This is a genomic window from Exilibacterium tricleocarpae (genome assembly GCF_007004655.1).
Lineage (GTDB): Bacteria > Pseudomonadota > Gammaproteobacteria > Pseudomonadales > Cellvibrionaceae > Exilibacterium > Exilibacterium tricleocarpae.
In genome coordinates, this window is the sequence record NZ_ML660090.1 from 230,685 (window position 1) to 288,355 (window position 57,671).

Annotated in this window: 44 protein-coding genes (1 of these 44 only partly in view); 28 read left to right on the forward strand and 16 right to left on the reverse strand. The window is 56.0% G+C overall.

Features of this window, described 5'->3' with window-relative positions:
* A protein-coding gene (locus FKG94_RS07405) for a phosphomannomutase/phosphoglucomutase (RefSeq protein WP_246125003.1) crosses the window boundary here: on the forward strand, positions 1-1,459 show its 3' portion. 998 nt of this gene lie to the left of the window's left edge; 1,459 of the gene's 2,457 nt are visible here — the last part of the coding sequence; its start codon lies off the left edge, out of view; its stop codon occupies positions 1,457-1,459.
* 63 nt (positions 1,460-1,522) lie between these two features.
* Positions 1,523-2,428, forward strand: coding sequence for an acetylglutamate kinase (gene argB, locus FKG94_RS07410; RefSeq protein WP_142903567.1), 906 nt, complete (start codon positions 1,523-1,525; stop codon positions 2,426-2,428).
* Between the two features lie 227 nt (positions 2,429-2,655).
* Here the strand turns inward: argB and FKG94_RS07415 are convergent, their stop codons facing one another.
* The gene (locus FKG94_RS07415) at positions 2,656-2,898 is read right to left on the reverse strand and encodes a hypothetical protein (protein ID WP_142903568.1); all 243 of its coding nucleotides are present in this window, start codon (positions 2,896-2,898) and stop codon (positions 2,656-2,658) included.
* On the opposite strand from FKG94_RS07415, the gene slmA reads away from it, so the two are divergent.
* The gene (gene slmA, locus FKG94_RS07420; RefSeq protein ID WP_142903569.1) at positions 2,881-3,495 is read left to right on the forward strand and encodes a nucleoid occlusion factor SlmA; all 615 of its coding nucleotides are present in this window, start codon (positions 2,881-2,883) and stop codon (positions 3,493-3,495) included. The two genes, FKG94_RS07415 and slmA, sit on opposite strands and share 18 nt — an antisense overlap.
* Before the next feature lie 40 nt (positions 3,496-3,535).
* Here slmA and FKG94_RS07425 read toward each other — a convergent pair whose 3' ends face one another.
* Complete coding sequence (locus FKG94_RS07425) at positions 3,536-4,180, reverse strand: hypothetical protein (protein ID WP_142903570.1); 645 nt, start codon at positions 4,178-4,180, stop codon at positions 3,536-3,538.
* A 97-nt stretch (positions 4,181-4,277) separates the two neighbouring features.
* Positions 4,278-4,922 carry an orotate phosphoribosyltransferase gene (gene pyrE, locus FKG94_RS07430; RefSeq protein ID WP_142903755.1) on the reverse strand — a complete coding sequence of 215 codons (645 nt, stop codon included), beginning with the start codon at positions 4,920-4,922 and terminating at the stop codon, positions 4,278-4,280.
* Between the two features lie 292 nt (positions 4,923-5,214).
* Here pyrE and FKG94_RS07435 point away from each other — a divergent pair, with 292 nt between their 5' ends.
* Positions 5,215-5,994, forward strand: coding sequence for an exodeoxyribonuclease III (locus FKG94_RS07435; protein WP_142903571.1), 780 nt, complete (start codon positions 5,215-5,217; stop codon positions 5,992-5,994).
* A gap of 43 nt (positions 5,995-6,037) precedes the next feature.
* On the opposite strand, the gene rph is transcribed toward FKG94_RS07435, so the two are convergent.
* Complete coding sequence (rph, locus tag FKG94_RS07440) at positions 6,038-6,754, reverse strand: ribonuclease PH (protein WP_142903572.1); 717 nt, start codon at positions 6,752-6,754, stop codon at positions 6,038-6,040.
* 411 nt (positions 6,755-7,165) lie between these two features.
* Between rph and FKG94_RS07445 the strand changes: the two genes are divergently transcribed.
* The 5 genes from FKG94_RS07445 (at position 7,166) to FKG94_RS07465 (ending at position 11,733) form a co-directional block, all read left to right on the forward strand.
* Positions 7,166-8,032, forward strand: a complete 867-nt coding sequence (locus tag FKG94_RS07445; RefSeq protein ID WP_142903573.1) for a YicC/YloC family endoribonuclease — start codon at positions 7,166-7,168, stop codon at positions 8,030-8,032.
* Positions 8,033-8,069: 37 nt separating this feature from the next.
* Positions 8,070-8,687 (forward strand): guanylate kinase, encoded by a 618-nt coding sequence (gene gmk, locus FKG94_RS07450; protein WP_142903574.1) that lies wholly within the window; start codon positions 8,070-8,072, stop codon positions 8,685-8,687.
* 211 nt (positions 8,688-8,898) lie between these two features.
* Positions 8,899-9,150, forward strand: a complete 252-nt coding sequence (gene rpoZ / locus FKG94_RS07455; protein ID WP_142903575.1) for a DNA-directed RNA polymerase subunit omega — start codon at positions 8,899-8,901, stop codon at positions 9,148-9,150.
* 21 nt (positions 9,151-9,171) lie between these two features.
* Positions 9,172-11,289, forward strand: a complete 2,118-nt coding sequence (gene spoT / locus FKG94_RS07460; protein ID WP_142903576.1) for a bifunctional GTP diphosphokinase/guanosine-3',5'-bis pyrophosphate 3'-pyrophosphohydrolase — start codon at positions 9,172-9,174, stop codon at positions 11,287-11,289.
* Positions 11,290-11,349: 60 nt separating this feature from the next.
* Positions 11,350-11,733 carry a RidA family protein gene (locus FKG94_RS07465; protein ID WP_142903577.1) on the forward strand — a complete coding sequence of 128 codons (384 nt, stop codon included), beginning with the start codon at positions 11,350-11,352 and terminating at the stop codon, positions 11,731-11,733.
* Here FKG94_RS07465 and FKG94_RS07470 read toward each other — a convergent pair.
* Positions 11,720-12,595 carry an SDR family oxidoreductase gene (locus FKG94_RS07470; protein ID WP_179957533.1) on the reverse strand — a complete coding sequence of 292 codons (876 nt, stop codon included), beginning with the start codon at positions 12,593-12,595 and terminating at the stop codon, positions 11,720-11,722. The two genes, FKG94_RS07465 and FKG94_RS07470, sit on opposite strands and share 14 nt — an antisense overlap.
* A gap of 180 nt (positions 12,596-12,775) precedes the next feature.
* On the opposite strand from FKG94_RS07470, the gene FKG94_RS07475 reads away from it, so the two are divergent.
* The 3 genes from FKG94_RS07475 (at position 12,776) to FKG94_RS07485 (ending at position 17,440) form a co-directional block, all read left to right on the forward strand.
* Complete coding sequence (locus FKG94_RS07475; protein WP_142903579.1) at positions 12,776-13,702, forward strand: hydrogen peroxide-inducible genes activator; 927 nt, start codon at positions 12,776-12,778, stop codon at positions 13,700-13,702.
* Positions 13,703-13,711: 9 nt separating this feature from the next.
* A complete protein-coding gene (recG, locus tag FKG94_RS07480; RefSeq protein ID WP_142903580.1) occupies positions 13,712-15,847 on the forward strand; it encodes an ATP-dependent DNA helicase RecG in 2,136 nt (711 codons plus the stop codon).
* A gap of 177 nt (positions 15,848-16,024) precedes the next feature.
* On the forward strand, positions 16,025-17,440 hold the full coding sequence (locus FKG94_RS07485; protein ID WP_142903581.1) for an aminoacyl-tRNA deacylase and HDOD domain-containing protein: 1,416 nt from the start codon (positions 16,025-16,027) through the stop codon (positions 17,438-17,440).
* Between the two features lie 102 nt (positions 17,441-17,542).
* Here FKG94_RS07485 and FKG94_RS07490 read toward each other — a convergent pair whose 3' ends face one another.
* Positions 17,543-18,871: a dicarboxylate/amino acid:cation symporter gene (locus FKG94_RS07490; RefSeq protein ID WP_142903582.1), complete on the reverse strand. Its 1,329-nt coding sequence runs from the start codon at positions 18,869-18,871 to the stop codon at positions 17,543-17,545.
* Between the two features lie 141 nt (positions 18,872-19,012).
* Positions 19,013-19,288 (reverse strand): HU family DNA-binding protein, encoded by a 276-nt coding sequence (locus tag FKG94_RS07495; protein ID WP_142903583.1) that lies wholly within the window; start codon positions 19,286-19,288, stop codon positions 19,013-19,015.
* Between the two features lie 280 nt (positions 19,289-19,568).
* Between FKG94_RS07495 and FKG94_RS07500 the strand changes: the two genes are divergently transcribed.
* From FKG94_RS07500 to FKG94_RS07535, 8 genes are all read left to right on the forward strand, one after another.
* A complete protein-coding gene (locus FKG94_RS07500) occupies positions 19,569-20,174 on the forward strand; it encodes a chorismate--pyruvate lyase family protein (RefSeq protein WP_142903584.1) in 606 nt (201 codons plus the stop codon).
* The gene (ubiA, locus tag FKG94_RS07505) at positions 20,171-21,115 is read left to right on the forward strand and encodes a 4-hydroxybenzoate octaprenyltransferase (RefSeq protein ID WP_142903585.1); all 945 of its coding nucleotides are present in this window, start codon (positions 20,171-20,173) and stop codon (positions 21,113-21,115) included. The genes FKG94_RS07500 and ubiA overlap by 4 nt, the downstream gene beginning before the upstream one ends.
* Positions 21,116-21,267: 152 nt before the next feature.
* Positions 21,268-21,972, forward strand: coding sequence for a phosphate regulon transcriptional regulator PhoB (phoB, locus tag FKG94_RS07510; protein WP_142903586.1), 705 nt, complete (start codon positions 21,268-21,270; stop codon positions 21,970-21,972).
* Between the two features lie 72 nt (positions 21,973-22,044).
* A complete protein-coding gene (phoR, locus tag FKG94_RS07515) occupies positions 22,045-23,379 on the forward strand; it encodes a phosphate regulon sensor histidine kinase PhoR (protein ID WP_142903587.1) in 1,335 nt (444 codons plus the stop codon).
* 86 nt (positions 23,380-23,465) lie between these two features.
* On the forward strand, positions 23,466-24,617 hold the full coding sequence (locus tag FKG94_RS07520; RefSeq protein ID WP_142903588.1) for a GNAT family N-acetyltransferase: 1,152 nt from the start codon (positions 23,466-23,468) through the stop codon (positions 24,615-24,617).
* 131 nt (positions 24,618-24,748) lie between these two features.
* The gene (locus tag FKG94_RS07525; protein WP_218943467.1) at positions 24,749-25,066 is read left to right on the forward strand and encodes a helix-turn-helix domain-containing protein; all 318 of its coding nucleotides are present in this window, start codon (positions 24,749-24,751) and stop codon (positions 25,064-25,066) included.
* Positions 25,063-26,298, forward strand: coding sequence for a type II toxin-antitoxin system HipA family toxin (locus FKG94_RS07530; protein ID WP_142903590.1), 1,236 nt, complete (start codon positions 25,063-25,065; stop codon positions 26,296-26,298). The genes FKG94_RS07525 and FKG94_RS07530 overlap by 4 nt, the downstream gene beginning before the upstream one ends.
* A gap of 291 nt (positions 26,299-26,589) precedes the next feature.
* Positions 26,590-27,486 carry an NAD(P)-dependent oxidoreductase gene (locus FKG94_RS07535; RefSeq protein ID WP_142903591.1) on the forward strand — a complete coding sequence of 299 codons (897 nt, stop codon included), beginning with the start codon at positions 26,590-26,592 and terminating at the stop codon, positions 27,484-27,486.
* Positions 27,487-27,698: 212 nt separating this feature from the next.
* Here the strand turns inward: FKG94_RS07535 and FKG94_RS07540 are convergent, their stop codons facing one another.
* Positions 27,699-29,960: a TonB-dependent receptor gene (locus FKG94_RS07540; protein WP_142903592.1), complete on the reverse strand. Its 2,262-nt coding sequence runs from the start codon at positions 29,958-29,960 to the stop codon at positions 27,699-27,701.
* Between the two features lie 240 nt (positions 29,961-30,200).
* On the opposite strand from FKG94_RS07540, the gene FKG94_RS07545 reads away from it, so the two are divergent.
* The 3 genes from FKG94_RS07545 to FKG94_RS07555 are packed head-to-tail and all read left to right on the forward strand — an operon-like array spanning position 30,201 to position 37,046.
* The gene (locus FKG94_RS07545; protein WP_142903593.1) at positions 30,201-31,499 is read left to right on the forward strand and encodes a GntP family permease; all 1,299 of its coding nucleotides are present in this window, start codon (positions 30,201-30,203) and stop codon (positions 31,497-31,499) included.
* 60 nt (positions 31,500-31,559) lie between these two features.
* Positions 31,560-33,578 carry a 3-hydroxybutyrate oligomer hydrolase family protein gene (locus FKG94_RS07550; RefSeq protein WP_179957534.1) on the forward strand — a complete coding sequence of 673 codons (2,019 nt, stop codon included), beginning with the start codon at positions 31,560-31,562 and terminating at the stop codon, positions 33,576-33,578.
* A gap of 27 nt (positions 33,579-33,605) precedes the next feature.
* Positions 33,606-37,046, forward strand: coding sequence for a PAS domain-containing hybrid sensor histidine kinase/response regulator (locus FKG94_RS07555; protein ID WP_142903595.1), 3,441 nt, complete (start codon positions 33,606-33,608; stop codon positions 37,044-37,046).
* Between the two features lie 182 nt (positions 37,047-37,228).
* On the opposite strand, the gene FKG94_RS07560 is transcribed toward FKG94_RS07555, so the two are convergent.
* Together FKG94_RS07560 and FKG94_RS07565 are read right to left on the reverse strand one after the other, a co-directional pair.
* Complete coding sequence (locus FKG94_RS07560) at positions 37,229-37,900, reverse strand: response regulator (RefSeq protein WP_142903596.1); 672 nt, start codon at positions 37,898-37,900, stop codon at positions 37,229-37,231.
* A gap of 41 nt (positions 37,901-37,941) precedes the next feature.
* Positions 37,942-38,721, reverse strand: a complete 780-nt coding sequence (locus tag FKG94_RS07565) for a 3-hydroxybutyrate dehydrogenase (RefSeq protein WP_281284223.1) — start codon at positions 38,719-38,721, stop codon at positions 37,942-37,944.
* A 291-nt stretch (positions 38,722-39,012) separates the two neighbouring features.
* On the opposite strand from FKG94_RS07565, the gene FKG94_RS07570 reads away from it, so the two are divergent.
* From FKG94_RS07570 to FKG94_RS07580, 3 genes are all read left to right on the forward strand, one after another.
* Positions 39,013-40,026, forward strand: coding sequence for a 2-hydroxyacid dehydrogenase (locus tag FKG94_RS07570; protein WP_142903597.1), 1,014 nt, complete (start codon positions 39,013-39,015; stop codon positions 40,024-40,026).
* A 171-nt stretch (positions 40,027-40,197) separates the two neighbouring features.
* The gene (locus FKG94_RS29485) at positions 40,198-40,371 is read left to right on the forward strand and encodes a methyltransferase domain-containing protein (RefSeq protein WP_425460039.1); all 174 of its coding nucleotides are present in this window, start codon (positions 40,198-40,200) and stop codon (positions 40,369-40,371) included.
* Positions 40,372-40,442: 71 nt separating this feature from the next.
* On the forward strand, positions 40,443-40,955 hold the full coding sequence (locus tag FKG94_RS07580) for a VOC family protein (protein WP_142903599.1): 513 nt from the start codon (positions 40,443-40,445) through the stop codon (positions 40,953-40,955).
* A 134-nt stretch (positions 40,956-41,089) separates the two neighbouring features.
* On the opposite strand, the gene FKG94_RS07585 is transcribed toward FKG94_RS07580, so the two are convergent.
* Both FKG94_RS07585 and FKG94_RS07590 read right to left on the reverse strand, forming a co-directional pair.
* Positions 41,090-42,364 carry a serine hydrolase domain-containing protein gene (locus FKG94_RS07585; protein ID WP_142903600.1) on the reverse strand — a complete coding sequence of 425 codons (1,275 nt, stop codon included), beginning with the start codon at positions 42,362-42,364 and terminating at the stop codon, positions 41,090-41,092.
* A gap of 256 nt (positions 42,365-42,620) precedes the next feature.
* On the reverse strand, positions 42,621-43,535 hold the full coding sequence (locus tag FKG94_RS07590) for a hypothetical protein (RefSeq protein ID WP_142903601.1): 915 nt from the start codon (positions 43,533-43,535) through the stop codon (positions 42,621-42,623).
* A 421-nt stretch (positions 43,536-43,956) separates the two neighbouring features.
* On the opposite strand from FKG94_RS07590, the gene FKG94_RS07595 reads away from it, so the two are divergent.
* Positions 43,957-45,345, forward strand: coding sequence for a hypothetical protein (locus FKG94_RS07595; protein WP_142903602.1), 1,389 nt, complete (start codon positions 43,957-43,959; stop codon positions 45,343-45,345).
* Between the two features lie 174 nt (positions 45,346-45,519).
* On the opposite strand, the gene FKG94_RS07600 is transcribed toward FKG94_RS07595, so the two are convergent.
* From FKG94_RS07600 to FKG94_RS07610, 3 genes are all read right to left on the reverse strand, one after another.
* The gene (locus FKG94_RS07600) at positions 45,520-45,864 is read right to left on the reverse strand and encodes a hypothetical protein (protein WP_142903603.1); all 345 of its coding nucleotides are present in this window, start codon (positions 45,862-45,864) and stop codon (positions 45,520-45,522) included.
* Positions 45,861-52,697: an FG-GAP-like repeat-containing protein gene (locus FKG94_RS07605; protein ID WP_142903604.1), complete on the reverse strand. Its 6,837-nt coding sequence runs from the start codon at positions 52,695-52,697 to the stop codon at positions 45,861-45,863. The genes FKG94_RS07600 and FKG94_RS07605 overlap by 4 nt, the downstream gene beginning before the upstream one ends.
* A gap of 384 nt (positions 52,698-53,081) precedes the next feature.
* A complete protein-coding gene (locus FKG94_RS07610) occupies positions 53,082-53,513 on the reverse strand; it encodes a hypothetical protein (RefSeq protein ID WP_142903605.1) in 432 nt (143 codons plus the stop codon).
* 569 nt (positions 53,514-54,082) lie between these two features.
* On the opposite strand from FKG94_RS07610, the gene FKG94_RS07615 reads away from it, so the two are divergent.
* Complete coding sequence (locus FKG94_RS07615) at positions 54,083-54,811, forward strand: LuxR family transcriptional regulator (protein WP_179957536.1); 729 nt, start codon at positions 54,083-54,085, stop codon at positions 54,809-54,811.
* Between the two features lie 192 nt (positions 54,812-55,003).
* Here FKG94_RS07615 and FKG94_RS07620 read toward each other — a convergent pair whose 3' ends face one another.
* Positions 55,004-57,337: an alpha-N-acetylglucosaminidase gene (locus tag FKG94_RS07620; RefSeq protein WP_142903607.1), complete on the reverse strand. Its 2,334-nt coding sequence runs from the start codon at positions 57,335-57,337 to the stop codon at positions 55,004-55,006.
* Positions 57,338-57,671: the final 334 nt, after the last annotated feature.

A 57,671-nucleotide genomic window follows, 5' to 3' on the forward strand; every position in this document is an offset into this window, starting at 1 on the left:
TCGCGACCTGCTCGGGTTGCAGGAATCGTCCGCCACTGCCGGCGGCACCCAGCCCGACTCCGTAGCCTCGGGTGCCCAAACCAAGGATATACCGGCGGCGATCTTTCGGGCCTACGACATCCGCGGTGTTGTAGGCACTGAACTCACCGCTGAGCTGGCGGAGTTTATCGGCCGCGCCACAGCCAGCGAAGCGCTGGACCGGGGGGAGACAGCGCTGCTGGTGGGACGCGACGGCCGCAGCCACAGCCCGGAGCTGACCGCCAGCCTGATCAAAGGCATTCTCAGCACCGGCTGCAACGTCATCAACATCGGTCTGGTGCCGACACCGGTGCTCTACTACGCCACCTGTGAGACGGGCACCACCAACAGCGGTGTTATGGTAACCGCAAGCCACAATGCGGCCGAGTACAACGGTTTCAAACTGGTGCTGGGCGGCGGCGCTCTCGCCGACGATGATATTCAGCAACTGCGCTCGCGCATCCTGCGCCGGGATTTCCACTCGGGGCAGGGCAGCGAAGAGCAGCGGGACATAACCGCAGAGTATATCGACAGGATTTTTTCCGATGTAGCGCTGGCGGGAGAGATATCGATTGTCATCGATGCCGGCAACGGCGCCACCAGCGAGGTGGCGCCGGCGCTGTTCGAAGAGCTGGGCTGCGATGTCATTCCCCTGCACTGCAAAATCGACGGCAGTTTCCCGAACCACGATCCGGACCCCACCCGGCCCGAAAACCTGGCCGACCTGATCGACAAGGTGCGCCAGAGCAACGCCGACATCGGGGTCGCCTTCGACGGCGACGGCGACCGCATCATGGCCGTTACCCCAAAGGGCGAAATTATCTGGCCCGATCGCCTGTTGATGCTGTTCGCCAAAGATATCGTGTCCCGCTGTCCGGGCGCGGATGTCATTTTCGATGTCAAATGCACGCGGCAGCTCAACGGCCTGATTACCAGCTACGGCGGGCGACCGGTCATATGGAAGTCCGGCCACTCGCATATGAAAGCCAAAATGCTGGAGAGCGACGCCATGCTCGGCGGCGAGTTCTCCGGCCATATCTTTATCAAAGACCGCTGGTACGGCTTCGACGACGGCATGTACGCAGCGGCGCGCCTGATAGAAATCATGAGCCTGCGCGACCAGGACCTGGACACCATTTTCGCCGGCTTCCCGGCACTGCCGGCGACGCCGGAAATTCGTATCCCGACGGATGAGGAGAAAAAGTTTCCCCTGATTCGCGCGCTGGTCAGTCAGGGGGACTTCCAAAACGGCAAGATCACCACCGTCGACGGCCTGCGGGTGGATTATGAAAAGAGCTGGGGACTGGTCCGCGCATCGAATACCGCCGCTGCCATCACCCTGCGTTTTGAGGGCGAGACAGAAGAAGACATTCGCCAGGTACAAAAGGTTTTCAAGCGAGAGCTGCTCAAACTCGATGCCGATCTGGCACTAAACTTTTAACGCCCGTGGCATACATCTGACATAGGTGTCAAATACAACTGCTAACATCCTAAGGTTTCCATTATGTCCCTTGCGCGCGATGCCGCGATGAATATCGCCAAGGTGTTGACCGAAGCACTTCCCTATATCCAGCGCTTTACCGGCAAAACCATTGTCGTAAAATTCGGCGGCAATGCCATGATCGACACCGAGCTGCAAAACAGTTTCGCCCGCGATGTGGTACTGATGAAACTGGTGGGCATGAACCCCATAGTGGTGCACGGCGGCGGCCCCCAGATCGGGCAGTTGCTGCAAAAACTCAATATACAAAGCAACTTCGTCGACGGTATGCGCGTCACCGACAGTGAAACCATGGATGTGGTGGAAATGGTGCTAGGTGCAACAGTCAATAAACAAATTGTCAACCTTATCAGCCGTAACGGCGGTCAGGCGATCGGGGTGACCGGTAAAGACGGCCAGTTGATCCGCGCCAAAAAACTGTCAGTCAGTCGCCAGACGCCGGATATGAAAGCAACCGAAATCATCGATATCGGCCATGTGGGCGAGGTGCAGTCCATTAACACTTCGGTCATCGACATGTTGATCAACAGCCATTTCATTCCGGTAATAGCACCTATCGGCGTAGGGGAAAGCGGCGTTTCCTACAATATCAACGCCGATCTGGTGGCCGGCAAAATCGCCGAGGTGCTGCGGGCAGAGAAACTGATACTATTGACCAACGTGGCGGGACTGCAGGATAAGGACGGCAACGTCTTGACCGGTCTCAGTACCGATCAGGTCGATGGACTTATCGCCGACGGCACTATCCATGGGGGCATGCTGCCAAAAATCCGTTGCGCACTGGAAGCGGTCAAGTCCGGCGTGGCCAGCTCACATATTATTGACGGTCGGGTTGCCCACGCCGTACTGTTGGAAATCTTTACAGATGTGGGAGTGGGAACCCTGATCAGTAATCGGCGCCAGGGTTGAAAGCGGTTGCCAAGCGCTGCAGGCTTGGCACCAATAGCGAAAGGCTATCTGCCAAAGCGCCGGGGGCTTTTTGTAAAACCGCTGAAGGCTGTCTATCAAACCGCTGAAGGCTCTCTATCAAACCGCCGAAGGCTCTTAATAAAACCGCTGAAGGCTGTCGATCAAACCGCTGAAGGCTCTCTATCAAACCGCTGAAGGCTCTCTATCAAACCGCTGAAGGCTCCCTATCAAACCGCTGAAGGCTCTTTTTGACCGGAAATCTCAGAATTCACTGTCGCTAATTGTTGAAGCAGCGCACAGATGTGGATAGGATAGAGGGCTTGTGTAAACAGGTGATAGAGCTTGTCAGCCAGCATCCAGCAACTCTTGGAGTCACCTGCTGCACGGCACGAACCGGTGATGCTGATACCAATCCGATGCGATTTGATCCGCAGGTCGACCAATAATAAATCATGAACAAAGCGAGCCATAAAGTTTCCCGCCGCCAGCAAATTCTCGAAGCTTTAGCGCATATGTTGGAAGCCTGCCCCGGCGCACGTATCACCACCGCCGCCCTGGCAAAACAGGTGGGCGTTTCGGAGGCGGCGCTCTACCGGCACTTTCCCAGCAAATCAAAAATGTTCGAAGGGCTCATCGAATTTATCGAAGACACGATTTTTTCCCGTATCAACTTGATCATGTCGGAAGAACCCGGAGCCATAGATCGGTGCCAGAAGATTTTACTCCTGCTACTGACATTTACCGAGCGCAACCCCGGCATTACCCGCATCCTTACCGGCGACGCCCTGGCGGGCGAGACCGAGCGCCTGCGCACGCGCGTGATGCAACTGTTCGACCGGCTGGAGACACAACTGAAACAGATTTTGAGGGAGGCGGAAATTCGCGAAGGTATACGCCCGAGCCTGCCGATTACCGCCGCCGCCAGTCTGCTTATGGCCACTGCCGAGGGTCGTATCGCACAGTTCGTGCGCAGCGAATTCACTCGCATGCCGACCGAGCACTGGGAGGATCAGTGGCCGGTATTGGTGCAGGGTTTTTTGCGCGAAGAGTTACAACCATTGAATTGAGACCAACGCCGGCAGGCCGCGACTCAACCGAGTCAGCTCCCTAATTCACCGCAATCTCTTTGAAGCGTTCAATATCGCGGTCATATTTGGCCGCCACCTCATCGTACTCCGCCTCGCGCTGGATCACCTGGGCTTTGGTGTGCTCGAGTTCGCTTTTCAGATTGCGGATATTGGTCAACAGCGACTGCGGGATGAAACGCCCGGCACGCTCCAGATTGGCAGCCCGTGACTGATGGGTTTCCAGTTCTTCGCGCAAGCCGGTGATGTTGGTGCGCAGCAGCGACATATTGGCATTCAACTGTCCCAGCTTGCGCTCCTTGGCAGCCTCGATGTCACCGACAGTACTGTAGCGCCGACGCAGGGATTTATCCCAGCGCGCCAAGGCCTCCTGCTCTACACGCACCTTTTCTCGTTGTGCCGCCTCTTCCTTGGACACTGCGGGTTGGACGACCTTCACCACCTCGCCCGAGCGATTCAGCACCTCATAACCCTTTTGCGCAAATTCGGGCGGGATAAAGTGGTTAATGACTTTTACACCGTCCTCATTCACATAGCGATAGATAAAAATCTCCGCCACGGCCGCGCCGGCTGCGACACAACCCAATATAGCGATAAAAACGATACGACACGCCGCTTTAGGAGACGGTGTTTTTGGAAACAGTGTTTTTGGAAACATAGTTTTCAAGCAGGTTTCTGGCAACATTTCTGACAGCTTAGCTTTCACCATGGTTAATCGGTCCCGCAGAATACTCAGGACCCCGGACACAAACGTTACAATCCGTTTAATCGACGCCATAGGCAGCCCGATATTGACGTATCGCGGCCAGGTTGGCGGCCTGATCACCCTGCTCCTCCAGGTAAGCGAGAATATGCCCGAGATCGATAATACTCACCACCGGAACACCGTACTCCTGCTCCACCTCCTGAATGGCCGACAGCGCTTGTTTGCCCCGCTCCTGGCGGTTTAGACCAATAAGCACCGCCGCGGGTTCAGCACCGGCGGCAGAAATTATGGACATCACCTCGCGCACCGCAGTTCCCGCGGTAATGACATCATCGACGATCAACACCCGCCCGCGCAGCGGTGCCCCCACCAGCGTGCCGCCCTCGCCGTGGTCCTTGGCCTCTTTGCGGTTGAAGCAATAGGGCAGGTCGCGGGCGTGGTGGTCGGCCAGGGCCACGGCGGTGGCAGCAGCCAGAGGTATGCCTTTGTAGGCAGGCCCGAACACCATATCGAAGTCAACCCCGGCGGCGCACACGGCAGCGGCGTAATGGCGCCCCAGTTGCGCCAGCGCAGCCCCCGTTTGAAAGCGCCCGGCATTGAAGAAATAAGGACTCAAGCGACCCGATTTGAGCGTGAACTCACCAAAACCCAGGGCCTGATGGCGAATGGCCAGGCGGATAAAATCGCGCTGGTACTGCTGCATGGCAATGTCCTGTCGATCGTCCAAATATTACCCATGTAGTTTAGCGTCGGAGAAGATGTTTCCCGCAGCCGCTACACTTGTGCCGGTTGCATTCGCTTACCCTAATTCAAACGGCCGCCGCAAGCAGTGACAAAGGTCACTAATAATTTGCCTATGTCTTCAAAACCAACTAAATACCTCTAACCACAAACTGCGATAACGGTAGAAACTAAAGTTGCTTTGCAAGCGCGCCACAGCTAACAAAAAAGTATAAAGCCCGGTATCATACACAGTCCGTTAACAAGGGGCTAATATGAGAATTATCAGTCTCAGCGTCGACGGCATCCATCAAGCTGCCCAACGCGGTCTTTTCGATTGGATAGCCAGCCAGGACGCAGACATTATTTGCCTTCAGGACTTGCGTGCCCTGGAGTACGAACTGGATGATCCCGTCTTTCATCCAGAGGGCTACAATGCCTATTTTTTCGACTCGGGCAAACAGCACCATAATGGCGTCGCCATCTACAGTCGCTACCAGCCGAAGGCCCTTATCTACGGTATGGGATTCTCCAGCGGCGTGGACATGGACGGGCGCTACCTGCAAGCGGATTTTGATCGCCTCAGTGTCGGCTCGCTGCTGGCACCGAACGCTTTCGACCAGCCCGACCCGGAACAGGCCCAGGCAACCAAAGACGCTTTTTTCGACGACCTTCAGGCGCACCTCAACAAGATCACCCGCAAGCGCCGCGACTATATCTTCTGCGGTAATTGGGCCACCACCCATAACCGCCAGGACGTCCAGGACTGGGAAAACAACCAGCACAGCCCCGGCTGCCTGCCTCACGAACAAAAGTGGATGGACCAACTGTTCACGCAGTTGGGTTACAGCGACGCGTTCCGGCGAGTCATAAAAGACGGTGACGAATACACCTGGTGGCCGAGCAACGAAGTCGGCCGCGGCGATGGCCGGCGCGTCGACTACCAGGTTATCTCGTCAGCGTTGCGCAGCCGCGTTGAGTACGGTGCCATTTATAAAAACCAGGTATTCTCGAGCCACCTGCCGGTCATCATGGACTACGACATCGAGCTGTAAGCGCCGCTGGCAGCGGGTCGACGTCTACATCTGCGTGCCGACCTCACGCCAGCGCCTCTCTCTGCAGCCGGTTCAATTCCACGATGCCCTGCTTTGCCAAACCAAACATGGCGGCAAATTCCGCCTCACTGAACGGATCGGCCTCGGCGGTGCCCTGGATCTCGACGATGGCGCCGTTTTCCGCCATCACGATATTCATATCGGTCTGGGCGTTGGAGTCTTCCAGGTAATCCAGGTCCAGCACCGGCTGGCCCTCATACAGGCCCACGGACACCGAGGCGATCAGGGTCTTCAACGGATCGGCCGGTACCAGTTTGTCCCGCTGCATCTGCCCGAGCGCATCGGCCAGTGCGACACAGGCTCCGGTAATAGCCGCGGTGCGGGTGCCACCGTCGGCCTGAATAACATCACAATCGATGGTGACCGTGTTTTCACCCAGCGCCTCCAGGTCGACCGCCGCCCGCAGCGAGCGGCCGATCAGGCGCTGAATCTCCACCGTGCGCCCCCCCTGTTTGCCACGGGCCGCTTCGCGGTTCATACGCGAGCCGGTGGAGCGCGGCAACATGCCGTACTCGGCGGTAATCCAGCCCCGGCCTTCACCGCGCAGGAAGCGCGGCACCCCGCTGTCCACACTGGCCGTGCAGATCACCCGGGTCTCGCCGAATTCCACCAGCACCGAGCCCTCCGCGTGTTTAGTGTAGTGACGGGTAAGGCGAATATCTCTGAGTTGGTCGAAGTTGCGGCCGCTGGGTCTTTGCATCTTTATTCCTGCTGGTTGGTTCTGCTGGTAGAGGAGAAAGGGCACCGATTATACCCGACCTGGATGTTGGATATAGCAACCTTTGCCACATAAAAACCTGTGATACCATTATGTCGGCTGACACCCGTAACGGACGGCTGTTGGAAACCGGGTAGCCATATCTGCCGGCGGCAGCAGCCGAAAAAAACGGGTAATATCGTGCAAAGAAGCATCTCGGCAGACAGTACCATGGGATGAAAGGCACCAGTGGTAGACAGCGTTTTGAGAGCAAGCGCCTTGGTAGAAAACACATTGGTAGCACATTAGTAGAAAGCACATTGGCAGAAAGCACAGCCAACGTAAGAAACACCGCAAATAAGAAGCACCGCCGACAAACAAAAAGCAATACCAATAAAAAACAGGATCGACAGTATGCCGCGCAGTATGACCGGGTTCGCCCGCTTGGAAGCCAAACATCCCTGGGCAACATTGATATGGGAGCTGCGCAGTGTCAACCACCGTTACCTCGAACCGCACTTTCGCCTGCCCGACACCCTGCGCGCGCTGGAACAGCCGCTGCGCGACCGGGTGCGCAAGCAACTGCAGCGCGGCAAACTGGAAGCCTACCTGCACCTGCAGCGCGACCCGGGCGCCACCGGCGACCTCGACATTAATCAGGAGCTGGCCCATCAGATATCCAACGCCGCCCACCAGATAAATGATCTCCTGGCCGACCCGGCACCGGTCAGCGCACTGGATATCCTGCTCTGGCCGGGTGTTATCCAAGAGCAGGGGGCCGATACGGAAACCATTATGGAAGCGGCCCTGGCGCTGTTTGAAACCGCCCTCGAGCAACTCGTCGCCCACCGCCTGCGCGAGGGCGAGGAACTGGGACAGTTCATTGCCAGGCGTCTCGACAGTATTAGCGCAGAGGTGGCGCAGGTGCGCGGACTGCTGCCCGGTATCCTGCAGTCCCAGCGCCAGCGATTGCAGGCGCGTCTGGAAGCCCTCAAGGCGGAAGTGGATCGGGACCGACTCGAGCAGGAAATGGTCTATCTGGCACAAAAGGCCGATGTCGACGAGGAACTCGATCGCATCGATACCCACGTCGCCGAGGTCAAGCGCGCCCTCGGTCAGTCCGGCGCCATCGGCCGGCGCCTGGATTTTCTCATGCAGGAGCTGAACCGAGAGGCCAACACCCTGTCCTCCAAGTCCGTCGTCAGCGAAACCACCCAGGTAGCGGTGGAGCTCAAAGTATTCATTGAGCAAATGCGCGAACAAATCCAAAATATCGAATAATCTCTTACTGACTGTAATCCATTTAGGCAGGATCGATATGAGCAGCCGCGGTACCCTGTTTACTGTCTCCGCCCCCTCCGGCGCCGGCAAAACCAGCCTGGTCAAGGCACTGGCCGACACCCTGTCCCGGGTAAGGGTCTCTGTATCCCACACCACCCGCGCCATCCGGCCCGGTGAGGTAGACGGCACCAACTACCATTTTGTCAGCCGCAAACACTTCGTCGATATGCTGGAACAGGGTCAGTTCCTGGAACAGGCCGAGGTATTTGGCAATCACTACGGGACCTCCAAAGCCTGGGTGGACGATACCCTGGCCCAGGGCCTGGATGTGATTCTCGAAATCGACTGGCAGGGCGCCCAGCAGGTGCGCCGGCAGTGTCCCGAGGCGATCGGCGTGTTTATCCTGCCGCCCTCGCGCCAGGCCCTGCGCCAACGGCTGACCGGACGCGGCCAGGACGATGCGGCGATCATCGAGCGACGCATGCGCGAGGCCAGTGCCGAAATGTCCCATTATGTGGAGTCGGATTACCTGATCGTCAACGACGACTTCGACACCGCGCTGGCGGAATTCCAGGCGCTGATCACCGCCCACAGCCTGCGCCTGGACCGCCAACAGCAGAACCGGCAACAATTGTTGATGGAGCTATTGTCCTGACAGATCATTTTGCGTACACTGGCCGACTTTTTAAATCTGACGCATAATGCCGGTAGCGGCCGCTTGGACTTGGGCACTCTTGATTGATCGCCAGCGCGATCAATTGATCAATTGTCAGGCCAGCTCGATAAATGATGAGTGGAGCTGCTCGATGAATTAGCGTGTTTCAACCAGCCGGCAACCCCGAACCGAGAACTTACTGGAACCCCCTATGGCGCGTATTACCGTTGAAGACTGTCTGGACCATGTTGATAACCGTTTCGAACTCGTCATCGTAGGCAGCAAACGCGCCCGCCAGATCGCCGTCGGCGGCAAAGACCCCCTGGTCGATGAAGAAAATGACAAGCCCACGGTAATCGCCCTGCGCGAAATCGAACAGGGCCTGGTCGACGCCAGCATCCTGGCCCAGACCGACGACGACCAGGAAAGCATGGGAATGCCGGAATCCCGGCCCGAAGAGTAACCCCATTGAAGGAGGACGCCATTGCAAACCATTGACGCGCTGAGTCACCGCCTGTCCTCCTACCTCGAAGCCAAACAGATCAACCTCGTCCGGCGGGCCTATTATTACGCCGATCAGGCCCACTTCGGCCAACTGCGCCGCAGCGGTGAGCCCTATATCACCCACCCGCTGGCCGTCGCCAATGTGCTGGCGAACATGCACATGGACCACCAGAGCCTGGCGGCGGCCATGCTGCACGACGTCATCGAAGACACCGGTATCGGCAAACAGGCCTTGACCGACCAGTTCGGCGATACCGTTGCCGAGCTGGTGGACGGCGTCAGCAAACTGACGCAAATCGAATTTGAATCCCAGGCGGAAAAGCAGGCGGAGAACTTCCAGAAAATGGCGCTGGCAATGGCCAAGGACATCCGCGTGATTCTGGTGAAACTGGCCGACCGCCTCCACAATATGCGCACCCTGGCCGCCCTCAATCCCGAGAAAAAACGCCGCATCGCCAAAGAGACCCTCGAAATCTACGCCCCCATTGCCAACCGCCTGGGCATGAATGATATGCGGGTGGAGTTTGAAGACCGGGGTTTTTCAGCCATGTACCCGCTGCGCACCCGGCGCCTGCAGGCAGCGCTGCAAACCGCGCGCGGCAATCGCAAAGAGCTGGTGGAGAAAATTCAACAGACCCTGGAACTGCGACTGGAGCGCGAGGGTATTACCGCGCTGATCATCGGCCGCGAAAAGCACCTGTTCAGCATCTACCAGAAAATGCGGCAGAAGAAGAAATCGTTCAAGGAAATCATGGACGTCTACGCGTTTCGCATTATCGTCCACAACGTGGACACCTGCTACCGCGTGCTGGGGGCCATTCACAACCTGTACAAGCCCATCGTCAGCGAGTTCAAAGACTATATCGCCATTCCCAAAGCCAACGGTTACCAGTCACTGCACACCGTGCTGCTGGGTATGCACGGGGTGCCGATCGAGGTCCAGATTCGCACCAAGGAAATGGACGAGATGGCCAACAACGGCATCGCCGCTCACTGGCTGTACAAGTCCGACAGCAGCGCCGCCTCGGTTACCAGTCACGCCCGCGCCCGCCAGTGGGTGCAGGGGTTGCTGGAAATCCAACAGCGCGCCGGCAATTCGCTGGAGTTTATCGAGAACGTGAAGATCGACCTGTTCCCGGATGAGGTCTACGTCTTCACCCCCAAAGGCAATATCGTCGAGCTGCCCTCGGGTGCCACACCGGTGGACTTCGCCTACGCCGTGCATACCGATATAGGGCACAGTTGTGTCGCCTGCCGTATCAACGAGCGCCTGGCACCGCTGTCGCAGCCGCTGCAAAGCGGCCAGAAGGTAACCGTCATCACCGCGCCGGGGGCCCAGCCCAACCCCAACTGGCTGGATTTTGTCGCCTCCGGCAAGGCGCGCAGCGCCATCCGCCACTTTCTGAAAAACCAGCGCCATCACGAGTCCATCGAGCTGGGCCGGCGCATGCTCAACCGCGCCCTGAGCAGCAGCGGCACCCACCTGGACAAGCTCGACGAATCACAAGTCCGGCAGCTTTTGCACGAGACTCACGCCCAGTCGCTCGACAGCCTGCTGGAGGACATCGGCCTCGGCAACCGTATCGCCCAGGCAGTAGCCAAGCTGTTGCGCGCCGAGACAGCCCAGGAAAGCGCCGGCCCGGGCAATATCTACTCGCCGCTGATGATCGAATCGGCCGACAGTCTGATGATCAGCTTCGCGCGCTGCTGCCGGCCCATTCCCGGCGACCCCATTATCGGTCATATCAGTGCCGGCAAGGGCCTGGTCATTCACCAGGATACCTGCCGCAACGTCAGCGATTTGCGCAGCAATCCGGAAAAAATCAACCAGGTCAACTGGGCCCCCACGGTAACCGGTGAATTCCTCGTGGATGTGCGCGTGGAGGTGGAATCCGAGCGCGGTATCATCGCCACCCTGGCCACTCGCATCACCGAGCAGGGCGCCAACATCGAACAGATCAACGTCGACGAGCGCGACGCCCACAACAGCGTGATAAACCTCTGTATCGGCGTCAACAACCGCATCCATCTCGCCAACATCATGCGCCGCATTCGCAACATGCACTCGGTCATTCGCATCAGCCGAAGCAAAAATTAATACCCATCGCTCAATGCACAGACACAACCTCGATACGATATTGAAACGCGGGACACCGTCATGACCAACAAAGCCATTATCTCTACCGACAAAGCCCCGGCCGCCATCGGCACTTACTCGCAGGCGGTCAAGGTCAACAACACCGTCTACCTCTCCGGCCAGATTCCGCTCGATCCGGACACCATGACCCTGGTGGACGGCGACTGCGCCAGTCAGGCTCACCAGATGTTTAAAAACCTGCGCGCCGTCTGCGAAGCCGCCAACGGCAGCCTCGCCCATGTGGTGAAATTGAATATTTTTCTCACCGACCTGGGCAACTTCACCACCGTCAATGAAGTGATGGCGCAATACTTCGAAGAGCCTTACCCTGCGCGGGCAGCGGTCGGCGTCAAGGAGTTACCCAAGGGCGCGCAAATCGAGGCCGATGCCATTATGGTGATCTAGGGTTTTGGGATTCATCCAACTCAGCACCGTAACCACTGCGGTAATCCGGGTACTGAAACCGGTAACCCGTCGACAGCAGCAGGCGATTGCTGCAGCGCTTTCCCTGGCCCCGGGAGGCCGACGGCTGCAAATGATCCGGCGGCAGGCCGAGGCGCCCGGCCAGCCACTGCTTCACATCCCACAGGGGCGCGGGGTCACAATCACTGGCCACATACACGGGCGCCAGCGATCCGGGCCGGCGGCTCAACGCCATTAGGTGTTGCAACACCCCGGCACAGTCTTCGGCGTGAATGCGATTGCTGTATTGGGGCGGCGCCTGACAGGCGCCGGCACCGTCGCGTACCTGCTGTACCAGGCGCGCGCGGCCGCGACCGTAGATACCCGAGAAGCGCACCACACAGCCGGGCAGCCCACTGTCCAGCAGGCACCGTTCCGCTTCCAACAGGCGCCGCCCGGAAAAGCTCTGCGGCCGGGTCGGCGCGCTTTCATCCACCCACTCGCCGGCATTTTGACCGTAGACACTGGTGCTGGAGACAAAAATCACCAGCCGCGGCGGGTGACTCAATGCGGCCAGTTCACTGGTCAACACCGTCATGGTATCGACGTAGGCACGCCGATAACCGGTATCACTGCGCGCGTCCGGCGTCAGGGTCGCCACCACGACATCGTAGGCCTCGCGCCGCAGCAGCGCCGCGGTCGGCGCCCGCTCACTCACATCACCGCTAACGGCGTGAATCGGCGCCGGCAGGGCTGTGTCACTGCGACGCAAACCGTGCACTTCGAAAGCGGCGGGGTCGAGCCGCCGCGCCAAGCGCCGGCCGAGATCGCCGCAACCGACGATTAACAACTTTTCTACAGACAATCTGCCATATCTCCGTAAAATCCGGTTGAAATTTACCCTCAGGGGTCGATAACTGAATTAAAGATTGAAAAGTACTACCACTCCTTGCTAACTTTCCAGAACTAATCGATAGAAAGGAGATAGACGCCACTGGCGGAACGCTTGTGTGGCCCCGCTACCTGGAAGGCTTCGTGCACCCCTATGACGCTCACGGAATTGCGCTACATCGTTACTCTGTCTCAGGAACAACACTTCGGCCGCGCCGCCGAGCGTTGCTTCGTGTCCCAGCCGACCCTCAGCATCGCGGTCAAAAAGCTGGAGGACGAGTTGGGTGTGGCCCTGTTCGAGCGCTCCAAAACCCGGGTACAACCCACGCCGCTCGGCGAAAAAATCGTCACCCAGGCACAACTGGTCCTGGAACAGACTTCGATTATCAAAGACATCGCCAGTGCCGGCAAAGACCAGCTCAGCAGCCCCCTGAAAGTCGGCGCCATATTTACCATAGGCCCTTACCTGTTTCCCCATTTTATTCCGCAACTGCAAGCGCTGGCGCGCAACATGTCGCTGTTCGTGGAGGAGGGTTATACCGCAACTCTGCGCAAACGGCTGCGCAAAGGCGAGCTGGATGCCATTATCATCTCGCTGCCGTTTACCGAGGCCGACGTCATTACCCAACCGCTCTACGACGAATCCTTTGTCGTACTGATGACTCGCGATCACCCGCTGGCAAAAAAGAGCAAGGTCCGGCCGCAAGACCTCAACGAGCACAATGTGCTGCTGCTGGGGGAGGGCCACTGCTTTCGCGATCAGGTGCTGGAAACCTGTCCCAACCTGCAACCCTCGCTGGAGGGAGTGAACGGCCGCATCCGCACCGCCACCGACGGCAGCTCGCTGGAGACCCTGCGCCATATGGTCGCCTCCGGACTCGGCATTACCGTACTGCCGAGCTCCGCCGCCGGCGCCGCCCAATACGCTCCCAGCCTGCTGGTCACCCGGCCCTTCGACGACCCGGGTCCGTCGCGCACCGTCGCCCTGGCCTGGCGTGCCAGCTTCCCGCGCCACAAGGCCATCGACGTGTTGCGCACGGCCATCAGCCAGTGCCAGCTCGGTGAACATGTCCTGAGTTGATCAGCCGCCGTGGCCAATAACCGCTCCACGCCACCCGGGCCCGCACAGGGCAATGCAGCTGCAAACAGCCCGACTGTCGACCAGGTAGCGGTCACCGCTCTCAAAGGCGTCGGCAAGCAACTGGCGGAGAAGCTTGCCAGGCTCGGTGTCTTTACGCTGCAGGATATATTGTTCCACCTGCCGCTGCGCTATCTGGATCGCACCCGCGTTACGCCTATCGGCGCCCTGCAGGCCAATGTCAGCGTAGTTATCGAGGGCGAAATCAAAGCCGTCGACGTGGTCTACGGCCGCCGCCGCAGTCTCATGTGCCGCCTGCAGGATCACACCGGCACGGTGACCCTGCGCTTTTACCATTTTTCCGGCGCCCAACAGCAGCGCCTGAGCCAGGGTACCCGGCTGCGCTGCTACGGCGAAACCCGGCGCGGCGCCTCGGGGCTGGAACTGTATCACCCGGAGTACGACTTTCTCGATCAGGCCCAGCCGCCACCCCTGTCGGCCCACCTGACCCCTATCTACCCGGTAACCGAGGGCGTGACCCAGCAGCGCCTGCGGGGGTTGGCGCAACAGGCACTGGCGCTGCTCGACAGCCACAGCCTGCGCGAGCTGATACCGGCGACACTGCGCCGCCTGCACAACCAGGTCGCCCTGGCTGAGGCCCTGCGCTATCTGCACCAACCGCCCCGCGATGCCCCGGTCACAGAACTGTTGGAAGGCCGGCACCCCTACCAGCAGCGCCTTGCGTTTGAAGAATTGCTCGCCCACCAACTCAGCCTGTGGCGGGTACGACAACAGATTCAGGCCGAAGGCGCTCCGCCACTGGCCACCCGGGACGACATGGCCGCACGCCTGCTGGCACAACTGGACTTCGAGCTGACCCCCGCCCAACAGCGGGTTGCCGGGGAAATCTATGCCGACATCGGCCGGCCGGTGCCGATGCTGCGACTGGTGCAGGGCGATGTCGGCTCCGGTAAAACCGTGGTGGCCGCCCTGGCAGCGGTGCAGGCGGTTGCCAACGGCTATCAGGTGGCTGTGATGGCACCGACCGAGATACTCGCCGAACAGCACCGCCGCAGTTTCGAACAGTGGCTGCAGCCGCTGGGTATCGACACCGCCTGGCTCACCGGCCGCCAAAAAGTCGCTCAGCGGCGCGAGCAGGCCGAGCAGATCGCCAGCGGCCGCGCCCAGGTCATTATCGGCACCCACGCCCTGTTCCAGAACGACGTGGTATTTGCCGACCTGGGCCTGATCGTGATCGACGAACAGCACCGCTTCGGCGTCCACCAGCGCCTGTCACTGCGGGAAAAAGGCGCCGGGCGCGGGCGCCGGCCGCACCAGTTGATCATGACCGCCACCCCCATCCCCCGCACCCTGGCGATGAGTGCCTACGCCGATCTCGACTGCTCGGTTATCGACGAGTTACCACCGGGACGCACCCCGGTCACCACCGTCGCCCTGGCCGCAACCCGGCGCGACCAGGTCATCGAGCGGGTGCGCCACGCCTGTGGCGAGGGGCGTCAAGCCTACTGGGTCTGCACACTGATCGAGGAATCGGAGGTCCTGCAGGCCCAGGCGGCCGAGGCCACTGCGCAGGAATTGCAAAGCGGCCTCGCCGAACTGCGGGTCGGCCTGCTGCACGGGCGCCTGAAACCGGCGGAGAAAGAGGCCACCATGGCCGCGTTCAAGGAGGGTCAATTAGACTTGCTGGTAGCCACTACCGTCATCGAAGTGGGGGTGGATGTGCCCAATGCAAGTCTGATGATCATCGAGAATCCGGAACGCCTGGGCCTGGCCCAGTTGCACCAACTGCGCGGTCGCGTGGGGCGCGGCGCAGCCGCCAGCCACTGCGTGCTGCTCTATGGCGCGCCACTGTCGCAGCACAGCCGCGAGCGCATCAGGGCCATGCGCGAAACCAACGATGGTTTCGCCATCGCCGAAATCGACCTGCGGCTGCGCGGCCCCGGTGAGGTACTGGGCACCCGGCAAACCGGTGATATGCAATTGCGTATTGCCGACCTGCAGCGAGACGCCGGTCTGCTGGCGGACGTCAAACGCTGTGCCCGGGCACTGATCGAGACTGAGCCCGACCTCAGCACAGCGCTCATTCAACGCTGGCTCGGCCGCAACCAGGACTACGCCAAGGTTTAAAGGGACGGTTTAGCGGGACTGTCCCGATGAACTGTCCCGATGAACTGTGCCGCTGAACTGTCCCACTGAACTGCCCGGCTGAACTACAATTGATCTTGAACAACCCTGATATATCGACAACACTAAGCGACTGAGACGTAATAATAACAACCAATATAGCAGCGAGAGGATAACAATTTGCCGGTTCCCACCAGTGTCAAGCAATTACTGGAAACACAAAACATCGCCTATCAGGTGTCGACCACCCGAAACGAGAGCGAGGAGGGCACTGGTGAACTCTGGCACCAACTGCGGCACCAACAGTATCTACGCCATGCCGGCGCCGCCAAGTCGCTGATTCTGCAAGACCACAAGGGCCGTATTCAAGTGTTGATCCGGGCCGACTGCCTGCTCGATCTGAGCGCCGTCAACCAACAGTTCGGTCGCGAATTCACCGCCGTGCCCGAAACCGAATTGCGCAATTTTTTTGACCAGCACCAGCTGCAGTCGATCCCGGCGCTGCCGCAGATAGCCGGCCTGCAGTCGGTGGTGGATCACCGCCTGCTGCAGCCGGAGGAGCTGCTGCTCGATGCGGGCGCCGACAGCCAACTCCTCGGACTGAAACAGGCCGACTTTCAACAAATTCTCACCGACGCCACCATCTGCGATATCGCCGTGCCGCTGGCCGCGCTGGAACAACCCGACACGCTCAACGACGATGAAACCCAGATTCGCCACTCCCTCGACAACTTCACCCGGCTGCGTATCAAGCAGCGCCTGGAAGACACCCTGGAGCTGCCACCGCTGCCGGAAACCGCTCAGCGCATCATCAAACTGCGGGTCGACCCCAACGCCGACATCGGCGACCTGGCCAATATCGTCGAAACGGACCCGAGCCTGGCGGCCCAGGTGGTGGGTTGGGCAGCGTCTCCCTACTACTCGGCGCCCGGGAAAATCAAATCCATTCACGACGCCATTGTGCGAGTGCTGGGTTTCGACATGGTGCTGAACCTGGCCCTGGGCCTGGCCCTGGGCAAAACCCTGAACATGCCCGCAGACGGCCCTCGCGGCGCCACACCCTATTGGCGCAAAGCGGTCTATACCGCCACCACCGTCGAGGCGCTGGTCACCGCCATCCCCAGGGAGCATCGCCCCAGTTTCGGCATGGCCTACCTGGCGGGGCTATTGAACAATTTCGGTTACCTGGTGCTGGCAGAGGTGTTTCCGCCGTACTTCACCACCATCAACCGCTACAGCGAAGCCAACCCCCAGGTCGGGCATCAGGCGATCGAGCGCCATATCATCGACATCACCCGTGAACAACTGGCCGGTTGGCTGATGGATTTGTGGAATATGCCGCAGGAAGTGGTGATCGCGTTGCGCTATCAGAACGACCCGGACTACGCCGGCGAACACCACGAGTACGCAAAACTGGTGTATCTCGCCCAGTTGCTGCTGCGCCAGCAGGGTATCGGCTCGGGGCCGGTCATGGCGACACCGTCGCAACTGTGCAGCTGCCTGCACCTGACTCCCGAGCAGGTGGGTGCCGCCATCGACGGCATCATGGAGTCGTCCACGGAACTCAATAATATCGCCGCGCAGATGGGCGGCTGAGACAGCGCTTCGCTGTCCCGCACCTATTTTGAAACACCCGCACCTGGCTGTCAGGACCCCGCGCCCGGTTTCAAAACCCAAGCCCGGCTTCAAAAACTGTACCTAGCCGGGCTGGGTGGCCTGCAAGGCGCGCGCGCCGTTCTCCTCCTCTTCCCGAGCCACCAACTGCTCGGTGCTGGTGGCAAACATGTCTTCGTTCAGCTCGCCCTCGGTCTTGGCCACCACCAGCGACACCATGGAGTCACCGGTGACATTCACCGCGGTGCGCACCATATCCAGCAGCCGATCGACGCCGATGATAAACGCAATACCTTCGGCCGGCAGCCCCACCTGGGTCAGCACCATAGTCAGTGTTATCAGCCCCACTCCCGGCACCCCGGCGGTGCCTATGGAGGCCAGGGTGGCGGTCATGATCACCATCATGTAGCCGCTCAAACCGATATCGATACCGTAGGCCTGGGCGATAAACGCGGTGGCCACACCCTGCATAATCGCGGTGCCGTCCATATTGATGGTGGCACCCAGGGGTACTGTAAAAGAAGCCACGCTGTTGTCGACGCCGAGGCGCTTTTCCGCCGTGCGCAGCGTTACCGGAATGGTGGCATTGCTGGAGGCGGTACTGAACGCAAACATCATGACCGGGCGCAATTTGTTGAGAAACGTAGCCGGATTGAGACCCGCCAACAGCTTTAACATCAACGAGTAAACACCGAGACCGTGCAATAACAGCACACCCACCACACAGAAGAAATATTTCCCGAGTTTCCAGATGGCATCGATACCGAGACCGGAAAACAATTTGGCCAGCAGGCAGAACACACCGTAAGGCGCCAGGTGCATCAGCATAGTGACCATCTTCATGATGACATCGTTGAAGTCGTTGAAAAAACCCGCCACCTGCCGGCCCCGTTCACCGCTGCGGGAGATGGCGATACCCATCAAAATGGCGAACACAATCACCTGCAGCATATTGCCGGCGGCCATCGCCTGCACCGGGTTGTCGGGGAAAATATTGATCACGACATCTTTCAGGGAGGGCACGGCGGAGGGTTCAAATGCCACCTCTTGCTGCAGGTCTATGCCGGCACCGGGCTGCACCACGGTGCCGGCTATCAGCGCCAGGCTGATGGCGACGGCTGTCGTAAACATGTACAACACCAGGGTTTTGCCCGCCATGGGTCCCATGCGGGTGTTGTCGCCGAGCGACGCCGTGCCGCAAACCAGGGAGACAAACACCAGGGGCACCACCAGCAGTTTCAGCGAGGCGACGAAGATACGCCCAACCACATCGAACAGACCATCGACGATAAAGACGTCAATCCAGTTATTGAACGTCGCGGCAAGCCAACCCTGACTGCTGGCAATATTGATCATCACCCCAAGGGCCAGTCCAAGCACCATCGCCCAGATAATACGTTTGGTTAAACTCATACTTGTTATCGCACCTCTAGATTACACTCGGTCATTATTGTTTTGGCGTCTCGTTATTATCGACGGTCCCCAATACGGGTTGATGTCGACGCGAAACATAGAATCTGATCGGTTCCCCACCCGCCGATCAGATCGCGCCGGTTACTCGTTGAGACAGTCTTTCAATGCCTTGCCCGGGCGAAACCCCACGGAGGCAGTCGCCGGTATTTGAATGGTTTCTCCGGTTTGCGGGCTGCGTCCGGTGCGGGCGGCACGCTGGCGCCGGAAAAAGGAGCCGAAGCCAACCAGGGTGACGCTCTCGTCGCGGCTCAGCGCGTTGGTGATTTCTTCAAAAATTGCCGACACCACATCATTGGCGCGATCTGCAGGGAGGTCAGCGAGATCGGCAACGGCCGCAACCAGATCACTCTTATGCATGTAGTTATTCCCGATTGGACTGACTGCGACCCATATGGCTGAAAAGTTATTGAAAAAATGCTGATAAGCCGCCGTCCCCGCATTAAAACAAGGGCGGCCGGTTCGGTAAAGTATTTTCAGAAGTGCACGCAGTGGCGTTCAGGCAGGGCCGGCCTTGTTTTAATGCCGGGCAAGAGCGGTAAATTTTGCCTTTTTCAACAGCATCATTCCCTGTACTCTCGCTGTACTCTGCAACAGATGTGGATAGAATAGGCGCCTGTCTTTACCGCGGTGCTCCAGTTTGTACGTATTTTCCAGCAGCGGCAGCCGGCACCGGCCCGGACCGCGCAAACCCGGCGAGCCGGTCTGGTCGGCCAGACCCGGCGGCAACCGGCGACCCGCCGCCCATCTGCGGCGCTGGTTGCTGGATCGCGGCTCGCTCACCCAACACCTGATCTGCGCCAGTCAGGGCCGTTTCGCCGTGCAGGTGCTGCACCAGGCCATCGGCTGTCCGCGCCCCGGTGAGGCGCGGGCACTCGGCCTCGGGCCCCGCCGCCGGGCCCTGATCAGGGAGGTGATACTCTACGGTCGGGATCAGCCCTGGGTCTTCGCCCGCAGCATCCTGCCGCTGTCGACTCTGACCGGGCGCCAGCGGGCCCTGCGCCGACTCGACGACCGGCCGCTGGGCGCGCTGCTGTTCAAGGACCCGTCGATGCGGCGCGGCCCTATCGAAATGGCGCCCATCCTGCCTGCACACGGTATCCTGCCCCTGCACCTGCAACACCCGCAGCCGGCCTGGGGGCGCCGTTCGGTATTTTACCTGGACGCCAAACCGCTGTTGGTCTGTGAGATATTTCTGGCGACCTTTGGCCCGACCGGCCATCCGATGGATAATAGCGCGCTATGACTGCCAAACCCTCTCCGTCATCCGGCAAACGAGCCACCACTGCGGCGCGCGCCCGGCGCAGCGCCGCCCGCAAACGCCCGGGGCTCCTGCTGGGCTACTGGCGCCTGATGCGCTTTGACCGACCCATCGGCATGCTGCTGCTGCTGTGGCCCACGCTCTGGGCACTGTGGTTTGCCGCCGAGGGGCTGCCGGAACCCGGGCTGCTCGGAATTTTCGTCGCCGGAGTGGTGCTGATGCGCGCAGCCGGCTGCGTTATCAATGATTTTGCCGATCGGCATGTCGACGGCAGTGTCAAGCGCACCCGGGACAGACCCCTGCCCAGCGGTCAGGTCTCACCGGCGGCAGCGGTCACCCTGTTTGCGATCCTGTGCCTGGCCGCCTTCGCACTGGTATTGATGACCAACACCCTGACCATACAATTATCGTTCGGCGCCGTGGCGCTGGCGTTTTGCTACCCGTTTATGAAACGCTACACCCACCTCCCGCAGGTGGTATTGGGGGCGGCTTTTTCCTGGGGTATACCCATGGCCTTTGCCGCGCAGACGGGCAGCGTCGCCCCCGACGCCTGGCTGGTGTTTATCACCGCAGTGCTGTGGACCATCGTCTACGATACGTTTTACGGCATGGTCGATCGCGACGACGATATCGCCGTCGGCGTCAAATCCACGGCGATCCTGTTTGCCGAACACGACCGGCTGATCACCGGCTGCCTGCAGGGGCTGGTATTAGCCGGTCTGGTGATCGTCGGGGACAAGTTTTCCATGGGGGGCTTCTACTACCTGGGTGTAGCCCTGGCGGCCGTACTCTTCGGCTACCAGCAGTATCTGATACGACATCGGGAACGGGAGGCCTGTTTTCGCGCATTTTTGGATAATAATTATGTCGGCATGGCGATATTTGCGGGCATTGTCGCCGACTATGCCTCTAAAAGCCTTCAATAGGCGGGCACTATCGGGTTGATACCCGGAGATTAAACTGCCCGCCGGCCGCTGTTTGTCATAAACTTGCAACATAACCTTTATTTAATGCCTGTCTGGTATACCGAAAAAATGTTGAGAGTGCCGCAACCCAGGTCCGGTGGAGTACAGGTGAGATGCCCGATAAAACCATTTTGATAGTCGACGACGAAGCCCCCATTCGGGACATGTTGCGAGTCGCCCTGGAAATGGCGGAATACAACTGCCTGGAAGCGGAGGACGCCCAACTGGCCCACAGCCTGATCATCGACGAAAAGCCGGACCTGATCCTGCTGGACTGGATGTTGCCGGGCACCAGCGGCATCGAACTGGCCCGGCGCCTGAAGCGCGAAGAAGTCACCGCCGAGATACCGATCATCATGTTGACCGCCAAGGGCGAAGAGGACAATAAAATCCAGGGCCTGGAAGTGGGGGCCGACGACTATATCACCAAACCCTTCTCGCCACGGGAGTTGGTGGCGCGCCTGAAAGCTGTGCTGCGCCGCACCGATAACACCTCCGACAATGCGCCGATCACCGTCGACAGCCTGTGCCTGGACCCCACCAGCCATCGGGTCACCATCGATGACCACCCGGTGCAGATGGGGCCGACGGAATACCGTCTGCTGGAGTTTTTCCTGACCCACCAGGAGCGGGTCTACAGCCGCAGCCAGTTGCTCGACCACGTCTGGGGCGGCAATGTCTACGTGGAGGAGCGCACCGTGGATGTCCACATCCGCCGCCTGCGCAAAGCCCTTAACCACGAGGGCCACGACCGTTATATCCAGACCGTGCGCGGCGCCGGTTATCGCTTTTCCACCAAGGTTTCCATTCGCGCCTGATAGCGCTTGACTAAACCCGGCTTAACCAGCAGGCTGCGGTCTGTAAAAAGGCTTTGAACTCCAGGTGTTCCCTTGCTGACAGGATACTCCGCCGAGCTTCGGCGCATCGCTATTTACGCCGCCCTGTGCGTGGCTATCGGGCTGATAACCGGCTATCTGGTCTGGGCGCTGATTATTGGCGGCGTGCTCTACCTGACCTGGATTTTCTGGCAGATTCGACGCCTTGACCAGTGGTTGACACTCAGTCGTAAACATCCCCAGTCCCCGCCCGACGCCAGTGGTATCTGGGGCGATATCTTCGATAATATCTATCGCCTGCAACAGCGTCACCGCAAGGAAAAACGCCGCCTGCAGCAGGTCATCAGCCGCATGCACGAGACCACCGCCGCGTTTGCCGACGGGGTCGTGGTGGTCGACTCCCGGGGCAATATCGAGTGGTGGAACAAGTCCGCCGAGCTACTGCTGGGCCTGCAACAGCAGGACAGCGGGCACCCCCTGGTCAACTACGTTCGCAACCCCCGCTTTATCAACTACTTCGACTCCGGTGACTACCGGCTGCCGGTGGATATGCCCTCGGCCCGCGAAAGCGACAAACGCCTGCAGTACCAGATCAACAGTTTCGGCCAGGGCGAGCGTCTGATCGTAGTGCGTGACGTCACCCGCCTGTACCGGCTCGAAGCCATGCGCAAAGACTTTGTCGCCAATGTCTCCCACGAGCTGCGCACGCCCCTGACCGTGATTCGCGGTTACCTGGAGACCCTGGGCGACAGCCAGGACCTCTCCAGCGTGTGGCAGAGGGCGCTGCTGCAAATGCAGCAGCAGAGCGAGCGGATGACCGCCTTGATCAACGACCTGATTACTCTCTCCACCCTGGAAACCGACGATCCGGAACGGGACCAGCGCTGCATCGCCGTCGAACCGATGCTGATGATGATCAGGACCGATGCCGAGGCCTTCAGCGGCGACAAAGGCCACCGGGTAACCCTCGACTGCGAGGCCAACGCCTATATCCACGGCAGCGAAAAGGAACTGCGCAGCGCTTTTTCCAACCTGGTTTTCAACGCCATCAAATATTCCCCCAGCGACAGCCAGGTGGACATCAAATTCTGGAATGGCGAGGACGGTGCTTATTTTGCGGTCACCGATCGGGGTGTGGGTATCGACCCCATCCATATCCCTCGCCTTACCGAACGCTTCTACCGCATCGACAGCAGCCGCTCCAACGCCACCGGCGGCACCGGCCTGGGGCTGGCCATTGTCAAGCACGCGCTGGTGCGTCACGACGCCCAGTTGCAGATCGAGAGCCAACCGGGGCAGGGCAGCACCTTTACCTGTCACTTCCCGCTGGCCCGTGTGGTCCGGAGCACGGCGCCGAATGTAACGCCGCTGCACAGCCGGGCCGGCTGATTTGCTGACCTCAATCTGCCAACTTAAATTTGCTAAGCTAATTTGCTAAGCTAATTTGCTAACCTAATTTGCTAAACTACGCGGCTATGCAAGCCGAATTTATCGACTCTATCGACACCGTAGCGCCGGCGGCATGGCAGGCGCTGTGGTCAACCGATTACCCCTTCACCCGCCACGGGTTTCTGGCCGCCCTGGAACACAGCGGCAGCACCAGTGCCGCCACCGGCTGGCAACCCTGCCACCTGCTGCTCAAACAGGGACAAGAGCTGGTGGCGGCACTGGTACTGTTTAAAAAGCTGCACTCCTACGGCGAATATGTATTTGACTGGGCCTGGGCCGACGCCTACCAGCGCAGCGGCCTGTCTTACTATCCGAAGCTGGTCACCGCAATTCCCTTCACCCCCGCCACCGGCCCGCGCCTGGGCATAGCTGCCGGTGTTGACAGGGCTGAGGTGCAGCGGCATATGTTTGCGGCGCTCAAAGAGAAAGCGCAGCAATGGCGGGTGTCCTCCTGGCACTGTTTGTTTCCGGAACCCGAACTGTCGGTGCAGCTTCAAGCGCAGCAGTTCAGCCGCCGCCGCGGCTGCCAGTTTCACTGGTTCAATCGCGGTTACGAAAATTTTGAGGATTTCCTGTCGAGCTTTACCTCGCGCAAGCGCAAGAGCCTGAACCGGGAGCGGCGGCGCGTGCGCGAGCAGCAGATCGAGTTGGAGGTTCGCAGCGGTGGTGAGATCAGCGACGCCGAGTGGCGACAGTTCTACGAGTTTTATCACCTGACGTATTTTAAACGCAGCGGGCGCCAGGGCTATCTGGGCCCGGACTTTTTCCCGGCGCTGGCCAAAACCATGCCGGAGCAGATAGTGATGGTGATGGCCCGCCATCACGGCGATCTGGTAGCGGCGGCGCTGAACTTTCGCGATCGGCATACACTCTACGGTCGCTATTGGGGTTGTCGCGCGGAATTCGACACGCTGCACTTTGAAGCCTGTTACTACCAGGGCATCGACTACGCCATTGCCGAGGGCCTGCAAAAGTTCGATCCCGGCGCCCAGGGCGAACACAAGATCCAGCGCGGTTTCACCCCGGTGGCAACCTGGTCCAACCACTGGATCGCCGATCGGCGTTTTCGGATGGCGATTGATGACTTCCTGCAACGGGAGAATGTTTCGGTGGAGCAGTATATGGCGTCAGCGCGGGGGTACTTGCCGTTTAAGCAGGCTGATGCAGGCAGTAGCTGACAGTCGCGGGGACAGGCTTACCTATGGCCATCAAAAAGGTAGGTATAGATAACTGTAGGTTCCAGAAGAGTGCTTTACTCTTCTCCTAGCGATCACTATAATTACCAAAATTGTTGAAAATGGTAACTATAGTGACCATTAGCAAATCTGGCTCAAAACGAAGTGCCGTTGTTTTTCCCAAAAACCAGGAAGTACTTTCCCGACTTGGCGAGAATATTCAATTGGCCCGAAAGCGCCGCAAATATACCCAAACTCTGATTTCGGAGCGCACCGGGCTGAGCCGTTTAACCATCCGCAAAATTGAAAATGGAGATCCAAAGGTCTCTTTGGGCCACTATGTCGCGGTGTTAGGTGTTTTGGGATTAGTGGAAGACCTGGCAAAAGTGGCCAGCGATGACGAACTGGGCCGCAAGCTCCAAGATATCAAGCTGATGAGTAAACAAAAATGAATACCGAAGTATTTGTATTCGCCGATTGGGAAGAATTCGAAGAACCTGTGTTGGTTGGAACACTGCGCTCCGCCGTCACTAAAAATAAGGAACACTTCAGCTTTCGCTACGATGATAAGTGGTTGCAGCGCCCCAATGCCCGGGAAATAGACCCGGGCCTTCAATTGTTTTCAGGTGAGCAACACAATGCGGCTTCCAACAACTTTCGGGTATTTTTAGATTCCTGCCCCGACCGTTGGGGGCGATTGTTGATGAAGCGTCGTGAAGCTATCACTGCACGGCAGGAGGAAAGGCGCCCTCGCATTCTCCATGAAGTCGACTACCTTCTTGGCGTACATGACCTCTATCGCCAAGGTGCATTGCGGTTCAAGCAAGCTGTGGACAGTGACTTTCTGGATAATAACGAGCGACTGACTGCACCTCCGATATCATCTCTAAGAGAATTGGAGTACGCAGCCCAGCAAGTAGAGGCCAGCGATAGTGAAGACTCCGAGTATTTGAAATGGCTGTATATGTTAATGTCCCCAGGCTCTTCATTGGGCGGTGCCCGACCTAAAGCCAGCGTGGTTGATGAAGCCAATCATTTGTGGATTGCCAAGTTTCCAAGTCAGCATGACGATCAGAACATCGCTGCCTGGGAGTTTCTGGCATATCAGTTGGCTCTGAAAGCCGGCATTGAGATGGCGCCCTGTAGAATCGAACGTTTCAACAGTCACCACCATACTTTCTTAACTCGGCGTTTTGATCGTACCTGCACCAGCCGCTTACATTTTACGTCAGCGCTGACACAGCTTGGCTACTATGACGGAGATTATGATGCCAGTTATATCGAGTTAGCTCAATTCCTCACTGAACATGGTTCCACTACCAAAAAAGATCTCGAACAGCTATGGCGTAGGATTGTATTTAACATCGCGATTTCAAATACCGACGATCATTTAAGAAACCACGGGTTTATCTACAAAAAAGGTGGCTGGACTCTGTCACCGGCTTACGATATCAACCCCGTTACCCCCTCAAATGGACTGCACCTGAATATTACCGATGATGACAACAGTCTGAACTATGATTTAGCTATGGATGTCATCGGCTTTTTTCAATTGGAAGAGAGTAAGGCCGAAAAAATCAGAGCGGAAGTGCTAACGAGTGTCGGCCAATGGGAAACCGTCGCGAAAAGCATTGGGATCAGTCGAAACGAACAACTGTCGATGTCTCCAGCATTTAATGTTTAATGGAAGTGGAAAATCTAATTTTTTAAATAGAGAGGTAGTACTGGGTAGAACAGACCGGAATCGTGCCTCTAATCGTTCTTGAGCCACTATCTTCAGGAAGTTCGGCCGCTGTTTATATCCATTGAAACAGCGCTATTTAAATAGCCTATTTCGTTGTCGATTTAACTTTTTGAGAAAGCTTTGAGGAGAATACTATTAAAGCGAACGCAATCGATTCGGAGTTGGTTCGCTATATATCTGGTGCTACAGCCTACTATGTGTCCTTAAGACAAAAATCGAGCCTTATCAACAGTGAATATTGTTTTCGACAGCCGGACCTTCAGCTTTGACAAGTGGCGGCCACCACTGCAGCGACAACTGCCGCAAGCCCATTTCTTTGCCGCCGGCAGCCCGGAGGCGCCGGCCGATCCGGACTATGTGCTGCTGTGGAAACCGCAGCGACTCGACTGGTCCGCCTGCATATCCCTGCAGGGCGCCATTGCCCTGGGCGCCGGGCTCGACGGCTTTGCCGGTTTACAGTTGCCACCGGGCATCAAACTGCAACGCCTGGCCGACGCCGGTATGCAAATGGCGATGAGCGAATATATTCACTACGGTGTGCTGCATTTCCAGCGGGGCTTCAATCATTACCTCAACGCGGCAAAGTCGCGCAACTGGCAGCCGCTCGACTACCGGCCGGCGGCGCGCACCAGAATCGGTATTCTCGGACTCGGACATCTGGGCAGCGCGGTGGCGACCTACCTTGCCCGCCACGGCTATCCGGTTGTGGGCTGGAGCCGCAACGATAAGTCCCTCCCCGCAGTCACCTGCCTGGCAGGCGAGAGCGGCTTGAAGGAAATCTTGCCTCAATGCGATATTCTGGTGAATCTATTGCCGTTGACCGATCACACAAAACATTTACTCAATCGGGAAAAATTCGCCGCACTGCCGCGCGGGGCAGGTTTTATCAATGCCTCGCGAGGTGCGGTGATCGTCGAACAGGACCTGCTCGACGCCTTGGCGGCGGGTTTGCTTGGCGGGGCGCTGTTGGATGTCTTTGCAGAGGAGCCACTGCCACCGTCACATCCGTTTTGGGGCCATCCCGATATTCGGGTTACACCACATATTAGTGCGCCTACATTGATCGAACCGGCCGCTGTGGAAGTTGCGCAGATGGTTCGGGTCTCGAAGGGGTCAAGTCTTGACTAATAGAATAACGCGGGGGCCAACTGTATCGAAGGGGTCAAGTCTTGACTAATAGTATTTAAGAGATTAATCGGCCCCTGCGTTATTCTATTAGTCAAGACTTGACCCCTTCGACTCTTCGACTTCTGACCCCAACTGATCAACTGATACCTGACAACAGATCGCACCGCCGAGACCAAGAAAAAAGGGCGCCGGATTGCGACGCCCTGAACTGACTAGAAATTATAACTGACCGAACCGGTTACCGTGCGCGGGTTGCCGTAAAAAGCGGTCACGGTTCCCCCTGGGCCGAGAGTCGGAAAGTTGTAACCGGCCACTTTATACTCCTTGTCAGACAGATTCTTTCCATGTAAACCCACCTGCCACTTGTCGTCATCGGACGTCCACACCACACTGGCGTTGACCAGACTGTAGCCGGGCTGGTCCAGCAGCTCATTTTTAATTTCGAACTGATGGGTTTCGCTGCGATAAGCGATCTGCCCGGTAACCGATAATTCACCGGCATGATCCGAAATGGCCAGGGGCACTGCATAGGTCATGGCATAAAAGGCAGTCAGCTCCGGGGTATTTTGAAACACGCGATCGTCCGCCACATTAACGCCGAGCACTTCAAATTCGTCGTACTCGGCATCGATGTACCCGATTGCCGCATTGGCTTGCAGCGAGTCGCTCAAAAATGCGGTCAGCTCCAGCTCAACGCCGGAAATATCCGCTTTGCCGGCATTGGTTACAGTGCCGGCAAAACTGTCGTCGACGCCGTCACCATCGGTATCTATCGCCTCAGAACCCGGAATCTGCACATCCTGGTAGTCGCTGAAAAACAACGCGATATTGGCATTCAGCCGGCCGTCGAGCGTGGTGGTTTTTACACCGACCTCAAAAGCATCCACCGTTTCCGGTTCGAAACCGTCGCGGATTTCCGCCACCGCATAGTTGCCGCGGGGATCGAAACCGCCCCCTTTAAAGCCGGCGCTGTATGACGCGTACAGATGCAGAGCGTCCTGGGGTTGCCAACTGATACTGACCCGCGGCGTAAAATCTTCATCGGTGCGATCGTTGCTAAAACGGGGCACCACCTGGTTACCGTCAGCATCGACGACTTCATCAGTAACGGATATCGCCCCGGCGTTGCCAAAGAACGGCGAGGCCGATCCTGCAAACGCTTCCCTGACGACAGTTGAAGCGCGTTTATCACTGGTAAAACGCCCGCCCACCGATACACTGACCGTATCGGTCAGATCGTAGTTGAGATCGGCAAACACCGCCCAGGTTTCAGTATCCACATCACCCTGGGTAAAGGACGCACTGCCAAACTGGGACAACACCACATCAAACGCGGTAAACGCATTGGCATCCAGATAATAGACACCCGCCACCCCCTGCAAGCGGTCGCCCTCGAACAAGACTTGCAGCTCCTGGCTGAACTGGTGGTTGTCATAGATTGCCGGCACGTCGAAAAAAGCCTCGGGCAGGCTGTCAAAATCGATCGGCGTTTCACTGCGGTCTTCGCGATAGGCAGTGATCGATTTCAGGGTCAGGACATCGTCGAGAGACCACTCCGCCGTCAACGACGCGCCGTCCTGGGTAACTTCATTTTTGCGCAGGGAACCGACCTGGGTAATGCCGGCGCGCGTATCGAAGACATCGTTTAAAATCGGGAAGCCCGGCGCCGCGGTCAACCGGTGGCCGCCTTTCGGGCTGGAGTCATCGGTGCTGGTATCGGCCGCCAGGCGCAGAAATAAAGCGTCGGCCGGTGACCACTCGAGGCTGAACCGGGCCGCCAGAATATCCTTATCGTAATTTTCCTCACCGGTAAAAAGATTCTCGCCAAAACCGTCGCGCTGAAACGATGCCACTGAACCGCCGACCCGCAGGGTGTCGCCGAGCGGGGCACTGGCGGTGGCAACGATATCGCGCTGGCTGAAGTTACCGAGCGAGCCTTTGATCCGCAGTTGCGGCTCGTCGCCCAGGCGCCGGGTCACGTATTTGATGGCACCGCCAATGGTGTTGCGCCCGTAGAGTGTACCCTGGGGTCCGCGCAACACTTCAATGCGCTCCACATCGTAGACATCGAGCACTGCACCCTGCGGTCGGTTCAGATAGACATCATCGACGTAGATGCCAACGCCCGCCTCGAAACCCGCCACCGGGTCCTGCTGGCCGACACCGCGAATAAATGCCGTAATGGTGGTGTTGGTGCCGCGCGATACCTTCAAGGTCGTATTGGGTATACTCTCGGCCAACTGCACGATATCCGGCGTGCCGGTCTTCTCCAGCGCGTCACCGCCAAAGGACGAAAGTGAGATGGGAACTTCCTGCAGCGTTTCATCGCGACGGCGAGCGGAGACAACCACCTCCTCCATCTCCAGTGACTGCGCGGCCACCGGCAGCGCCGCACCACCGGCAGTGAGCCCCGCCAGGGTCGCACCGCCGATGCTGGCGGCAATGCTGCGCGACAATTGGGTTCTCGGTTTCATCGTCTCTAGCCTCCGTCAAATGATTTACATATAGTCGTTATCGTCCGCAAACTCTACTGCAAGTGCCGCTGCGCTTCCTCTAGACCAAAGTATTATCCCCACCCGCAAGCGCCACAAATCCCGCTATCGGGCCACCCTACGAAGGTATAGTTCTCCGCCTTCAGACTTGCACCGACAATAGCGCCTCACCAACAAGAGATCGTCGGGCGAGCCCGCGGCCCGCCGCAAACGGAATTTTCTATGCTCAGTATGATCGGACTGATCGGCGCCCTGGCGCTGCTTATCGTGCTCACCATTCGCGGCACCAACCTGTTGATCGCGGCCCCGGCCACCGCCCTGATCGTGGCCGTGACCGGCTATCTTCCCGTCCTCACCGCCACCGGCGACAGTTATGTGACCAGCTATATGCAGGGCTTTTCCGGCTTCGTCGCCGCCTGGTTTTTTATGTTTCTGCTCGGCAGTATTTTCGGCAAGCTGATGGAAGACAGCGGCGCGGCCGACAGCGTCTCGCAGTGGATTATCGGCAAGCTGGGCAGTCAGAACGCGGTGCTGGCGGTGGTGGCCGCCTGCGCCCTGCTCACCTACGGCGGTGTCAGCGTTTTTGTCGTAGCCTTCTCCGCCTACCCGCTGGCGGTAAGTCTGTTCAAGCAGGCCAATTTACCGCGGCGTTTTATTCCCGGCACCATGGCCTTCGGCTCGGTCACTTTTACCATGACTTCGGCGGGTTCGCCGGAAATCCAAAACTGGATTCCCATCAAATACCTGGGCACCTCGCCCTACGCCGCCTGGGAGGTCAGCCTGGTGGTGGCGCTGGCAATGGCCGGCTTCGGTTTCTGGTGGCTCAGCCGCATGATTGCCCGGGCCCGCGCCAACGGTGAGGTGTTTGTCGAGCGCGCCGACGATCCGGTGCCGGACGGGCGCCACCGGCCCCACCCGCTGGCCGCCTGCCTGCCGCTGCTCACCGTGCTCGGCGTCACCTTTATCGCCCACGAAAAACTGGGCCAGGCCGCGCTGATCGCGGCGCTGGCCGCCGGCTGCCTGGTCGCCTGGGCGCTCAACTGGCGTTTTTTCAGAGACCTCTCCGGCGCCCTCAGCCAAGGCGCGATGGGGGCTTTGATCGCCATCGGCAACACTGCGGCGGTGGTGGGTTTCGGTTCGGTCGCCAAGGCTTCTCCCGCCTTTGATATGGCGGTGTCCATGATGACCTCTCTACCGGGCAACGAGTTGATCGGCGCCGCCGTGGCGGTCACCGCCATCGCCGCGCTGACTGGTTCGGCCTCCGGCGGCCAGTCTATCGCGCTGCCGGTGCTGGCGCCCTATTACCTGGACCTGGGGGTCAATCCGGAGGCCCTGCACCGGGTGGTGGCTATCGCTTCGGGTGCGTTGGATTCTCTGCCGCACAACGGCTACGTGGTGACCACCGTGCGCGCCATCTGCGGTGAGACCCACAAAGCCGCCTATGGTCCCATCGCCGCCTTGACAGTGGTGATACCCTTGTTCGGTACCGCCCTGGCTATTGGGCTGCTGTTGCTGTTTTAGCGTGTTGATCCACAGCGGGAGGCCTCGACAACCATGCACCGGAAAACCAGGCACCGAAAAATGTCTCGAAATTGCTATCGCGGCCCCGCCGCACTCGGTCTGGCACTGATCCTCGGCGCCTGTGCCAAACCGGCGTTAAACACAACCGGACTCGCCGCCGCCGCTGACGAAACACAGGCGCCGGCATTTCTGCGCGATCCCGTGAGCAGGCTTTACTACGACGGTGACAGCGATGATCTGCACACGGCGGGCCTGGGCATCGAGGGACTGCGCGCCGCAGCCCCGGCCTTTGCCGATCCCCTGGCGCCCACAACACGGGAACTGCGCCGCAACCGTATTCACTACAATTACAACGCCATCGTCAACACCGCCGCAGCCGGCGGCTTCGGCACCCGTTTCGGCCCCGCGCCCGGCAGCGAAAAAGTCGCGGGCCACGAATACCTGACCGTGAGCCGCTACCCGGACGGCAGTGTGGCGGCGGTGCTGATGGTGCAGGTGCCGGATAATCTCGACCGCAATCGACCCTGTATCGTCACCGCGCCGTCCTCGGGCTCCCGCGGTGTCTACGGCGCGATAGGTACCGCCGGCGCCTGGGGCCTGACCCGTAACTGTGTCGTGGCCTACACCGACAAAGGGACAGGCACCGGCTTTTACTTTCCCGCCACCGGCGAAGGGACAGGCACCGGCTATGACCTGCACGGCCGGGTGAACGACGGCGCCAACGCTGTTTTCAGCGCTGCCGCTACCAGCGGCCCTCACCGGGTGGCGGTCAAACACAGCCACAGCGGCCACAACGTCGAGAAGGACTGGGGGCGGTTTGTGCTGCAATCGGTACAACTGGCTTTCTACCTGCTCAACCACCATCACGGCCGGGAGCAGACCTTTACCCGCGCCAATACCCTGGTGATCGCCTCGAGTATCTCCAACGGTGGCGCCAGTTCGGTGCGCGCCGCCGAACAGGACGAAGGCGACTGGATTGATGCCGTGGTGGTTGCCGAGCCCAACCTGGCACTGCCGGCCGGCCTCGAATTGCCGGTTTACGACAGTGCCGGTCGCCTGCCGGCGGTGCGCACGCTGCTGGATATCAGCACCCACTTTGCCCTCTACCAGGGTTGTGCGGCGCTGGCGCCGGGTCTGCAAGCGGCGCCCCTGGCCGTTGCACTGACACCCCCGTTGCGCGAGGCCTACGGCAACCGCTGCCTGGCCCTGGCGGCGCGCGGACTGCTCGGCGACAGCCCCGGCGCTGAGTCGACTGATCCAAAGGCGCTGGCAGAGTTGGCACAGCAGGCACTGCTGGACTACGGCATCCTCGCAGACACGCTGGCTCTCGGGCCTTTCTCGAGCGCGATTCAACTGTGGGAATCACTGGCGGTTACCTATACCAACGCCTATGGCCGCTATCGGGCCCAGGCCCCGGCCTGTCGGGTCAGCTTTGCCGCCATCGACGCCACGGGTCAACCCTCGGCGCCGGCGCCGGTGCTGCAAGCCGCGCTGCCCAGTCTCAGCAGCGGCATTCCGCCTACCGGCGGCCTGGCGTTGATCGATGACAGCGCCGGGGGTATCGAGTTGGTCCGCACGCTGCCCCGCGGCGCCGGCACCGACCGCGGCCTCGACACCCTGCTGTGCCTGCGCCGGGCCCTGGCCGCAGAGGCCGTGCAACAGGGACTCGGCGAAATCATCGCCAGCGCCGATCTGCAGGGCAAGCCGGCCATTATCGTCCACGGCCGTGACGACCACCTGATCAACGTCAATCACAGCTCCCGCCCCTACCTGGCCCTCAACCGGCAGCGCGAGGGCGAGCAGAGCCGGCTGCATTACTACGAGGTCACACACGGCCAGCATTTCGATGCCCTGCTGCGAATACCGGATTTCGCCCGCAACTATGTGCCTTTGCACTATTACTTCGAACAGGCGCTGGACCTTATGTGGGAGCACCTGGCGGCACAGCGACCGCTGCCGCCGAGCCAGGTCATCAGGGCGCAGCCGGGCGGCGCTGCAGCGCCGCAACTGCCGGCTATCGCACCGGCACCGGGGAACAATGCAATTAAATTCACAGGCGCTAAGATAATAATTCCGTAACCAAACCGATACGCCTGACAGGGAGCCATGTTCGACCCGATCGATATACTACTGCTGTCTCTGGGTTACCTGATGCTGTTGTTTGGTATCGCGCACCTCGGCGACCGCCTGCCCGAACAGTGGGTGCGCAAAGCCAAACCGCTGGTGATCGCCCTGGCCGGCACCTACACCACCGCCTGGATGTTTTTCGGCACGCCGGCCCAGGCAGTAAACAACGGCTGGTATATTCCGCCGACGTTTTTCGGCTCCATTATCGTACTGCTGGCCGCGCCGCATTTTTTAACCCGCCTGATTCGGGCCAGCAACGACGCCAACAGCACCTCCATCGCCGACTTTATCGCCTCGCGCTACGGCAAATCCCAGGCTCTGGCGGTGCTGATCACGGCGGTGGCGATCATCGCCGTGCTGCCCTACATCGCGCTGCAATTAAAAGCGGTGGCCATGAGTTACGGCATCATTACCGACCAGGCGTGGCAGGGCGATTCCCACGCGCCGGTGTGGCAGGACACAGCGCTTTATGTGGCGCTGTTGATGGCCGTGTTCACGATTATGTTCGGCACCCGCCATATCGACAGCAACGAACATCACAAGGGGTTGATGCTGGCCATCGCCTTTGAAGCCATTGTCAAAATATTCTGTTTTGTCGCCATTGGTTACTTCACCTGCTTTGTGTTGTTCGACGGTATCGAGGATGTGATATTGCAGGCGGCCAAAAGCCCGCAGTTAACGGCAATGATCGAAGCGCGCGACGGCGACAGCGGTTTTCTCGCCGCCACGGTATTGGGCATGGCAGCCCTGTTTTGTCTGCCGCGACAGTTTCATATCCTGATGGTGGAAAGCGACAGCCCCGATACTGTGCGCACGCTGCGCTGGTTGATTCCGGTCTACCTGTTGATAATCGCTTTTTTTATTTTGCCCATCGGCTATGGCGGTTTCTTGCTGTTGCATCAACAGGGACTCGACCCCGAGACGTTCAGCCTGCAACTGCCACTTACCCGCGATCAGTCCGGCCTGACACTGTTGGCCTATATCGGCGGCCTGTCGGCGGGCAGCAGTATGGTAATAGTCACCTGCGTGGCGCTGGCGACCATGGTCTGCAACCATATCGTCATGCCGCTGTTGCTGCGCAGCCATCTGTTCAACGTGCACCGGCGCGGCGATATGACCGGCCTGCTGCGGTTGATTCGCCGCAGTGCCATAGTCGTGCTGCTGCTGTTGGCCTACGGCTACTATCGCCTGCTGGGCGGTTTTGCCGACCTCGGTTCCATCGGTCTGCTGGCACTGGTATTGGTGGCCCAGTTTGCGCCGGCCATAGTCGCGGCGCTGTACTGGCGGCGCGGTCATCAACTGGGGGTTATCGCCGGTGTGGCGGCGGGCCTGGCGGTGTGGTTTTACACCCTGCTGGTGCCGGTGCTGGTGCGCGGCGACTGGTTACCGGCGCGTTTGCTCGAGGACGGTTTATTCGGCCTGGCGTGGCTGCGACCCGAGCAGTTATTCAACCTGACCTGGTCGCCATTGAGCAACGCCGTGTGCTGGAGTCTGCTGGCTAATGTTTTGACTTTTATCGGCCTGTCCCTGCGCTACTCGCGCCGGCATACCGCCCAGTTACCGCCGCCGCCGATACCGATTGCCCGGTTGCGCGATATCGCCACCCGCTTTCTCGGCACCGAGCAGGCGAACCTCGCACTGCAGGCGTACGAACAGCGTCACCCGCGCGGCGACGGCGGCGCCAATCCGGTAGCCGACGAAGCCTACCAGGCGTTTGTGGAAAACCTGCTGGCCGGCGTGATCGGAGCCTCTTCTGCACAACAGGTGTTGCTGCATGCCCGACAGGACAGCGGCACCGGCTCGCCGCAGTTATTACTGCAGGAAACCTCACAGGTTTTTCAATACGGCCGCGAACTGTTACAGGCCAGTGTCGACAATATCAGCCAGGGCATCAGCGTAGTGGACCAGAATCTGCAGTTGGTGGCCTGGAATCGCCCCTACCTGGCGCTGTTCGACTACCCGGCAGACATGATTCATGTCGGGCGCCACGTCGCCGACCTGGTGCGCTACAACGCCGAGCGCGGCGAGTGCGGCCCGGGCGCCGTGGAGACCCATGTGCGCAAACGCATCGAACATATGCGCCGCGGCTCCCGCTACGTTTTTCAACGCACCCGCCGCGATGGCACCGTGCTCGAGATTCGCGGCAACCCGATGCCGGGCGGCGGCTTTGTCACCACCTACACCGATATCACCGACGCCAGCCGCGCCCTGGCGCAACTGAAAAATGCCAAGACCCATTTGGAGGAGCGAGTGCAGGAGCGCACCGCCCAACTGGCGCGCGCCAAGCAGGTGGCGGAGACCGCCAACGCCGGTAAAACCCGTTTTCTCGCCGCCGCCGGTCACGACCTGGTGCAGCCGTTGAATGCCTCGCGTTTGTTTATCAGCGCGCTCCAGCAGCGGCCCCTGGATACCGAAGCGCGCAGCCTGGTGGAGCAGCTGGCGGATTCCGCCCAGGCGGCGGAAAACCTGATCAACGCGCTGCTCGATATCGCCAAACTGGACGCCGGCGCGGTCCAGGCCAACCTCTCTGATTTTGCTGTGGACCAGGTACTGTCGCCGCTGGCCAGTGACTTTACCGCGCTGGCGCGGGAAAAGGGATTGCGATTTGACTTCCAGCGCTGCCGGGTGGCGGTCAAAAGCGATCACCATCTGTTGCGCAGGATTTTACAGAACCTCTTGAGCAATGCCCTGCGTTACACCCGTAAGGGACGTATTGTGCTCGGCTGCCGGCGGCGTGCAGGCGCACTGAGTATCGAGGTCTGGGACACGGGTATCGGTATCGACGCCGGCCATCTCGATGAGATTTTTATGGAGTTCAAACGCCTGGATGACAGCACCCATCACGAGGGACTGGGGTTGGGCCTGGCATCGGTCCGGCGATTGTGCCAACTGCTGGACCACCGTATCGAGGTGAAGTCGACATCAGGGGCGGGCAGTGTGTTCCGGGTGTTGGTGCCCCTCAGTCACAACCAGGCGGCCGGCGTCGCGAGCACGCCCGAGCCGCGGGCCGCAACCGTGCGGCCGCACCAGCAACTGCAGGGCAGGCGGGTATTGTGCCTGGATAACGACCCCGCCGTGTTGTCCGGCCTGTCAGCACTGCTGGCATCCTGGGATTGTGAGGTGGTGGCAGCCGGCGACCTGGCCCAGGCCGGCACAGCGCTGCAAGGCGTGCCGCCGGATGTGGTGGTGGCCGACTACCATCTTAACGGCGACGAAAACGGCATAGACGCGGCACTGGCATTATTTCAGGACTGGGGAGAGCACCGACCCTGTATCGTGATTTCCGCCGATCGCACGGAAAAGGTCAGAGCGCGGGCGCAACAGCAGGGTTTTTTATTTTTACGCAAACCGGTCAAACCCGCGGCCTTGCGGGCCTCACTCAATCACGCCGCTCTGCGCCGCCGCGCGCAGGGTAGTTAATACAGCCGCCTGAGTGAACGGCATGGCTGCAGCGGCAGCAATCGCACTCCACTGTCCACTAACTATGTTAAGAGATAAATTGCCGCCCGTAGTGCAGCCATAGCGCTTACATGCACTTTAACCCCGCTCTTGTTCACTGCCGTTGTCGCCCCGACCTGTCGGGTCGACTGCACCAGCCGAACTCAAAGGCTGTTGGCCGCATCCTCCACCGCCAGCGCGCCGGCCGCGATAATCACCTGCTTGCGGTCCCGCACCCCGAGTTTACGCAGTATGGCGGTGACATGGGCTTTTACCGTGGGTTCGGAAATATTCAAATCATAGGCGATCTGTTTGTTCAACATACCTTCGGTAATCATGGTGTAAACGCGAAACTGGTGGGGCGTCAAGTTCGCCAGTCGCTCGGCAAATTGTGCCGTGGCCTGGTCTATGCCCTCAGAGGCCTGGTTCAGGGCATCGGTAAACCAGGTGGCGCCGGCCAGCAGGTCCGCCACGGCCCGGCCCAGCGCCGCCGGCGCCAGGGTTTTCGGAATAAAGCCGGAGGCACCCAGATCCGCCGCCTGGCGCACTACATGGGGCTGATCACTGGCGGAGATGATGGCGATGGGAATGGTGGGAAACACGCCGCGTAAATTGGCCAGGCCTGAAAAACCGTGGGCCCCCGGCATATGTAGGTCCAACAAAACCAGGTCGGTATCCGGATGCTGGCCGAGCAGGCCGTGCACGGCGTCGATGGAGTCCGCCTGCAACAGTTGCGGCGGTGCCGGCAACGTGAGTTCCGCCTGCAGGGTCTGCTGTAGTGCCGTGCGAAACAAGGGGTGATCGTCGGCGATTATCATTTTTGTATCGGTACTCATTGCCCCCTATTGTTGCCAAATTTTGGGGCACAGGCAACGGCTTATTGCGCAGTCCAGGCACCGTCGATGGGCAGGGCAGTGCCGGTCATGGTGCGGGCGGCATCGCTGCATAGAAACAAGACCAGTTGGCCGATACTGGACGGCTGGGTCATCTCCGGCATTGGTTGCTTGCCGGTAATCAGCGCCAGGCGGGCCTCGTCGTAGTCGAGATTGCCGGCGTCGGCCTGTTGCTGAATCTGGCGGGCAATCAATGGCGTATCGACCCAGCCCGGGCAAATCGCATTGCAGGTGATGCCGCGCTCTACATTCTCCAACGCCACCACCTTGGTGAGCCCGACAATGCCGTGCTTGGCGGCCACGTAAGCGGCTTTATTGACCGAGGCCACCAATCCATGGACCGAGGCGATATTGATAATGCGCCCCCAACCCGCTGCCTGCATGGCCGGCAGTGTGTGATGAATAGTGTGAAAGGCGGCACTCAGGTTGACACCGATAACGGCGTCCCACTGTTGCGGCGGGAATTCCTGCGCCGGCGCGGTAAACTGGATACCGGCATTGTTGACCAGCACATCGACACTGCCGAGGGCGTCCTGCGCATCGCCCACCAGTGCGGCTATGGCATCGCCGGCGCGCAGGTCGGCGTTGCTGAATGATGACTTACAGCCGTATTTATCGCGCAGCTCTGCGGCCAACGCCTCTCCCTCCGGCATCGGCAACAGGCCGTGCAGAGTGATATGAAAGCCCGCCTCGGCCAGCACGTGAGCAATACCCAGGCCAATGCCGCTGGTGGACCCCGTAATCAACGCCACTCTATTTTTCACAGAACTGGTCCCCTCCAAAGTATCCGCCTTTGACCGGCGCAAATGTTTGATGCTAACAGTTTCACCCGCAACCGAAACCCATACCTTAGTTGTATTGCAATTAATGAAGCAACTTACTTGAACCCACAACCCGCCCTGAACCGACAACGGGTGCTTGACTGCAACGATGTCCGAGGTCCCTGCCCGGCGATCGCGACCGATGGTATCATGGCCCCGGCTGGCAAATACCCCACGCCGTAGTTACCCCGACAGAACCCGAACTCAATCGCAAACAGACTAAGGGACAGTATTATGAAGGTGGCTGTATTCAGTGCCAAACCCTACGACCGGCAGTTTCTGCTGCAAGCCAATCAAAACCGCCATGAACTGGTATTCTTCGAGCCTCACTTGAATGCGGATACGGCTTTGCTGGCTCGGGGCTGCAACGCCGTTTGCGTATTCGTCAACGACAATCTGCAGGCCCAGGTGTTATCGGTTCTGGCAGCGCAGGATATTCAATCGGTGGCGCTGCGCTGCGCCGGGTTCAACAATGTCGACCTGGAAGCGGCACAGGAGCACGGGATGACCGTGGTGCGGGTGCCGGCCTATTCGCCCTATGCCGTCGCGGAACACACGGCGGCACTGATCCTGGACCTGAATCGCAAAATTTATCGCGCCTTCAATCGCGTGCGGGATGGTAACTTCGCCCTCGATGGCCTGCTGGGTTTCGATCTGCACGGGCAGACGCTGGGTATTGTCGGCACCGGCAAAGTCGGGCAGGTGGTTGCCAAGATCATGCACGGCTTCGGCTGTAAGTTGCTGGCTCACGATCTCGCCCCCGCCGCGGCATGCGGGCAATGGGGTGTCGAGTATGTCGCCCTGGATGAACTGCTGCAGCGCGCCGATATCGTCACCCTCCACTGCCCTCTAACACCCGAGACCCATCATTTGATCGACCGCGCAGCGTTTCGGCAGATGCGCGACGGGGCCATGCTGATCAATACCAGCCGCGGGGCACTGGTCGATACCGCCGCTGCCGTCAAGGCGTTGAAAAGCGGTAAACTCGGCTATCTGGGCCTGGATGTCTACGAGGAGGAGGGTGACCTGTTCTTTGAGGACTTGTCCGGGAAGGTTATCCAGGACGATGTGTTTGCGCGTTTGCAGACCTTTCCCAATGTCGTTATTACCGGTCACCAAGCGTTCTTTACCAGAAATGCATTGCACAATATTGCACAGACCACGGTCGACAACCTGGACAGCATCGAGCGCGGCAAACCCTGCCCCAATTTGGTGACGGCAGACTTTGTCAGGCCGGCAAAAAACTAAAAGTATTGTTGTTGCGAGAAACAGCTACGGAAGATAGTTACCAGAGATAGTTATGAGTGACAGCTATGATCAGACAACAGCTTTCCACTATGGTGCTTATCGTCCCGCGTTACATGCAGAGCTTTTGGCCCTTCCACTCTCCGGGTAAAAAGGATTTGACCTAGTTTGGACGTGGGTTGCGGCACAGGTCATTCGGCGCTGGCGTTAACAAAATACTGTTCCCGGTTCCACGGCGTAGAACCGAGCCGGGCGATGCTGGAAAGGGCGATGCCACACGCGCAAAGCCAGCTCTGGCAAATTGTCCTGAGAGTTGACATATCCGGTAGACCCAGCTTTGCTGGTTAACGATAAAAACTGTGATAGACTCGAGGGCTGTAGAAAGTGATCCTTGACAAGAAATAGTATAGGGTTTTCACATGACAAGCGCTCTTCCAAAGTCCTTAATTTTCACTGCGATCTTTTTTGCCGCCGCACATACTGCATCAGCAGACACGCACCGGGCATCTCCTGATTTTACCGGACGTTTGTCTTACCCAATGTATGTTAATGATGTGATTATCAGTGCTGGATTTTATCGAGATGCTTTAGGGTTTGAGTTTTTAGGTTATTTTGACTATGAAAAAAATACCTACGTAAAAGAATGGGATAAAGAGAAACCGCCGATTTATGCAGGGTTTTCGGCCGGCGGTCAAAAGTTCGGCCTACACTTACCTGTTAACGAAAAACAAAAGCAAGCAGTCGGCAAAGGGCGCTTTTATTTTGAGGTAAAGAATTTAGAGAAATTACGGCGTCATTTTGAGGACTCTGATCACCCGATTAGCAGGTACTTCAAAACAGGGGCAGTAAACTTTTTTTATGTTATAGATCCAGATGGTTTTGAGATTGCATATGGTGAAACTGCCGACAAGTCGAACATAGACCCCTGGTGACAGGCGGTTAGGTAAAATCCGAAGCCGGATTAACCGGCAGCCACCTCAACTCAATCAACGGTATGATGGAAAGAAAGTTAAAATCCATTGAATGTTCAACTAAGTTTTCGGCAACGATAATATTGAGCAGTGCGCTATGACTCCGTTAAAGCCCTCGACAATATATGTGTAAAGTAAAGCCGCAGAAACACTGGCACCACTTCGCTGGCATGCCTCGACGCTGAATTGGATAAGTAAACGATACCCATATTCAAGCGTGGATTGAAAGCCATTTCTGTACGCACACCGGCAACCCAGCCGCCGTGGTGGAGAAAGCCCTCCTCACCGTTAAAATCGAAAGTTCGCCAGCCAAGTGCATAATGGGTATTCTCCACACCATTCCAGGCTGGCGGTACGTAATGTGCGAGCCTGCGCGTGGTGCGGACCTGGGGGGTGTGCACGGCTTTCAACGCTGACGGATCAATGACCTCGGGGAACTGCCCCAGTTGCAAACGCAACCAGCGTATCATGTCATTCAGACTGGAGTTCACACCGGCAGCGGGCGCTAACTGGTAGTAGTTTTCACGCACGGTGATAGGCAGCCAACGCTGGTTTACCTTGTCCCACCTGTGCGGTGTTGCCCTGTTTTCCGTATCCTTAAAAGCTTTCAGTCCAAAGGAGCTGTTATGCATAGCCAGGGGATCAAACAGCCGTGACTCAACTAAAGACTCATAGCTGGCTTTCTCCTTTGCAGCAATCATATCGCCCGCGAGATTATAGACAACATTCTGGTAACCGTAACAACGGCCCGGGGGGCAAACAAAGTCAACCCGATCCAATCGGCGTACAATTTTTTGGTACGGCACGTTATCCTGCACCAGGTTTGTGTAGGCATGGGGCATTAAACCGCTGGTGTGTGACAGTAAGTGTCGCAGCGATAAAGCCTGCTGATAATCCTTTCTGCTCAGGTTTATATCCGACAAATAGTCATTGAGTTTTACGTCCCAATCCAAACCGGGGAGGCTGGCCACCAAGCCGGAGGTAAAGGTTTTTGAAACTGAAGCCAGGCGAAACACCGTGTCGGCATCAATTGTCGTCTCGACGCCATGCTCGCGGAAACCACCCGTATTGGTCATCAAAACCTCGCCATCGACAACCACCCCTACTGCAAAGCCGGCGGCGTTTTCGGCAATCTCCCGGTCTACGTACTCTTGAATCGCCTGCTGTAAAGCGATATGCCCGGTGTTTGATGGTGATTTTTGGGTCTGATCAAGCGCGGCGCCGGCATTCCAACAGGTCAACACCAGACTTATACCCAAGCCGATTTTGCGGGACACAGCAATGAAATGTTTGACTACTACCATGGTTGGCCTCTTAAGCCTAAGCGCTAAAAAAACCGGCGTAACAGCCCGGTATTGTAAAGTCGTCATAATAATCTCCTCACACAGAGGAGACAAGCATGAACAAACTCACGGAGAACCCTAGAATGGGTTATGTGATAGTCTGGAACTCATACTGAATAAAGGCTGAAACGCTCTCCTAAATCCTGTCTTACAGATCACCCTGGATACGGTGGCGCTTACTACATTCCGGCCCCATCTGAGCCACCAAAAGTCACCAACTCTGCTCCCCTTAGAGTGATTAAAGGCGGTTGGGTCTAAGAAAGCGTGTAACGATTGAAAACTGTCAGGCAGATGAAAAAAGGCTCTCAAGCATGAGACTGTCTTCCTCGCTTTCATCTAAAAGTTCATGGGAACTCGGTTTATTACTTGTTTGAAAAGGTGTGCTGGTAAATGGCTGATAACTTGGACAACCTGCACTGCTGGCGCCCTTCTCACCACTTTGATTAGGAACGCTGCTCTCTGACTGCGAGGTTGAACCAGCTTGGTCCTTTGAAAACACTCCGTTTTTAGTCAACATATCTGACAAGTTTTTACCCCGCTGATCGGAAGCAAACTCGTTTTTTGGGTCAATATTCGATAGCTGAGGGGTTTGTTCGGAAGATGGCCCTGATTCAATAAAAAATTCGCGCGACGCATCTTGTATATACTTGCCATTTGGCTTCGATTGGAAGCGAAGCATATTCTCTGAAACGCCTTTTGGATTTTGAACGATAAGACTTGTATTTCCAGGTAAATCACTGGAGGCCGTCTCCCGTAATTGCACTTCAAAATGGGCCTGTTTTTTTATGAACTCCCTTAGCGAATTTTCAGATAACTTGGCCGTTGTGTAAAAGTGGCAGACCTGTTGCGCGATGGATTCGAGCGCAGATATACGATTTAGCCTTATAGACTTTTCTTTACCCCTATCCCACATGCCTTCTGCCTCAGATGGATTCGGCGTGCTCAAATAGATACTGGAAATGATTGATTTTATGCCCACTTCCAATTCGTAGAGATCAGTAAGGGCAGCTTGAAATCTCTTTGCATTTCTGGCACTGGGATTTGTATCAAATCGCCCTTTGTGTACCAAATACACGTTGCTTTTGTTATTCCAGTCAACTAGTGCCTCTTTTTCATTCTCAACTATAAATGGCATCAAATATCTTATGTCCTGCAATATTTCTGTTTTTGGATCATCCTCGAATTTATCTACTTTCATTAACCCAGACCTTGGCTTTACGTTATCGCATTAATGACTGCAAGCGGCATACCACCTGACTAGGTGTCAAACTGTTTTGGTTGAGTCGTTAGAAAAATCCAAGTGTACAATTTCGTCCAAAAATATAAAAACATGTGGTCTTATTCGTCCACTGAGGTAACCGACCGGCAACATCAGATTAACAAGTGTTTTTCAAAAGAACCTTCTATAGCGGTAGTGGAGTGATTGCATGAGCCAATGTTACTTGCGATTCTTAATAACTTTAGTCAGTAGAAATATTTGGTATGACTTATGCAGTTGATTATGGAGAAGATGTTTATCGAGTACCTGATTATCAAACAATTGGCTATCAATTAGAGCATCTCGTAAAAACATAACACAGTTAGAGAAAACCTTGAATCACCAAGACTAGGAAAAACTGATGACGAAAAGTATTCGACAAAAAAGATGGGAATCAAACTCAGACTTTTTACAGTTTTTATTGGAAACCAATCTCACTCATCAAGTAAATAATGTTACGGGTGAAGATCATTTGAAAAATGCGCTGATTGCACTAGTCGACAGTCTTATTTCTGTGGTAGCCAGTATTCCCTTTACCAACCAGGGCAATGACCCGAGAGAATCCGATAGAGATCTCGGCATAGACGTGCTAAAGAAACTAAACCTATGGACCGAGCCGGCACAAGCCTACCCCATAGCCAATGCGCAAGCTGTGACCAGGCAAGAAATTCAGGCGGCACCACAAGGGGAGCGAATAGGCTGGATGATGCAACAAGATGCTGTAGGGACTCGAACAGCTATTGCAGCATTCATAATATCTACAGGCGCTGAAGCAGCAATACCAGACTGGCCTGCATTAGAGGGACTGATATATACCAACAATAGCGAAATAGACATTCTGGATAAAGCCAATGCACCGATAGCGGTAAAATTATCCGAAATTTGCTTGTTGCTGAATCATCGGCTTATGGACGGGTTTTTGGGTAATGTGGGCGCGGGAGGTTTGGCTCAACTTAGCGGCCAAACTATTGATCATTGGCAACAGGAAATAAAAAATGAGAAAGGTAAAAACCTACCCGGCTATGTGGAGCCAGTACCCTCAGGAGACAGCTACAAAAGTTACTACCAGAGAACCATTAAACCATTTGACCTAAATCTGACTCGAAAACGCAGCAGGCAACCCGATCCCAAACAAGGAGTGCCGACTCATAGAGATGCTCGTTTTTTGAATGAGCGGGGCGGCTACAACGTGTGGCGCGTACTGGAGGACTCTGTCGTTGGCACCATCCAACGGCTCTATGGGTTAGCTGACCGGTGCGATGTATCAGGCAGCACCTTGGAAGCGAAGGTGTTGGGGAGGATCGTCTCGGATCCAATCAATAATGGAGCTGCAAAAAGCCTCGTCAGGCAAGGGACAATACTGGGTTGTATCATGAGCATGGTGAATACCGGCCATCACAGCTTGACGGAGACGGCCGTCTCGATTTCGCTGGACTACCGCGACAAGGCCTTTGACGTATTAAGCGCTGCCAGCTTCATTCGATTGTTAGGTGACCATAACCAAACGGAGTTTTACTATGCAAATGGTCGCTTTAACGAGTTTACTGCTGAATGGCAGGCACTTTCCTCTCGATGGTTGACCTTACTATTGGACAAAGAAGACAGTGTCGAAAATCGACTGCGAATGATTGACCGATTTAATAGTTGGAATGTCCTTAACTACGATACGTATCACCAAATCCTGTCTGCCAGTAAACGTTGGAAGCAGCGAGTTTTTTACAATACTGAAGATTTTTCAAATGCGTTATAAAGGAAAATGCCCGGCGGCACAGGAGTAATTGACGAAAACTGATTTTGATAAGGCACACCAACCAAGGTTAAAATTTCTCATCTCCCCATGGCGTTGACTGCTGAGATTAAAAACCCCGGCAACTGCTGAGGTACCGAGGTTAGCTTGTACAGTTACCGCGGATACAATAACCGCCTATAGACCGGTATGCTCTAATTCGTACTCGATATGTTCCACTTTTTCATTTGAATCCAATTGAATCCTTATCAGGAGGCTGGTCTCATAAATAATTCTATATCGGCCAACCTTTCTGACGATAGCATAAAACTTTTTCTCGCTTTCTACATAACTATACTCTAGGTTTAGTTCCTTTAAGTGCGCATTAACCATCTCTTTGGAAGACCCTACAGCCAACCTTTCACTGAACGATGCTTTAAATTGATCCAAATTTTTCATAGTTATCTGCTCGTCAGCAGCTTGGCAGGAAAGCACCGAAAATAACGTCAGGAAAAATACAAGTCTTTTAAAGACAATCATCATCGATTGACCTCTAATACCCCTCGAGCGCCAGGCGCCCAAACCTCCGTTGGGGGACGTGCACCTGTTAGCGATTGAACAGCCTGATTTGCATAGGAATTGCTGTTTCTCACGAACGGATTATAGGATATTTGCGCCTGATTAACACTATTGGTGAAGCTGGATAAACTGTTCACTATTGACTGAGGCGCCATATCAGTAGTTAACACAACCTGGCTGTAATTTACCTGGGCTCCATAGTCGCTCGTGCTTCCGGGAACATTTCGAACGGTTACCGCCTTTATCGAGCCGAAAGCGATATTACCGCCTTCACCTCCGGGACCGGCCCTGCTAATCCACTCTTCTCCAGTAAGATTGTCTCTGACAATCACATAGCCATGCTGCGGATACCACCTGGGATTTGTAATTCCTATAGCATCGCCGCCAACGATATTTTTATACCTCAGCTCTACGGTCGTCCGAGCACCTGCCTGCTGCAAAGCCATTGGCTTGTAACGTCGGACGACTCCGTTGAAAAAGCTTGCGAAGGCGACGGTGGCTGCCCCATTGGCGAACTTACCACCGCCAATCACCGATGCCGTACCGCCGACTACGGCGGTCATTGTCGTCCGTCCTATAACGGCACGGGTGCTACTATCGCCCGCGTTAAGGACACCTGCATCGGAAAGCTGTAACGTTGCAAATTTAGTAAAACCCGCACTAAAAAACCCAGTGCCAAACTTACCCCCTTGAATAACCGAGATGGTTCCGCCCGCCAGGGCATGGGCGCCTACACGCGCCACGCGCCCCAAACCCGACAAGCCAATTCCGGCAAAGACACCACCGGACAGACCACCCATCAGTGCACCCCTAAAGATGTTTCCCCCCACCCCTGCCGCGCCGGCAGCCCCCGCGAGAGCACCCACGACCGCACCATTTAGCACACCTGACACCCATCCGGGTCCACAGACAATACAACCCGATGCCATCAACACCGCGCCCACAGCAATACCTATGTAGGGCTTAAACGCTCTCCATGCCCGTCTTAATCCACGACCTATTTTTTTAAACAGCTTCTTTAAAAAATAGCCGCTGGGGTCTGTGTACTTCATCGGGTTGTTCAGGACATAGCTGTAACGATTGTAACTTTGACTTCTACCGTCCGCCTGGATATAAGGGTCGGCACTGATAAAGCGCCCCAGCGTGGCGTCGTACATCCGGCCATTCATATGAATCAGGTTCACTTCCTGCACACTTTCGTGACCGGTGTAACCTTTGTTGGTAAACGGCAATTGGGTCAGGTACAAGGGATCGTCCAGGCTCGCTTGAGACTGCCATGGCAGGTCTCTCAATTTTCCCCAGGCATCGAAGCTGCGCCTGTCCACCACATTGGCGTAAGCATCCGTCACCAGGTCCACACTACCCAGGGCGTCCTTGTGCAGATAGCGTGTTTGCGTGCCTTCGGTGCTGGAGACGATATGTTCGGCCACCAACCGACCAGCCGCGTAGATGTAGTGCTTGGCGTCGGTATCGCCGTTGGCTTTTGTTGTCTGCTCCAGTAAGCCTGCGTACAGAGTGACGTCGCCCCGGTGATTCACCTTTTTGAAGCGCGCGCGGTCGGGTCCGTAACTAAAGGTCGCCGAGCGACCACCCTGAGTAATCTGTGTGGGCTTGTTAAAACTGGACCATTGAATCGTGCGCCCGTTGCCACCGGTCATATTGCCATTGGCATCGTAAGTGTAGGTATTACCACCGGCCAGGGTTACGGCATGAGGACCGGCGTTACCTGCGCCATAGTGATAAGCACCCACATCAGACTTATGGGTGATATTGCCCAATACGTCGTAATTCAATGACTGGGTCGTATTCAGATCTGCAGTATTGGCATAAAGGTTACTGACGACCTCGGTGTTGGTAAGGCGATTTAGCCGATCGTATGCGTAGGTCTCCCGGATATCGTTGGTCAGGTCATCACGCAGGGTGACATTCTGGTACGCATCGTATTCATACTCCAGGTGACGAAGGGCGTTGAATACCAACAGGCTACTGTGAATACTGTCAAGTTGGCCCGTGCGCTGATCGTAGGCATAGTCGTTGACGATCCCGTTACCGTAAACCTCGGCGCTGATACGGCCTGATGCATCGACATCAACCGCCTTCCAATAGGTAATCAAATCTCCCGTCTGCTCTGCACGATAGTCCTCATAGACGCCTGCGGAACCCGCCAACGCGGTGGCAATGCGAAAACTGTTGTCGGCCGCTGCCAGTGTCTGCTCCGCCAATACCGTCAGTTGCCCGGCGACCTCGAGATAGTTGTCGATTTGATCATCGATCAGGCGATTGACAGCTTCAAGCTCCGCAATCGCAGCATTTAGGTGCCCCCAAAACTCGGGGGACAGTGCCTGTCCCTGCGCGATATTGTCCTGGAGTATTGTCTGGTGGGTGGCCAGGTTTTCGGCAAAACCTTCCGGTGCCGGGCCGCAACAGCCGGCGGCCTGCTGAAAAAACGCGATTTGTGCGCGATAGAATTCGCCGATGGCTCGCAGGTCCTCGGCCTCTGTCAGATACGTCTGCGCCAGGTCGGTCGCCTCGCTCACCAGTGGCGCGAGCGCCTCGTAGTCATGGGGTTCCGCCTGAGCGCGGGAACCGGTAACGGCCAGCAGAAACCCCATGTCGCTATACACATTCTCGGTGTAGAAGTTGTGCTCGCCTGGATACAGGGTTCTACTTACCCGCCCCAACGCATCATATTGCGTCTGAGTCTCAAAGCTACCTTCACCGGCAATCTCGATCTGGGCTGAAATGGGTCTTCCAAATGCGTCATAGGCGTAGCGGTTTGTCACGCCCTGACCTGACTCCTCCAAGAGCTTGCCAACGCTTCCCGGCGGACTGCTTGCATCACCGTAGCGCCAGGAGGTGGTGCCATCGGGGTCTATGCGACGGACCATACGTCCAAGCGCATCGTACTCCATAATTGTTGTCTGTCCCTTGGCGTCAGTCTGGCTTTTTAACTCGCCAAAGTCGGTATAGGTGTATCGCCAGACGCCCATATCGGGGTCGTCCATCGAGATTTTGCGACCAAATTCATCGTAAGTCAGGGTGATACGGGTTTGCGGGTCACCGGCGACTTCTGTGGTGAGGAGATTGCCATCGCTGTTGTAGGTATATTCGATATAGCTCGATTCCTCCTCCTCAATGCGAATCTTTTGGCCCCGCGCGTTACTGTGAACGGTTTTTACCAGACCATCCGGCCCCGCGCGGCTAGTAGTGATCAAGCCGTTATAAACTGTGGTGGTCTCTGTTGTAGTGCCGTGCGGACCGGGTTCCACGATTCGAATTACTCGATCCAACGCATCATAGTCGCTGGTCGCCCAGTACACCTGTTCGCCCTCGTAGTAGGGGCGGCTGATCCGGGATACTTCACCAAAACGGTTATAGCGGGTGTCGGTGTATACCGGGCGACCATCAAAACCGGTGCTGATACTGCGTAGTTTGCGCCCAAAAAAATCAAAGTGTTCGATTTGCGGCGCGGAGCCACTGGTAGTGGTTACTTTGCAAAAGTGAGGCGAATTGGGTGTAGCGGTGTCGAGTGCACCGCATCGCGCATCGTGCTGGCGTGAAGACTTACCAATCCGGATTCTGTCAATGGTGGTATAGGTGCCATCTGCACGATCCTCGCGAATTTCCCGCCCCCAGCCATCATGGGTCCAACGCGTTGTAATGCCATTCGGACCAGTGCTTGTCGACAACCAGCCCTGCGGGGTATACGCGTAGGTTTCACATTCCTGATAGGCATTGCACTGCCTCGCCACCTTGCCGTCATCGGTATATTCACTGGTGCTGGTCCGGTGTTCGTCATCACCTGCCGCCATGACGGAAATGGCAGTTTTTTGTCCGAACCCATCGTAGACATAAGAAGTGGTCGTCAGCGGACTTTCACTGCGGCCACCGACGGTTGTTTCGCTGGTCAACAGCCCCGTGAGGTCGTCATAGGTAAAGCGAGCAATCCGGTGCTCATCGGCCCCGTACGGGCTGCGGTGTTCCACACGCGTCTCGGTCAAGCGCCCCAAATACCACTTTTCGATGTCATTGCGGTATTGATTGTATGTCGTTGTTGAAAATGTATCACCGCCACCGGCAGTCGTGACCTTGACGACACCCACGTTGCCGTAACGATCTATCTCTTCATGAGTGGTCGTTACTGTCGTTACCGGCACATTCGGTTGGTCTAATTCATAGCTCGTCTGGGTTGAGCTGATCGTATCCATCCGGTAAACACCGGGGTAGGTCTCTACCGCGGCGTTAACATAGTCCGCTGTATTGACACGCTCGCCATGGTAGCGCTCTTCAACATGAAGAACGTTGCCGGTATAAGGAAAGTCCCTTTGATCGAAGGTGGTAACGGTAGATTTTCCGGTATCGGGAAAACTTTCGGTGATCTGCGCATAACCCAACGAGCCGCGACCCAGCACATGCGTTTTGAGCCCGGCATAGTGATAGAGCACGGATGCGATACCTCCCGCACCATTATCGGTCTCCACTTTACTGACGACATATTGCGGGTGCTGTAATTCCACCACCGGGAAAATAGCGGTATTACCTTTGGTATAAACTTCCGGGTTGGTCAGACGCTTATAGTAAATTTCGGTTTTTGACGAGCCGCCTCGAAAGCCAAAGCTGATGGTACGCAGGGGCTTGCTTTCGTCTTTTGAAAAGTGTACGACTATACCATCATCTCCCCGGTAGGCCACGTCAAGCATACCGTCGCCATTGAGGTCCAGGTAAGATAAACTCAGATGGTTATCTATACTATTGCACTTGCTGCGCCCGTGAGACCAGTTCAGGCAAATTCTATTTTTTACTTTCTGACGAAAGCGATTTCCTTCCGAATACCAGATACGCAGCCCTTGATCCGAGCGGAACACAAGGTCTGCGCGGCCATCGGCGTTGATATCAAGATATCGAATAGTGTCCCAGTTATCCTCATCATTACAAATACCGAACTTTGTTGAACCATTTGCACAGAGTTCGGTGCTTATTGCCGCAGCGGTATCGAAGCCAACACCAGTGCCGGGAATACAAGTAATGCCCTGGTCGGCGCGAAAACATACATCCAGCATCCCATCGCCGTTGACATCGACGTAATCCATCCGCAGATGATTGTCGTCATCATTACATACCCCGTAAGCGCTCGATCCGTTTGCACAGATAGCGCTACTGACACCTAAAACAAAAGCTGTTCCCGTTGAATGCCAAACACGTATGCCGGCATCCGATCTGTAGACAATGTCAGCTTTACCATCGGCGTTCATATCTTTGTATTGGATGGTTTTGTGATTATCCGCGTCATTGCATACACCATTTGAAGAGGACGCATTGGCACAAATCTCGGTAACAATACCGGCGGTCTCATCGAAGCCATCTATGCCGCCAAAATGACAGCGGATACCCTGATTGCTGCGATAGCACAAATCGTTGTAGCCATCGCCATCTATATCAGGGTATGCCAGGCTGGAAAAGTTGCTCGAGCGACAGTCGTTGTTCGAGTTATTGCCGTTGGCGCAAATTCTGCTGATAGCGCCAGGCACGAAGCCATCTCCCGTGGCGTACCAAATCCGCACACCGTCGTCAGACCGATAAACAATGTCAGCCAGACCGTCAATATTCATATCTATAAAACGGATGCTGTTGTAATTGTCCGTGCCGTCGCATTCGCCATACTGGCGCGAGTTGTCGGCACACAGGTCTGTCACTATACCGGCAGAAAAATCAAAACCCTCTCTACTGCCGGGGTAGCAACGAATACCCTGGTCGGCACGAAAACAGACATCACTAAAGCCATCGCCAGTAACATCGGCATACTGAATCGTTGAGTAATTGTTGTTACCGTTACAACCACCATAGGCGGTTGATCCATCCGCGCAAAGGGCAGATTCCACTTTGTTGTAAATCAAATGCTCCTGCGGCTCGCGTATTCCCCAGTCGAAACCGGCGGTGATAAGACAGCCTCCATCGGCGTTACAAATGCGGATATATTCCATTCTGGAGGGTGAACCAAACCCTATATTTTCGTAATTTATTCTATAGTGCTGCAGCGGCACGTCACCCCTGTAGGTACTAATGGTGTTGACAATCAGTCGCTTATTCGTAGCGTTTCCTTTAAAGTAACCTCGTACAATATCCGGGCGTTGCTCATAAACAATCTCGACTCGCCCGCCGATGTAGATTATCTCATCGAGATATTGCGTGTTTTCGTCGATGCGATAGCGATAGGTAATCGTGTTATTACCGGTGCTGTCACTCCTCTCCTGGATAGACCAACTGGTATTGCCCTGGGGAAAACCGAGCGTAGCATTATGGGCGCCGCCGTAGATGATCACCTCGCCAGATTTCGTCTGCACGATAAACCGATCCGGATTAACCGCTGAGCCACCCTCAGACAGAATTTTGGCATAGCTGTCAATCTCGGTCCGATATTCGACGCTTCCAGCGGCGGTGGTTGCCACGGGAACCAAACGCTGGCCATTGAGACAAAAGCGATCTCTCTCGTCAAAATTGATACCGGCGACAAAACCATCTTGCGCCAGCGTGGCCGGACAACGGGAAATAGCTGACAGACCATTTAGCCCCCAGCTAAGGCCCAATACATCATTTCCATAACCGTTATAGCTAAGGGAAAGCTCCGGCTGCATGCCACCGCGACCGGGTGACACATCAATTGGAATCGTGTAGTTGACCGCCCCGTTTGATACGGAAAATTCGCCATGTATCGCGTCCGTATAAGCGGATACCGCTGCGCTGAAGAAACAACTTATAGTGAAAAAGAAGAGTGTTAAAATAGCCCTGAAAGACGACATAATAACATCCGTATAATAAGTGGTGAGACGAGCGACAGCCTTAATGCTTAACGTAATTGGAAAGTAATAATTATTTTAGTGACGCCTAAAAACATATGGCGCCTAAAGAGAATTTTTAGTTTAGCCGTACAATGACACCAGAAAGAACCGTTAAACGATATCACGCACTCTCATGCCAAACAGCCACGTGATTGCGTAGTTTTACCAATTAAACTGCCGAAAAATTTACCGCCTGAATAAAGGCTTTCGGTGACCTGTGCATCACAGGCATCTTCTGGCTCAGCCTGTGAAGAGGCTCTCAGAAGGCCTGCTCTTTGTGTTTCTCACCACAAAAACCATCTGATCAACATCAACAGCCAGATCGGAGTGAAAACTATTGCCAACCTATTTGTCGTTCATATGATCTTTAATCGCTTGCAAGCGTGATTGCATTTCTGAGCTTGAATAGCTATCAGACTGGGTATGCCGGGCATCGGGAATCTCAATTCCCTGAGATTTTAGCTGTTCATTTATTTTTGTTATTTCTTTATCGAGTTGGTGAATTTTTTCGTCAAGGCTTTCGTCAATAGTTGGTTTGAAAGCCGGTTCCGTTAGCATTCGATTCAATTTCTTAGCCGGCGCCGGAAGGCTTTCCACTTCAACATCGGCACGAGAGGTCTCCGCTGATAATGGAGTATTTTTGTTAGCATTATCCGAAAACCCAGACATCGGCAACGATGCCGCTTTATCATCACCCAGTGTTACCAATACAAGTGCAGTGACTACAGCAACCAGGCACAGGGCAGAGTAATACCAATATCTTTTAGGTAAGGTCATAGGACAGGAACATCAGTTTTTTGGCAAGCAAATCTTGCTCTGCAGATGGATTCAACAGTCTGCTGCCCAAACCGACACTCCATGGACCCACCAGACCACACCGGATATCACCAACCTCGACATACAGATTCGCGAAGGAAGAAGTCCCTGGGATCAAGGTATTTTGTCAGATTGTTCAACAAATACTGCGATGACTGTAGCTTTACCCATTTTTCATTGCCCCTGATTAAAACAACTCCTGCGACCAGCTTCAACTACGCAAATACGTAGTCTTACAACGGTGGGTCGGGTAAGTTTTGCCCACGCAATCCAAGTAGCACAGCAGCATTGAAAGTGCGACTGTACAGGTGCATCATATTTGCGGAAACCCGATACCTATCGACCGGCAGGCATGTACACAAGTAATACCAAAACTCTATTTTTGTGGCTGTTTAAGTGGTTACAGGTGCCAACCGTGGAATAGCCTGCCACTTCCATGCAGGGAATAGCCACTCACTATTGTTCGTCGTGTATTTGGAACAGGGAACACAATATCAAAAGTGCACAACCCAGATTTGATGGAAGACGCAATGAACTCTACGCTTGAGGAATTTCTTTTTTTTAGCAGAAAAGCTCAAACCGTGAACAAGCTTTTCTCACTCTACGAGGGATTGATGGAAAGCTATGGTTTTGATCGGCTTGCCTATGCTATTACCAGCGATCACGAGGAGCTGAAAAATGGTCACGTGCTGGGCCTGGCCAAAGTAGGTAGCCTAAACAACTGGGAGAACTACTATTTAGAAAATAATTACATAGCGGTCGACCCCCTGGTTGATATCACCCATAGCACTCCGGGTATTTTTCATTGGAATGAAATCGCTAAAAGAAAAGGGTTGTCGGAGATTCAACTCAAGGTATTCAAGGACGCTGAGGAGGAAGCCGGACTCTTTCATGGCGTCAGCTTTTCGGTGCACGGACCCAGTGGAGCCAAAGGCGTGACACTCGCATGCTCCAGCCAGCTTAGCAGAAAAGCCGACCCTCTCGTTTTTGACATGGCGAATCTTGCGACTTATCAATATCATTTATGCTATTTGGCGCTAATGAATTTTGATTTTAAAAGGGCCACACCCTTATCGTGCAAGGAAGAGGAAATACTAAAATGGGCGGCAAAGGGCTTAACCAAGTCAGAAATAGCTCATCACACAAACATTTCGCGTCACACTGTGGACTACCATGTGCGTAACATACTGACAAAACTGGACGCAAAGAACACTACCGCCGCGCTGGTCACCGCAATCAAAGAAGGGCTTGTTATCTAAGCTGTTAATGCCTCGGTCAATCTACGCAAGTTGACGTCAACCCGACCCCGGGAACGGCCGCACTGAGCAGTCGAAGCCGGCGTCGATTGTGGCGGCACACGCCGTGTCTTTGTGCAGATAGTCGATCAACGACTGCCGCCTACAAACACAGAACTAAGTAAGCATGTAAACCTAAGACACGACAAAGCAGTGTTAATAATTTGCAATAAGTTGTTTTATCAAATTAATATTCTGCGTTTTTGTCAACGCTTTGGGGCTTGCGGGTATTTCCAATTGCCGTATCCAGTTCTCTTCCCACTCAATCAAAGCATCCTGTGCCAACCTTGCATTAAACTTCTCATTGGTGCTTTTGTAGTTTTCAAAAAACATTTCCCAACGGGGCAGATAGAAACTTAACAGCAAACCGGACCAGCTCTTACTTGCGTAATCTTTTAGCCTGTCGCCACCCCAGACGGTAACTTGAGCTTTCGCATTCCTTAGATACAACTGCCGCTCTTCCTCTGATGTCGCATGCTTAACAGCCTCTTCGCACCAGTCAGTGAAAGAGCCACCGGTAACGACCTGTAGCTGTTCCAGCTTTTTCATGAGGTCCTTTGTTTTTTCAAACGCTTTGTCACCGCTTTCAAACTCGTTATTCTTATAGTGTTGGCTCGCCTGGACTAAATGAACATCAACCTTATAAGCGGTATAATGTTGAGCGAAATCCACTATATCGTAATAGAATAATTCACTGTCTCTATATTTGGGAAATTCTTTAAGCAACAAACTGAGCACATCGCGAATAGATTCCGGATTTCCGATATAGTGATCGATGTTGATATCGGTAAATGTTGGTCTATTATTATGAATATAGGTTCCATAGCCAAGACCGATAGTGGTGCGTTTTTCGTCGTCTTCTGATGCGGTATATTTTGAGACAAAACCGTGTATCTTTTTCAGCACCTCAGTAACTTTTCCGTATCGATTGAAAACATTGTCATCCAGCCAGTTCATCAAGGGTCCATCGGCGACCCCTTTCCACTCTTTAACCGAATAGGTATTTTCTACGGCAATTTCCCATGCTTCCTTAACGTTATCGGTCACTTTACCATAACGATTCGAGATATAGTCATTGACCCAATCTGTGACTGGGATATCGGTTGCACCCCAAGGGACATCGAAAATATATTCATAGACAATTGAATTATTTTCGATAGCTTCAGGCAAAACACCGTAACCAACCAGGTTGCCTTTGTCGGAGTCGTTGATAAGATCCCGGTATTTATCATAGTAGAAATTTATATCACCGAATAAAGACTGTTGACCACCGTAATTGTGTACGTAGCCGTATGTCCATTTAAAACCATAGAACGCATCGAGCCTCTCCCAGAGGGGGTATCGGTCTTCTCCGTAATTCAACATGAGTAGATTGTCTTTGGGGATTCTGCTGAAGAACGATTGCGTCGCTTTTGAGTTCCAAAAGAAACTCTGGTGGCCAAACGTCCACCCCTGAACGACCCATGTCGCTCTAGGATCGTATTCACGTATGCTTTTGTAAATAGCCTCACCATATTCGGCGAGTTCTTCATTTTTACTGTCTTCTGAGACCGGCGGAACCATTTCGTTAAAGGAATCGGCCAGGAACAGGTCCGCTTTTCCGTACACGGCCTCGTATTTCTCAAGGAATAATCGACCAATCTTTGTAAAGAGCGGATCTTTAGGGTCTAACAGGATAGATGCCTTTTCAGACTCCAGTCCACCCCAGTTTTCCAATCGGTAGGTAGTAGAGTTTGGGTACAACTGTTTAAAGTAGGGTGGAACATGGCCGCTAAAAGCGGGGACTATTGGCCGCATACCGAGCTGTTTCATCCGCGCCAGGATGTTTTTCTGCAGGACCTTTTCTCTCTCCATCCAGCTTTGCGGTAACGGGCCATGATGATTGTATATGTTACCCATTCTAAACCAGGGCAAAAAAGCCGGCCCTGTGTGATAGTCGTGGAGTTGGATCGGGTCGATGCCGATCTCCTGCCACACTTCCCGCCAAATCGCTTCTTGCCCCAAAAGCGCGACCGGCATATTGATGCCGTGCAAAGCCATCCAATCAAGCTCTTTTTCCCACCTTTCCCAAGTCCACCAGGCCATGGTATAGCCATAGGTGACAGGGTTAATGTACATCCGCAACGGCATTGACGACGTAACCCGCGGGTATTCCTTATCCTGTAATTCATCGGGGATATTGACATTCGTACCTTCCCAGGTAACGACTCCATAGTTGTTATTCTTTATGTAGGTATAAGCCCCTTTGCTGAGCGCTATCGGCGAATTACCCGTCACATAGACCCTATTGTTCTTAACGACAACCTCAAACCAGTCAACCTCCCCTAAGGATTCTTTCTGGACAAATTCAAACCTTGATGCATTAATATCGCCGATGGCTCTTTGGAGAACCTGATAAGCGGGGTTTTCTGCCTGGGTATGGAGAGAGAGCAATATCGATGTTAAAAAAGTAGAAAATGTTAAAAGTGATCTTATTTTTCTATTTCTCATAATGGGTTACAACCGTCCATCGGGGGTTAGTAAGTAGCAGAAGTGTCATCCAAGAGTAGTAATTCGAACTTGTTCGGCTTTTGGGTCTGTGAGGTTTTTGGTTGTTGTGACTTTATGTTTGAATATCTTAGCTTTTTTTGCTGCTATTTCTTACGTTTTTTAAAATTTCGTCAGATTTACTGTCAATATCCGGCATTTGTTGCTGAGTTATGGCTTAACGTGGAGGGATTCTCTGTAATCGATAAGAACCCGGCAGGGGTCCGGCACCCGGCAAACCAGTAGTTATTCTGGCAGCGAAGAGATGCGCGTTTTGAACGGACTCATCAGGAATCGC

What these genes read in the sequence shown, in the direction of transcription:
- argB (WP_142903567.1), top strand. Translation starts at nt 1,523, where the DNA reads ATGTCCCTTGCGCGCGATGCCGCGATGAATATCGCCAAGGTGTTGACC.
- slmA (WP_142903569.1), top strand. Translation starts at nt 2,881, where the DNA reads ATGAACAAAGCGAGCCATAAAGTTTCCCGCCGCCAGCAAATTCTCGAA.
- FKG94_RS07415 (WP_142903568.1), bottom strand. Translation starts at nt 2,898, where the DNA reads ATGGCTCGCTTTGTTCATGATTTATTATTGGTCGACCTGCGGATCAAA.
- pyrE (WP_142903755.1), bottom strand. Translation starts at nt 4,922, where the DNA reads ATGCAGCAGTACCAGCGCGATTTTATCCGCCTGGCCATTCGCCATCAG.
- FKG94_RS07435 (WP_142903571.1), top strand. Translation starts at nt 5,215, where the DNA reads ATGAGAATTATCAGTCTCAGCGTCGACGGCATCCATCAAGCTGCCCAA.
- rph (WP_142903572.1), bottom strand. Translation starts at nt 6,754, where the DNA reads ATGCAAAGACCCAGCGGCCGCAACTTCGACCAACTCAGAGATATTCGC.
- FKG94_RS07445 (WP_142903573.1), top strand. Translation starts at nt 7,166, where the DNA reads ATGCCGCGCAGTATGACCGGGTTCGCCCGCTTGGAAGCCAAACATCCC.
- gmk (WP_142903574.1), top strand. Translation starts at nt 8,070, where the DNA reads ATGAGCAGCCGCGGTACCCTGTTTACTGTCTCCGCCCCCTCCGGCGCC.
- rpoZ (WP_142903575.1), top strand. Translation starts at nt 8,899, where the DNA reads ATGGCGCGTATTACCGTTGAAGACTGTCTGGACCATGTTGATAACCGT.
- FKG94_RS07465 (WP_142903577.1), top strand. Translation starts at nt 11,350, where the DNA reads ATGACCAACAAAGCCATTATCTCTACCGACAAAGCCCCGGCCGCCATC.
- FKG94_RS07475 (WP_142903579.1), top strand. Translation starts at nt 12,776, where the DNA reads ATGACGCTCACGGAATTGCGCTACATCGTTACTCTGTCTCAGGAACAA.
- FKG94_RS07490 (WP_142903582.1), bottom strand. Translation starts at nt 18,871, where the DNA reads ATGAGTTTAACCAAACGTATTATCTGGGCGATGGTGCTTGGACTGGCC.
- FKG94_RS07495 (WP_142903583.1), bottom strand. Translation starts at nt 19,288, where the DNA reads ATGCATAAGAGTGATCTGGTTGCGGCCGTTGCCGATCTCGCTGACCTC.
- ubiA (WP_142903585.1), top strand. Translation starts at nt 20,171, where the DNA reads ATGACTGCCAAACCCTCTCCGTCATCCGGCAAACGAGCCACCACTGCG.
- phoB (WP_142903586.1), top strand. Translation starts at nt 21,268, where the DNA reads ATGCCCGATAAAACCATTTTGATAGTCGACGACGAAGCCCCCATTCGG.
- FKG94_RS07520 (WP_142903588.1), top strand. Translation starts at nt 23,466, where the DNA reads ATGCAAGCCGAATTTATCGACTCTATCGACACCGTAGCGCCGGCGGCA.
- FKG94_RS07530 (WP_142903590.1), top strand. Translation starts at nt 25,063, where the DNA reads ATGAATACCGAAGTATTTGTATTCGCCGATTGGGAAGAATTCGAAGAA.
- FKG94_RS07540 (WP_142903592.1), bottom strand. Translation starts at nt 29,960, where the DNA reads ATGAAACCGAGAACCCAATTGTCGCGCAGCATTGCCGCCAGCATCGGC.
- FKG94_RS07545 (WP_142903593.1), top strand. Translation starts at nt 30,201, where the DNA reads ATGCTCAGTATGATCGGACTGATCGGCGCCCTGGCGCTGCTTATCGTG.
- FKG94_RS07550 (WP_179957534.1), top strand. Translation starts at nt 31,560, where the DNA reads ATGTCTCGAAATTGCTATCGCGGCCCCGCCGCACTCGGTCTGGCACTG.
- FKG94_RS07555 (WP_142903595.1), top strand. Translation starts at nt 33,606, where the DNA reads ATGTTCGACCCGATCGATATACTACTGCTGTCTCTGGGTTACCTGATG.
- FKG94_RS07560 (WP_142903596.1), bottom strand. Translation starts at nt 37,900, where the DNA reads ATGAGTACCGATACAAAAATGATAATCGCCGACGATCACCCCTTGTTT.
- FKG94_RS07570 (WP_142903597.1), top strand. Translation starts at nt 39,013, where the DNA reads ATGAAGGTGGCTGTATTCAGTGCCAAACCCTACGACCGGCAGTTTCTG.
- FKG94_RS07580 (WP_142903599.1), top strand. Translation starts at nt 40,443, where the DNA reads ATGACAAGCGCTCTTCCAAAGTCCTTAATTTTCACTGCGATCTTTTTT.
- FKG94_RS07585 (WP_142903600.1), bottom strand. Translation starts at nt 42,364, where the DNA reads ATGACGACTTTACAATACCGGGCTGTTACGCCGGTTTTTTTAGCGCTT.
- FKG94_RS07590 (WP_142903601.1), bottom strand. Translation starts at nt 43,535, where the DNA reads ATGAAAGTAGATAAATTCGAGGATGATCCAAAAACAGAAATATTGCAG.
- FKG94_RS07595 (WP_142903602.1), top strand. Translation starts at nt 43,957, where the DNA reads ATGACGAAAAGTATTCGACAAAAAAGATGGGAATCAAACTCAGACTTT.
- FKG94_RS07600 (WP_142903603.1), bottom strand. Translation starts at nt 45,864, where the DNA reads ATGATGATTGTCTTTAAAAGACTTGTATTTTTCCTGACGTTATTTTCG.
- FKG94_RS07605 (WP_142903604.1), bottom strand. Translation starts at nt 52,697, where the DNA reads ATGTCGTCTTTCAGGGCTATTTTAACACTCTTCTTTTTCACTATAAGT.
- FKG94_RS07610 (WP_142903605.1), bottom strand. Translation starts at nt 53,513, where the DNA reads ATGACCTTACCTAAAAGATATTGGTATTACTCTGCCCTGTGCCTGGTT.
- FKG94_RS07615 (WP_179957536.1), top strand. Translation starts at nt 54,083, where the DNA reads ATGAACTCTACGCTTGAGGAATTTCTTTTTTTTAGCAGAAAAGCTCAA.
- FKG94_RS07620 (WP_142903607.1), bottom strand. Translation starts at nt 57,337, where the DNA reads ATGAGAAATAGAAAAATAAGATCACTTTTAACATTTTCTACTTTTTTA.